Source organism: Streptomyces sp. ICC4, assembly GCF_003287915.1.
In the GTDB taxonomy this organism is placed as follows: Bacteria; Actinomycetota; Actinomycetes; order Streptomycetales; family Streptomycetaceae; genus Streptomyces; species Streptomyces tritrimontium.
Genome location: NZ_CP030286.1, coordinates 6,921,416 through 6,977,404, shown reverse-complemented (window position 1 = coordinate 6,977,404; position 55,989 = coordinate 6,921,416). Strand labels below are relative to the sequence as shown.

54 protein-coding genes, 1 tRNA gene and 2 pseudogenes (1 of these 57 running past the window's edge) are annotated in these 55,989 nt (G+C 72.0%); 33 read left to right on the top strand and 24 right to left on the bottom strand.

Annotated features, from left to right (window positions below; all coding sequences use genetic code 11):
• On the top strand, window positions 1-425 hold the final stretch of the coding sequence (locus DRB89_RS32740) for a cellulose binding domain-containing protein (protein ID WP_112451890.1). The gene continues 1,090 nt to the left of window position 1, outside the view; 425 of the gene's 1,515 nt are visible here — the last part of the coding sequence; its start codon lies off the left edge, out of view; it ends in the stop codon at window positions 423-425.
• On the opposite strand, the gene DRB89_RS32735 is transcribed toward DRB89_RS32740, so the two are convergent.
• On the bottom strand, window positions 372-1,088 hold the full coding sequence (locus tag DRB89_RS32735; RefSeq protein ID WP_239516444.1) for a GNAT family N-acetyltransferase: 717 nt from the start codon (window positions 1,086-1,088) through the stop codon (window positions 372-374). The genes DRB89_RS32740 and DRB89_RS32735 overlap by 54 nt on opposite strands.
• Window positions 1,089-1,209: 121 nt before the next feature.
• Here DRB89_RS32735 and DRB89_RS32730 point away from each other — a divergent pair, with 121 nt between their 5' ends.
• The 3 genes from DRB89_RS32730 to DRB89_RS43300 all read left to right on the top strand — a co-directional run bounded on the left by DRB89_RS32730 (window position 1,210) and on the right by DRB89_RS43300 (window position 3,172).
• Complete coding sequence (locus DRB89_RS32730) at window positions 1,210-2,280, top strand: helix-turn-helix domain-containing protein (protein ID WP_112451889.1); 1,071 nt, start codon at window positions 1,210-1,212, stop codon at window positions 2,278-2,280.
• Window positions 2,281-2,439: 159 nt separating this feature from the next.
• Complete coding sequence (locus DRB89_RS32725; RefSeq protein ID WP_112463529.1) at window positions 2,440-2,961, top strand: rhodanese-like domain-containing protein; 522 nt, start codon at window positions 2,440-2,442, stop codon at window positions 2,959-2,961.
• Window positions 2,962-2,998: 37 nt separating this feature from the next.
• Window positions 2,999-3,172: a hypothetical protein gene (locus DRB89_RS43300; protein ID WP_162688822.1), complete on the top strand. Its 174-nt coding sequence runs from the start codon at window positions 2,999-3,001 to the stop codon at window positions 3,170-3,172.
• Between the two features lie 14 nt (window positions 3,173-3,186).
• Here the strand turns inward: DRB89_RS43300 and DRB89_RS32720 are convergent, their stop codons facing one another.
• The 8 genes from DRB89_RS32720 to DRB89_RS32685 all read right to left on the bottom strand — a co-directional run bounded on the left by DRB89_RS32720 (window position 3,187) and on the right by DRB89_RS32685 (window position 13,309).
• Window positions 3,187-4,329 carry a GNAT family N-acetyltransferase gene (locus DRB89_RS32720; protein ID WP_112451349.1) on the bottom strand — a complete coding sequence of 381 codons (1,143 nt, stop codon included), beginning with the start codon at window positions 4,327-4,329 and terminating at the stop codon, window positions 3,187-3,189.
• The gene (locus DRB89_RS32715; RefSeq protein ID WP_112451350.1) at window positions 4,326-5,027 is read right to left on the bottom strand and encodes a lipopolysaccharide biosynthesis protein; all 702 of its coding nucleotides are present in this window, start codon (window positions 5,025-5,027) and stop codon (window positions 4,326-4,328) included. Before DRB89_RS32715 ends, DRB89_RS32720 begins: the two co-directional genes overlap by 4 nt.
• A 68-nt stretch (window positions 5,028-5,095) precedes the next feature.
• On the bottom strand, window positions 5,096-6,469 hold the full coding sequence (locus DRB89_RS32710) for a glycosyltransferase (RefSeq protein ID WP_112451351.1): 1,374 nt from the start codon (window positions 6,467-6,469) through the stop codon (window positions 5,096-5,098).
• Window positions 6,466-7,242, bottom strand: a complete 777-nt coding sequence (locus DRB89_RS32705; protein ID WP_112451352.1) for a polysaccharide deacetylase family protein — start codon at window positions 7,240-7,242, stop codon at window positions 6,466-6,468. The genes DRB89_RS32710 and DRB89_RS32705 overlap by 4 nt, the downstream gene beginning before the upstream one ends.
• A complete protein-coding gene (locus DRB89_RS32700) occupies window positions 7,232-9,205 on the bottom strand; it encodes a lipid II flippase MurJ (RefSeq protein WP_239516443.1) in 1,974 nt (657 codons plus the stop codon). Before DRB89_RS32700 ends, DRB89_RS32705 begins: the two co-directional genes overlap by 11 nt.
• On the bottom strand, window positions 9,202-10,578 hold the full coding sequence (locus DRB89_RS32695; RefSeq protein WP_112451353.1) for an O-antigen ligase family protein: 1,377 nt from the start codon (window positions 10,576-10,578) through the stop codon (window positions 9,202-9,204). Before DRB89_RS32695 ends, DRB89_RS32700 begins: the two co-directional genes overlap by 4 nt.
• 2 nt (window positions 10,579-10,580) lie before the next feature.
• A complete protein-coding gene (locus DRB89_RS32690; protein WP_112463528.1) occupies window positions 10,581-12,131 on the bottom strand; it encodes an exopolysaccharide biosynthesis polyprenyl glycosylphosphotransferase in 1,551 nt (516 codons plus the stop codon).
• Window positions 12,132-12,133: 2 nt separating this feature from the next.
• Window positions 12,134-13,309 (bottom strand): glycosyltransferase, encoded by a 1,176-nt coding sequence (locus DRB89_RS32685; protein WP_112463527.1) that lies wholly within the window; start codon window positions 13,307-13,309, stop codon window positions 12,134-12,136.
• Between the two features lie 14 nt (window positions 13,310-13,323).
• On the opposite strand from DRB89_RS32685, the pseudogene DRB89_RS45170 reads away from it, so the two are divergent.
• A pseudogene (locus DRB89_RS45170) lies at window positions 13,324-13,554 on the top strand (mobilization protein); the annotation flags it as partial.
• Between the two features lie 134 nt (window positions 13,555-13,688).
• Here DRB89_RS45170 and DRB89_RS32675 read toward each other — a convergent pair.
• Complete coding sequence (locus DRB89_RS32675; protein WP_112449591.1) at window positions 13,689-13,982, bottom strand: hypothetical protein; 294 nt, start codon at window positions 13,980-13,982, stop codon at window positions 13,689-13,691.
• Window positions 13,983-14,353: 371 nt separating this feature from the next.
• Complete coding sequence (locus DRB89_RS32670; protein ID WP_162688821.1) at window positions 14,354-14,629, bottom strand: hypothetical protein; 276 nt, start codon at window positions 14,627-14,629, stop codon at window positions 14,354-14,356.
• Window positions 14,630-14,833: 204 nt separating this feature from the next.
• Between DRB89_RS32670 and DRB89_RS32665 the strand changes: the two genes are divergently transcribed.
• Both DRB89_RS32665 and DRB89_RS43295 read left to right on the top strand, forming a co-directional pair.
• Window positions 14,834-15,064, top strand: a complete 231-nt coding sequence (locus tag DRB89_RS32665) for a hypothetical protein (protein ID WP_162688820.1) — start codon at window positions 14,834-14,836, stop codon at window positions 15,062-15,064.
• Between the two features lie 141 nt (window positions 15,065-15,205).
• On the top strand, window positions 15,206-15,379 hold the full coding sequence (locus DRB89_RS43295; RefSeq protein ID WP_162688819.1) for a hypothetical protein: 174 nt from the start codon (window positions 15,206-15,208) through the stop codon (window positions 15,377-15,379).
• A gap of 690 nt (window positions 15,380-16,069) precedes the next feature.
• Here the strand turns inward: DRB89_RS43295 and DRB89_RS32655 are convergent.
• Entirely contained in the window at window positions 16,070-17,575 is a 1,506-nt protein-coding gene (locus DRB89_RS32655) for a SpoIIE family protein phosphatase (RefSeq protein WP_112449587.1), read from the bottom strand.
• Between the two features lie 756 nt (window positions 17,576-18,331).
• Window positions 18,332-18,454 (bottom strand): transposase, encoded by a 123-nt coding sequence (locus tag DRB89_RS45165; RefSeq protein WP_239516894.1) that lies wholly within the window; start codon window positions 18,452-18,454, stop codon window positions 18,332-18,334.
• 268 nt (window positions 18,455-18,722) lie between these two features.
• Between DRB89_RS45165 and DRB89_RS32645 the strand changes: the two genes are divergently transcribed.
• Entirely contained in the window at window positions 18,723-19,244 is a 522-nt protein-coding gene (locus DRB89_RS32645; RefSeq protein ID WP_162688818.1) for a hypothetical protein, read from the top strand.
• 219 nt (window positions 19,245-19,463) lie between these two features.
• On the opposite strand, the gene DRB89_RS32640 is transcribed toward DRB89_RS32645, so the two are convergent.
• Complete coding sequence (locus tag DRB89_RS32640) at window positions 19,464-19,712, bottom strand: hypothetical protein (protein WP_162688817.1); 249 nt, start codon at window positions 19,710-19,712, stop codon at window positions 19,464-19,466.
• A gap of 243 nt (window positions 19,713-19,955) precedes the next feature.
• Here DRB89_RS32640 and DRB89_RS32635 point away from each other — a divergent pair, with 243 nt between their 5' ends.
• The 5 genes from DRB89_RS32635 to DRB89_RS32610 all read left to right on the top strand — a co-directional run bounded on the left by DRB89_RS32635 (window position 19,956) and on the right by DRB89_RS32610 (window position 23,354).
• Window positions 19,956-20,606, top strand: a complete 651-nt coding sequence (locus DRB89_RS32635) for a TetR/AcrR family transcriptional regulator (RefSeq protein WP_112449584.1) — start codon at window positions 19,956-19,958, stop codon at window positions 20,604-20,606.
• Window positions 20,596-21,213, top strand: a complete 618-nt coding sequence (locus tag DRB89_RS32630) for a hypothetical protein (RefSeq protein ID WP_112449583.1) — start codon at window positions 20,596-20,598, stop codon at window positions 21,211-21,213. Before DRB89_RS32635 ends, DRB89_RS32630 begins: the two co-directional genes overlap by 11 nt.
• On the top strand, window positions 21,206-21,811 hold the full coding sequence (locus DRB89_RS46110) for a GNAT family N-acetyltransferase (protein ID WP_112463526.1): 606 nt from the start codon (window positions 21,206-21,208) through the stop codon (window positions 21,809-21,811). The genes DRB89_RS32630 and DRB89_RS46110 overlap by 8 nt, the downstream gene beginning before the upstream one ends.
• Window positions 21,812-22,948: 1,137 nt before the next feature.
• On the top strand, window positions 22,949-23,224 hold the full coding sequence (locus DRB89_RS32615) for a hypothetical protein (RefSeq protein ID WP_162688816.1): 276 nt from the start codon (window positions 22,949-22,951) through the stop codon (window positions 23,222-23,224).
• Window positions 23,225-23,280: 56 nt separating this feature from the next.
• Window positions 23,281-23,354: transfer RNA gene (locus tag DRB89_RS32610), tRNA-Met, on the top strand.
• A 422-nt stretch (window positions 23,355-23,776) separates the two neighbouring features.
• On the opposite strand, the pseudogene DRB89_RS32605 reads toward DRB89_RS32610, so the two are convergent.
• The 3 genes and pseudogenes from DRB89_RS32605 to dapA form a co-directional block, all read right to left on the bottom strand.
• A pseudogene (locus DRB89_RS32605) lies at window positions 23,777-24,148 on the bottom strand (transposase); the annotation flags it as partial.
• 518 nt (window positions 24,149-24,666) lie between these two features.
• Window positions 24,667-26,352 carry a ribonuclease J gene (locus DRB89_RS32595; RefSeq protein WP_112454010.1) on the bottom strand — a complete coding sequence of 562 codons (1,686 nt, stop codon included), beginning with the start codon at window positions 26,350-26,352 and terminating at the stop codon, window positions 24,667-24,669.
• A 114-nt stretch (window positions 26,353-26,466) separates the two neighbouring features.
• Window positions 26,467-27,366: a 4-hydroxy-tetrahydrodipicolinate synthase gene (gene dapA, locus DRB89_RS32590; protein ID WP_112451803.1), complete on the bottom strand. Its 900-nt coding sequence runs from the start codon at window positions 27,364-27,366 to the stop codon at window positions 26,467-26,469.
• A gap of 487 nt (window positions 27,367-27,853) precedes the next feature.
• On the opposite strand from dapA, the gene DRB89_RS32585 reads away from it, so the two are divergent.
• Together DRB89_RS32585 and DRB89_RS32580 are read left to right on the top strand one after the other, a co-directional pair.
• The gene (locus DRB89_RS32585) at window positions 27,854-28,093 is read left to right on the top strand and encodes a hypothetical protein (RefSeq protein ID WP_112451804.1); all 240 of its coding nucleotides are present in this window, start codon (window positions 27,854-27,856) and stop codon (window positions 28,091-28,093) included.
• Between the two features lie 48 nt (window positions 28,094-28,141).
• Window positions 28,142-28,696, top strand: a complete 555-nt coding sequence (locus tag DRB89_RS32580; RefSeq protein ID WP_112451805.1) for a PH domain-containing protein — start codon at window positions 28,142-28,144, stop codon at window positions 28,694-28,696.
• Between the two features lie 57 nt (window positions 28,697-28,753).
• On the opposite strand, the gene DRB89_RS32575 is transcribed toward DRB89_RS32580, so the two are convergent.
• From DRB89_RS32575 to rpsO, 5 genes are all read right to left on the bottom strand, one after another.
• Window positions 28,754-29,200 (bottom strand): hypothetical protein, encoded by a 447-nt coding sequence (locus tag DRB89_RS32575; RefSeq protein WP_112451806.1) that lies wholly within the window; start codon window positions 29,198-29,200, stop codon window positions 28,754-28,756.
• 18 nt (window positions 29,201-29,218) lie between these two features.
• Complete coding sequence (dapB, locus tag DRB89_RS32570) at window positions 29,219-29,971, bottom strand: 4-hydroxy-tetrahydrodipicolinate reductase (protein ID WP_112451807.1); 753 nt, start codon at window positions 29,969-29,971, stop codon at window positions 29,219-29,221.
• Between the two features lie 216 nt (window positions 29,972-30,187).
• Window positions 30,188-31,567, bottom strand: a complete 1,380-nt coding sequence (locus DRB89_RS32565) for a pitrilysin family protein (RefSeq protein ID WP_112451808.1) — start codon at window positions 31,565-31,567, stop codon at window positions 30,188-30,190.
• Window positions 31,564-33,786, bottom strand: a complete 2,223-nt coding sequence (locus tag DRB89_RS32560; protein WP_112451809.1) for a polyribonucleotide nucleotidyltransferase — start codon at window positions 33,784-33,786, stop codon at window positions 31,564-31,566. Before DRB89_RS32560 ends, DRB89_RS32565 begins: the two co-directional genes overlap by 4 nt.
• Before the next feature lie 286 nt (window positions 33,787-34,072).
• Window positions 34,073-34,360 carry a 30S ribosomal protein S15 gene (rpsO, locus tag DRB89_RS32555; RefSeq protein ID WP_112451810.1) on the bottom strand — a complete coding sequence of 96 codons (288 nt, stop codon included), beginning with the start codon at window positions 34,358-34,360 and terminating at the stop codon, window positions 34,073-34,075.
• Between the two features lie 876 nt (window positions 34,361-35,236).
• Between rpsO and DRB89_RS32550 the strand changes: the two genes are divergently transcribed.
• The 18 genes from DRB89_RS32550 to DRB89_RS45155 all read left to right on the top strand — a co-directional run bounded on the left by DRB89_RS32550 (window position 35,237) and on the right by DRB89_RS45155 (window position 54,296).
• Window positions 35,237-35,947, top strand: coding sequence for a hypothetical protein (locus DRB89_RS32550; protein WP_112450518.1), 711 nt, complete (start codon window positions 35,237-35,239; stop codon window positions 35,945-35,947).
• Window positions 35,948-36,126: 179 nt separating this feature from the next.
• The gene (locus DRB89_RS32545; protein ID WP_239516442.1) at window positions 36,127-37,092 is read left to right on the top strand and encodes a hypothetical protein; all 966 of its coding nucleotides are present in this window, start codon (window positions 36,127-36,129) and stop codon (window positions 37,090-37,092) included.
• Window positions 37,089-38,396 (top strand): ATPase, T2SS/T4P/T4SS family, encoded by a 1,308-nt coding sequence (locus tag DRB89_RS32540; protein ID WP_112450517.1) that lies wholly within the window; start codon window positions 37,089-37,091, stop codon window positions 38,394-38,396. The genes DRB89_RS32545 and DRB89_RS32540 overlap by 4 nt, the downstream gene beginning before the upstream one ends.
• A 7-nt stretch (window positions 38,397-38,403) precedes the next feature.
• Window positions 38,404-39,345, top strand: a complete 942-nt coding sequence (locus DRB89_RS32535; RefSeq protein ID WP_112450516.1) for a type II secretion system F family protein — start codon at window positions 38,404-38,406, stop codon at window positions 39,343-39,345.
• Entirely contained in the window at window positions 39,342-40,274 is a 933-nt protein-coding gene (locus tag DRB89_RS32530) for a type II secretion system F family protein (RefSeq protein WP_162688815.1), read from the top strand. Before DRB89_RS32535 ends, DRB89_RS32530 begins: the two co-directional genes overlap by 4 nt.
• A 62-nt stretch (window positions 40,275-40,336) precedes the next feature.
• Window positions 40,337-40,600 (top strand): hypothetical protein, encoded by a 264-nt coding sequence (locus DRB89_RS32525; protein WP_112450515.1) that lies wholly within the window; start codon window positions 40,337-40,339, stop codon window positions 40,598-40,600.
• Between the two features lie 29 nt (window positions 40,601-40,629).
• Complete coding sequence (locus tag DRB89_RS32520) at window positions 40,630-41,076, top strand: TadE family protein (RefSeq protein WP_112453695.1); 447 nt, start codon at window positions 40,630-40,632, stop codon at window positions 41,074-41,076.
• A 13-nt stretch (window positions 41,077-41,089) separates the two neighbouring features.
• The gene (locus DRB89_RS32515; RefSeq protein ID WP_275432083.1) at window positions 41,090-41,530 is read left to right on the top strand and encodes a TadE/TadG family type IV pilus assembly protein; all 441 of its coding nucleotides are present in this window, start codon (window positions 41,090-41,092) and stop codon (window positions 41,528-41,530) included.
• Window positions 41,527-42,003 carry a pilus assembly protein TadG-related protein gene (locus DRB89_RS32510; RefSeq protein WP_239516441.1) on the top strand — a complete coding sequence of 159 codons (477 nt, stop codon included), beginning with the start codon at window positions 41,527-41,529 and terminating at the stop codon, window positions 42,001-42,003. Before DRB89_RS32515 ends, DRB89_RS32510 begins: the two co-directional genes overlap by 4 nt.
• Before the next feature lie 47 nt (window positions 42,004-42,050).
• Window positions 42,051-45,107, top strand: coding sequence for a BTAD domain-containing putative transcriptional regulator (locus DRB89_RS32505; RefSeq protein WP_112450513.1), 3,057 nt, complete (start codon window positions 42,051-42,053; stop codon window positions 45,105-45,107).
• A 445-nt stretch (window positions 45,108-45,552) separates the two neighbouring features.
• Complete coding sequence (locus DRB89_RS32500) at window positions 45,553-46,239, top strand: response regulator (protein ID WP_112451795.1); 687 nt, start codon at window positions 45,553-45,555, stop codon at window positions 46,237-46,239.
• 193 nt (window positions 46,240-46,432) lie between these two features.
• Window positions 46,433-49,276, top strand: a complete 2,844-nt coding sequence (locus DRB89_RS32495) for a DNA translocase FtsK (RefSeq protein ID WP_112454006.1) — start codon at window positions 46,433-46,435, stop codon at window positions 49,274-49,276.
• A gap of 213 nt (window positions 49,277-49,489) precedes the next feature.
• Window positions 49,490-50,386, top strand: coding sequence for a helix-turn-helix domain-containing protein (locus tag DRB89_RS32490; RefSeq protein WP_112451796.1), 897 nt, complete (start codon window positions 49,490-49,492; stop codon window positions 50,384-50,386).
• Window positions 50,387-50,500: 114 nt separating this feature from the next.
• Window positions 50,501-51,994: a 30S ribosomal protein S12 methylthiotransferase RimO gene (gene rimO, locus DRB89_RS32485; RefSeq protein WP_112451797.1), complete on the top strand. Its 1,494-nt coding sequence runs from the start codon at window positions 50,501-50,503 to the stop codon at window positions 51,992-51,994.
• The gene (pgsA, locus tag DRB89_RS32480) at window positions 51,991-52,647 is read left to right on the top strand and encodes a CDP-diacylglycerol--glycerol-3-phosphate 3-phosphatidyltransferase (protein ID WP_112451798.1); all 657 of its coding nucleotides are present in this window, start codon (window positions 51,991-51,993) and stop codon (window positions 52,645-52,647) included. The genes rimO and pgsA overlap by 4 nt, the downstream gene beginning before the upstream one ends.
• A gap of 68 nt (window positions 52,648-52,715) precedes the next feature.
• A complete protein-coding gene (locus tag DRB89_RS32475) occupies window positions 52,716-53,255 on the top strand; it encodes a CinA family protein (RefSeq protein WP_239516440.1) in 540 nt (179 codons plus the stop codon).
• Between the two features lie 109 nt (window positions 53,256-53,364).
• A complete protein-coding gene (locus DRB89_RS32470) occupies window positions 53,365-53,745 on the top strand; it encodes a helix-turn-helix transcriptional regulator (RefSeq protein WP_112451800.1) in 381 nt (126 codons plus the stop codon).
• A 188-nt stretch (window positions 53,746-53,933) separates the two neighbouring features.
• Window positions 53,934-54,296 (top strand): hypothetical protein, encoded by a 363-nt coding sequence (locus DRB89_RS45155; protein WP_112454008.1) that lies wholly within the window; start codon window positions 53,934-53,936, stop codon window positions 54,294-54,296.
• Here DRB89_RS45155 and DRB89_RS32460 read toward each other — a convergent pair.
• The gene (locus DRB89_RS32460; protein ID WP_112451801.1) at window positions 54,244-55,011 is read right to left on the bottom strand and encodes an SDR family NAD(P)-dependent oxidoreductase; all 768 of its coding nucleotides are present in this window, start codon (window positions 55,009-55,011) and stop codon (window positions 54,244-54,246) included. The genes DRB89_RS45155 and DRB89_RS32460 overlap by 53 nt on opposite strands.
• Window positions 55,012-55,047: 36 nt before the next feature.
• Entirely contained in the window at window positions 55,048-55,914 is an 867-nt protein-coding gene (locus DRB89_RS32455) for a DNA-formamidopyrimidine glycosylase family protein (RefSeq protein WP_112451802.1), read from the bottom strand.
• Window positions 55,915-55,989 lie beyond the last annotated feature (75 nt).

Sequence of the window (55,989 nt, the reverse complement as noted above, 5' to 3'; positions counted from 1 at the left end):
CCGGCGTGGCGCTGCTCGCGGACGCGAAGAAGGCGGGGGTGCGGGTCGACGGGGTCAACATCATGGCGATGGACTACGGCCCCGCCTACGGCGGCGACATGGGGCAGTACGCGATCCAGGCCGCGACGGCCACGCAGGCGCAGGTCAAGGCGGTGCTCGGACTGTCCGACGCGGCCGCCTGGAAGACGGTCGCCGTCACGCCGATGATCGGCGTCAACGACGTCGTGAGCGAGGTCTTCACCGTCTCCGACGCGACGCAGCTGGTGGACTTCGCGAAGTCGAAGGGCATCGGCCGCCTCGCGATGTGGTCCGCGGCCCGCGACAAGCAGTGCCCGGCCGGAGCCGTCAACTACGCCGACGCGACGTGCAGTTCAGTGCTCCAGCAGCCGCTCGCCTTCACCCAGGCCTTCGCCGCCCTGCGCTAGGGGTCCCACTTGGGCGGAATCCGAGGGTTCGTACCAGAGGCTCGCCATCGGGGAGCGAGTGGTCCAGCCCAGCGAGGAGTAGAGGGCCCGGCCCTCGGGCGTGCCGACCAGGACGCCCGTCCTCGCGCCGGCCTCGTACGCGGTGCTCTGCAGGGTGCGCATCACCAGGCCGCCGAGGCCCTTGCGCCGGTGCTCGGCGGCGGTCTCGACCTGGTCGACCACGACGTGGTCGCCGGCGTGGGCGATCTGCCCGCGGGCGGCGAAGTGCCCGTGGCGCGTGCGGACCAGCACCCGGCTGACGCCGCCGCGGGTCCAGATGGTGAGCGTGTGACCGGCGGCCGGCACCTCGGTGTGCTCCGGTTCGAGGTGGCACGTCATCAGGAATCCGGGCTCGTCGCACCGCCAGCCCGGCCCGACCCAAGGCAGAACCGTCTGGTCCTCGGCGAACAGTTTCAGCCACGTCCCGGGTGCGCTCGTCGCGGCGACGATCTTGCGCACGTCGGCCTCGGTGGGCTCCGGCAGCACGTGCCGGGCGACGTGCTGGGGCTGCCCTACGTCGATCGTCCATCCCCACGGCTCGTCGATGGGGTCCGAGCCGCCGCGGGAGACGACCCAGCCGTCGATCCACATCCGCACGAGCTCATTGGTCCTGCTGTCCGGCATCGCGGCCCGCCCCCTGGATGGTAATAGCCAGTACTCCGAAAGAGACCTTACGTGGCCGGGGTGGGATCCGACCATCCCGCGCGCGGGCGTCGAGGTGGGGCACGGTCATTAAGGTGGCGGTATGACTCCCGTGCCCTCCGTGTCCTCCGCGCCCCCCGCGACCGCGGTGGCCTCCGCGACCGCCGTGGCCGTCGAGATCAAGAAGCCGGCCCCCGCCCATGTGGTGGCGGTCCTCGCCTTCGACGGCATGGCCCCCTTCGAACTGGGCGTGGTGGTCGAGGTCTTCGGGCTCGCCCGGCCCGAGCTGGGCGACATCCCCTGGTACGACCTGCGGGTCTGCTCGGCGGAGCCGGGCCGCGACCTGCGCGCGGTCGGCGGCTTCACCCTCCGCGCAGAGCACGGCCTCGACGTGCTCGCGGCCGCCGACACCGTGATCGTTCCCGGGGTCTCCTCGGCGGGCGCCGCGATACCCGCGGAGCTCGTCGAGGCCCTGCTGCGGGCCCACGCCCGGGGCGCGCGCCTGGTCTCCATCTGCTCGGGAGCCTTCGCGCTCGCCGCGACCGGCCTGCTCGACGGCCGCCGCGCCACCACCCACTGGCGCTACGCCCGTACGCTCGCCGAGCGGCACCCCGAGATCGAGGTCGACGCGGACGTCCTCTACGTGGACAACGGCGACGTGCTGACCAGCGCGGGCAGCGCCGCCGGCATCGACCTCTGCCTCTACCTGGTGCGCGGCGACCACGGTGCCGCCGTCGCCAACACCGTCGCCCGCCGCTTCGTCGTACCGCCCCACCGTGAGGGCGGGCAGGCGCAGTTCATCGAGGCCGCGGTCGGCGAGATCGGCCCCGACGCGGCGGACGACGGCATCGCCCAGAGCATGGCCTGGGCCATGCGGCGCCTTTACGGCCCGCTCTCGGTCCCGGCCCTGGCCCGCGAGGCCCGCATGTCCGAGCGGTCCTTCCTGCGCCACTTCACCCGCCGCAACGGCGTGAGCCCGATGCGCTGGGTCGTCTCCCAGCGGATCTCCGCGAGCCTCGTGCTGTTGGAGTCGGGCGAGGGCACGGTGGACGAGGTGGCCGCCGCCGTCGGCTTCGACTCGGCGGCGACCTACCGGCACCACTTCACCCGGCAGATGCGCACGACTCCGACGGCGTACCGGAAGGCGTTCGTGCGGCCCGTTCCGCGTCCCTGACTCCGGGCGGGGGCGATCTCCGGCGCTGGCGGGATCTTGACGAACCAAGGCGTTCACGCCACTCGAAGCGTGCGGGCGCGCGACCGAGGATGGAGTCATCGCCGCAAGGGAAACCACCCGGCCGGTGCTTCAGACCCGCCCCGCACAAGGAGTACGCCGATGTCCGCCATCCTCGCCGCCGCCCCCGCGAACACCCTCACGACCACCGCCTCCGCCGCCTCCGCCAGCGCCGTCCTGTCCGTCCCCGCCGCAGCCCCGGCCGAGGCGGCCGCCCACTACGCCGCCCGGCTCGCCTTCGAGGCCGACGTGTCCGACGTCCGCGCCGACCTCCTCGCTGGCGTCCCCGGCATCGTCGTGGTCGACTCCCGCAGCGAGGAGGGCTGGAACCAGGGCCGCATCCCCGGCGCACTGCACATCCCGACCGCCCGGATCGCCGAGCTGGCCCCGTCCCTGATCGACCCCGCCGCGACCGTGGTCACGTACTGCTGGGGCCCCGGCTGCAACGGCGCCACCCGCGCCGCACTCGCCTTCGCCCGGCTCGGCTACCAGGTGAAGGAGATGCTCGGCGGTTTCGAGTACTGGGTCCGCGAGGGCTTCGCCTTCGACACCGCCCAGGGCCCCGACCAGCGCCGGGTCGACGACCTGACCGCCCCGCGCTCGGGCATCTCCTGCGCCTGCTGAACGGCGCGGGGGGGTCGTCGGGCCGACCCGGACCCCCTTGCCGCCCAGCCAGTGCAACAGGAACGGGATCCGGGCCACCCCGGCGCCCGTCAACAGCACGCAGTGGTGCGTGCCGCTCAACTTCGGCGAGTGGCTCTCCAAGCTGGTCGGCAAGCAGTCGGTCTGCGTCAAGGTCGACTGGGGCCGGGAAACCGGCTTCTGGCCCTTCTAGGCGGGTCGGTCGGGTCATCGGACCCGCAGTTCGTTGAGCCGCGCCCGCCAGTCCCTGGCGGCCGGCAGCGCCTCCCGCAGTACGTCCACCGCCCGCTCGCGCCCCGCCACCTGCGACTCGTGCAGTCGCAGCAGGGGCGCGAGCGCGGAGGTGGCCATCAGGAAGCGCTGGTTGACCACCGTCTCCGGCCGCCAGTGGTTCTTGTACGGCTCGTTGCCGCGCAGGAAGCTCACCACCGGGCGGCCCTCGGCGAGCGCGCGGCCGGTCTCGTAGCGCAGCAGCAGCGTCGCCACGTCGACCTTCCGGTCGCGCAGGTCCGGATCGGCCCCGTAGAGGTAGCCGCCGCTGAGCGCGCCCGACAACAGCGTGAGGTTGGCCGCGACCACCTTCCCGTCGAGCCGGAACTCGGCCAGCCGGCCCTCCCCGGCGCGCACCATCCGCCGGGTGGCCCGGGTCAGGTGCTCGGCGAAGCGCGGCTTGAGGTGCTCGGGGGTCACCCCGCGGCCGCGCCACTGCTTCTCGTGCAGCCGCAGCAGGGTCCGTACCGCGCGCGGCACTTCCTGCTCGGTGACCTCGTGCTCCTCGATGCCGGCCGCGTCCGTCTTGCGGAGCTTGGCCCGCACCCGCTGCGCGCCCGAGGCCGGCATCCGTTTGACCAGCTCGTCGAACGGCAGCACGGGCAGCTCCATGCAGGTGGAGTCGGTCAACTTGCTGCCGATCCCGGGCCACGCCTCGTACACCGCCTCGGCCGCGGCGCCGGGCCGCACCTCGCGCAGGTCGACGACCGCGCCGCGGGCGGCCCGGTGCAGGCCGCGGGCCAGCGCCGGGACGACCTGTTCGGCCTGGCCGGCCGCGACCAGCACGTCGAAGTAGTCGGTGATGCCCCCACCGATCGGTACGAGGAGCGGCAGCGGCCGGTGTACGAGCATCAGCGCGGCGGCGCCGACCAGTTCCTCCCCGCGCCGTACGAGGACGATCCGCAGCCGGCCGTCCTTGCCGTAGGACAGCCACCAGGAGTGCAGCCAGGCGTGGCTCTGGAACGGAGTGGCGGTGGGACAGCCGCGGACGAGCCGGTTCCACGGCTCCTCCAGCGCGGCGAACTGCCGGGGGTCGCGGCACAGCGTCACCGACAGGGGCCCGACGGAGCCCGACGTCATCGCACGGACTCCTTCTCCTTGGTCTCGCTGTGGTCGCCCTGCGCGGGAAGCGAGGCGAACTCCGGGGCGGTGACGGCGCCGGAGTCCTCGGCGCCGCCCTCGCGCCCGTCCTTGCGGCGCGCGGGCCGGGCGAGCATCCACAGGCCGCCCAGGAGTCCGCCGGCGCACAGGCCGACCGCCCCGCTGAGGGTGGGCGAGGCCGAGGCCGGCTCGGAGGGCGCGACGGCCTGGTTGAAGAGGAGCAGCTGCACGCCGGTGTTCTTGGCGGCCTGGTTGCTGCTCAGCGACAGGGCGTCGGCCACCGCGTTCGCGATGTCGGCGGCCTCGCCCGCGCTCTTCGCCGTCCCGGTGATGGCGATCATCGGGGACTCGGGGGAGGTCTCGGCGCGGACCTGCGTGCGCAGCTGCTGTACGCCGACGCCCGCGCGGGGCTGGGCGTACGCGAGGGTGGAGCTGCTGGTGGCGATGCGGGCGTAGGCCTGGGCGAAGCCCAGCGCGGTGGCCGGCTCGGTGGTGTCGTCGGGAACCGCGACGACGTAGCTGGTGGCGGCGTACTCGGGGGCCTTGAGCACCCCGTACGCCCCGCCCGCGGCCAGCCCCAGCAGGGCCGCGGCCGGCAGCGGCCACCACGCGGGGGGCGGCAGCAGCCGGACCCGGCGACGGTGGGTGGACTTCTTCTGGTCGGCGGTGTCAGCCATGTGCGTGCCTCTTTCCTGGTGACGGGAGGTTGGTTCGGGTCCCCGGGGGACCCCCTGCGGGACTCGGATCAGCCGTTCTCTCCGCCCCGGGCGGGCTCCGGCGAGCCGTCGCCGGCCCGCCCCACGGCGCCCGCCGCCGCCTGCGGCCCCACCCGGGATTCCCTCCCGGCGGCGGGCACATCCAGCCCCGCCGGAGTTTGAGGCGCGGGGGTCCGGGGGCCGGCCTCCGGCAGCGGCGCCGTGCCCGGGCGAGTGGTCCCCACCCCGGAGCGGGACCCCGCCGGGGCGGGGACGTGGCCCCAGGCCCGGCCCGGAGCCGTGGTCAGGGCCTGGTCGTAGACCGACAGCAGTTGCCCCGCGCTGCGCGCGATGTCGTAGCGCCGCACCACCCCCGGCGGCGGCAGCCGCATCGCGCCCGCCTCCATGTGCCCGCGCAGTGCGGCGACCAGCTCCTCCGCGCCCGTGCCGATCCGCCGCGCCCCCGGCGCCTGGCTCGGCGGCAGGTCGTCGATCGCCGGGCAGGTCACGTGCAGCACCGGCAGCCCGGCGGCGAGCGCCTCGACCACCGCCAGCCCGAACGCCTCCTCCCGCGAGGGCGAGACGAAGACGTCCATCGCGGCGAGCAGCGCCGGGATCCCGGGGGTCCGCCCGTCCGCGCTGTCGCCCAGCGGGTCCCGCTCCCCCAGCAGGTGGATCCGGCTCTGCGCGCCCAGCTCCGCGGCGAGCAGCCGCAGCGAGGCGCGCTCCGGGCCGTCCCCGGCCAGCAGCAGGTGCGCCCCCGGCAGGGCCGCCACCGCCCGCACGAGCGCGTCGAACCGCTTGCCCGGCACGAGCCGCCCGACACCGCCGACGACGAAGGCCCGCTCGGGCAGCCCGGTCCGGGCTCGCGTGGCCCGCCGTACGCCCTCGTCGAAGCGGAACCGCACGGCCTCGATCCCGTTCGGCACCACGTGCACCCGCCCGGCCGGCACGCCCCAGGCCTCCAGCCGGGCCGCCACCGTGTCCGAGACGGCCACCGTCGCGGCGCCGAGCCGTTCGCTCGCCAGGTACAGCGCGCGCACCCCGCCGGTCAGCGGCCGGCCCTCGATCTCGCCCTCCCCCAGGGAGTGTTCGGTGGCCACGCTCGCGCCGACCCCGGCGATCCGGGCCGCGAGGCGCCCGTACACGCAGGCCCGGTACAGGTGCGTGTGGACCAGGTCGTACCGGCCGCGCCGGATGAAGGTGACCATCCTGGGCAGCGCCCCCAGGTCGCGGTTGCCGCGCATCCCCAGGTGCACGACCCGGACCCCGTCCGCCCGCAGTCCCTCGGCCACCGGCCCGGGGTTGGTGAGCGTCAGGACGTCGCAGCGCATCGGCATGTGGCGCAGCAGCAGCCGCAGTTGCTGCTCGGCGCCGCCGACGCCCAGTCCCGTGATGACGTGCAGCACCTTGTCCGGGCTCACAGGTGCACCGCCCGGCGCAGCTCCCGCACCTGGTGGCGCACCTGCTTGATCCGCAGCCGCGGCCCGCCGTCGGCCTGGCTGATGTGCGTACGGGGCATCGCGTGCGGCCCGGCGAGGGGCCCGGGGTCGATGGCGCAGGCGTAGCCGTATCCGGCGTCCCGCGTCGCGGCGACGACCCGGGCGTCGATGTGCCCGTAGGGGTAGCAGAATCCGGCGGGCAGCGTCCCGGTCAGCTCCCGGATCAGCTCGCGGCTGCCGCGCAGCTCCTGCCGCAGCACGTCGTCGGTGGCCGCGGTGAGGTCCTGGTGCAGCAGCCCGTGCGAGCCGATCTCCTGTCCGGCGGCGGCGACTTCGCGGATCCCCTCGGCGGTGAGCAGGGCCTTGCGGGGTCCGAGCGGGTCCCAGACGTTGTCGACGCCGAGCCGCCCGGGCAGGACGAACAGCGTGGCGGTGCAGTCGTGGCGGAGCAGCAGCGGCAGCGCGCGGGTCAGGAAGTCGCTGTAGCCGTCGTCGAAGGTCAGGCCGACCAGTCCGGCGCCGCGCCCGGCGGCGCGGGCCCGCAGCAGCTCGCCGACGGACACTCCGCGCAGGCCCCGGGAGCGCAGCCACAGCAGCTGCGCCTCCAGGGCGTGCGGGGTGACGGTGATGCCGTACGGGTCCTCGGCGGGGTCGGTGAACTCGGCGACGGAGTGGTACATCAGGACCCACGGCGATGCGGTCCGGCGAGCGGGGAGCACCGCGGCGGGGGGCGCCGTTTCGGTGTCAGCGGACATTGCGGAACCTCTGGGTGAGCTGGGAGGTGAGGTGAGCGGTGAGCTGGGCGATCTGGCCGGGCAGGGCGATGACCTCCAGGGCCCGTATGGCCATGCCGGTGGCGCCGAACATGGCCGGGACGAGCAGGCAGCCGAGGGCGGCGCTGACGAGCGGGTCGGGGACCATCGGCCCGGCGATCCAGCCGGTGGCGCAGGCGGCGACGGCGGCGACGGAGAGCCGGCCGATGCTGACGGCGACCCGCCGGACCTGGATGGCGATGATGCGCGAGCCGAGTCCGGTGAGCAGCAGCGCGGCGGTGGTGGAGATGCCGGCGGCGTTGGCCGCGGCAATCCCGTAGGTTCCCCACCAGCCGACGGCGAAGGCTCCGGCCACGATGTTGACGAGGAGCCCGGCACCCATCGCGAGCGCCGGGAACCAGGTGGGCCGGGCGGTCGAGAAGAAGGGCCGGGACAATGCCCCGACGAGGCAGTGGCCGAGCAGGCCGAGGCCGTAGACCCGCATGACGGAGGCCGTGGCCTCGGTGTCCTGATGGGTGAACGCCCCGCGCTCGAAGAGCACTTGGATGATCTGGGGCGCGTATCCGATGACGAGCGCGGTGCCCATGAGGACGGCGAGGGAGGCGAGTGCGAGGTCCTGCTCCACGCGCCGCCGGGCCTTCTCCCGCTCCCCGCCGGCCATGGCCTGGGCGACGACGGGGAAGGTGACGGTGCAGATCATCAGGGACAGCACCATCGGCATCTGGGCGACTTTTTGCGCGTAGTTCAGGTGCGAGATGGCGCCGGACGGCAGCGAGGCGGCGAGGAACCGCTCGACCAGGACCTGCGACTGGCGGAAGACGGCGAAGAAGATGACCGGGGCGATCACCCCGAAGGCGATCAGGGTCGGCCGGTCCCGGTCGCGCTGGAAGCGCGGGGCGCCCTTTGCGCGGGGCGGTCCGAAGCCGACGTTGCGGATGAAGGCGGGCAGTTGGACCAGGGCCATCAGCATCCCGCCGATGGCGACCCCGGCGGCGGCGGCGCGCACTCCCCACAGGGCGTGCAGGGCCACCATGGTCCCGATGATCCCCACGTTGTACGACACGTAGATGGCGGCGGGCGGCACGAAGGAGCGGTGCGCCCTGAGCGCGGCGCTGAAGTAGCCGGCGATCCCGAAGGACAGCACGGTCAGGGCGGTCATCCGGGTGCATTCGACGGCGAGTCCCGGGTCCGGCAGCCCGGGCGCCAGGACGCCCACGACGAGCGGGGCGGCGACGATGAGCACGGACGCCACGGCGGCCAGGAGCACGAGGAGCCGGGGCAGCGTCGCCCCCACGAGCAGGCGTACGGGATCCTGCGCGCGGGCCTCCTTGCGGGTGAGCCCGGCCCTGCTGGCGGCCCGGCGGGCCAGGGCGTGGCTGAACGCGGGCACCATCAGCAGCGCCATGGCGTCCTCGATGAGCAGCGTCGAGGCCATCTCGGGGACGGTCCAGGCGATGAGGAAGGCGTCGCTGTCGTGGCCGGCGCCGAAGAGGTGCGCGATGGTCTGGTCCCGGACCAGCCCGAAGACGGCCCCGGCGGCGGTCAGCCCGGCGGTCACGGCGGCCGCCTTGGCCAGTGCGCTACCGCTCGACGAGCGGGCCCCGTCGGCCGGGGCCGCCCGGCCGGAGCCGCGGGGCCCGGTCCGCACGGGCCCCTGCTCGGGGTCCGCGGCGGCGCGGTCCCGGCGGGGGCGGGTGCGCCCGGTGGCCACCACGCGGACCGATCCGCCGTCGCCCGCGGGGCCCGGGATGCCGACGTGGGCCGCGCCGCGCCCGGCCGACGGCGGCCCGGCGGGCACGGCCACGGGCGGGTCGGCCGGCGCCGCGCCGTCACCGGCGGCGCCGGGCGCCGCGGGCGGGACGGCCGGGTGCGGCGGACGGCCCGCAGCCGCGGCGACCTCGGTCGCCGCGGCTGCGGGCCGCCGCCAGGGCGTGGTATCCGTCACCGGGCGGCCGCACCCTCAGGGGAGGCCGCCCCGGTCGCGGGCTTCGGACCGGCGCCGGAGGGCAGCGCCCACCAGGCGGCCAGGCCGATGATCACCCCGGTCAGGACGGTCGACGGGCCGCCGATGTCCGCGTAGAGGAAGTCGGTGAGTTGCCACACGAACAGCCCGACGGCGACGAGTCCGCAGTCCCGCAGCGCGGGCCCGCCGACCAGGCACCTGCGCAGGCCCGCCACCAGCAGGGCGAGCCAGCCGCCCGCCAGCGCGATCAGCCCGATCAGCCCCTGCTCGCTGAGCACCAGCAGGTACATGTTGTGCGGGGAGAGCAGCGGCTGCCGGATGTACGCCTGGCCCGCGCCGGCGGTGTCGCTGCCCGAGGACAGGGCCAGCCCGGAGTGCGAGTCCCGGTTGGCCGGGAAGCCCTTGAGCCCCACCCCCACCGCGGGCCGCTCGCGCCACATCGACCCGGCGGCGGCCCACATCGTGTAGCGGTCGGTGACCGACTGGTCGGGGGCGTCCGAGACCTGGGTGATCGAGGTCAGCCGCTCCGCGACCATCGCGGAGCCGACGCCGAGCCCGCCCACCAGCACCACTCCCACGGCGGCCAGGGCGACGAGCACCTTCAGCGCCCGCCTGATCCCGGCCAGCGCCATGACCAGTCCGGCGCCGCAGAAGGTCGCGATCCAGGCGCCGCGGCTGAAGGACAGCACCAGCGGGACGACCAGGGCCAGGGCCGCCGCGCCCGAGAACCGCCGGACCCGCGCCGGCAGTCCCGGCGCGAACGCCCCGGCCGTGGCGACGACCAGCCCGTAGGCGACGACCGTGGCCATGCCCATGACGTCGCCGGGGCCGAAGGTGCCCACGGCGCGGATGTCCTCGCCCTGGTACGAGGCTCCGGTGTGGGTGGCGAACTGCACCACGCCCACCGCGCCCTGGACCAGCGCCAGCACCACGAAGCAGCCGGCGGCGAGCCGGAACTCCCCGGCGTCGCGCACCAGCAGCACGATCGCCGCCGGGACCAGCACGAACACCTGGAGGTAGCGCACGAACCCGGGCAGGGCCGCGTACGGGTCGCCGGCGGTCACCGTCGCGACGGCGAGCCCGACGGCGGGCAGGCCCAGCGCGAGCACCCCCAGCGGGCTCAGCTGCCGCACCCGGCCCCGCAGGGCCTGGATCCCGCAGACGAGGACGAGGAGCAGGGACGCGGCGTCGGCGGGGCCGACCTTCCCGGAGGCGGTCGCGTCACCCGCCGGAAGCGGGGCGAGGAGGGCCAGTACGGTCGCGGCGAGCGGCAGCAGCGGCCAGTGCCGGCGCAGCAGTTCGGCGGGGTCCGGGCAGGACCATGACGTCGGTGACGTCGGTGCGGCAAGGCTCATGCTCAGCTGCCCCCCAACCGGAAGCGGAAGAACGAGGCCGCGGTGCGGGCCAGGATCCACAGGTCCTGCCACAGCGACCAGGTGTCGATGTAGTGGTTGTCGAAGCGGGCCCGGTCCTCGATGGAGGTGTCCCCGCGCAGGCCGTTGATCTGGGCGAGGCCGGTGATGCCCACCGGCATCCGGTGGCGGGCCTCGTACCCGGGGTGGACGCTGCTGAACTTGGCGACGAAGAAGGGCCGTTCGGGGCGCGGACCGACCAGGCTCATGTCACCCCGTACGACGTTCCACAGCTGCGGCAGCTCATCCAGGGAGGACTTGCGCAGGAAGGAGCCGACCGGGCTCATCCGGCAGTCGCCGGCCACCGTCCACCGGGTGGCGGACTCGTGGGCGTCGGCCCGCAGGGTGCGGAACTTCAGCAGGGTGAAGGGGCGCCCGTACAGGCCGACCCGCTCCTGCCGGAAGATCACCCCCGGCCCGTCCGAGAGCCGTACCACCAGCGCGCAGGCGCCCATCACGGGCGCCGCGGCGAGCAGGGCGAGCGAGGCGAGCAGGGAGTCGATGGCGCGCTTGGCGTACCGCTCCAGCGGGCGGGCCGGGCGCGGCAGCAGCGGCTGGACGGCGTAGCCCCACAGCTGGTCGGCGGGCTCGGCGACGCGCATGCCGGTGACCTTGGCGGTGCCCGCCGGGTCGGCGAGCCAGAGCCGGCACCCGTGGTCGTGGAAGAGCCGGACCAGGGAGGCGGTGCGCTCGTCGGCCTCGGGCGGGCGGGTGAAGACCGCGTGCCGGACCGAGTTCTGGATGACGGCCCGCCGGATGTCCTCGTGGGTGGCGAGTACGGGCACCCCCGCGGCCGCGTCCGCTCCGGAGGACCGTACGGCGGGGTCGGCGAGCCCGACGGGGCGCAGCCCGTACTCGGGGCGCCCGTGCAGGGCGGCGGCCACGGCGCTCGCTCCGGCGCCGGGTCCGACGACGAGCGCGGAGGCGGGCCGGCGGGCGCGGGTGCGGCGGCGGACCTGGTTGACGAACCCGCGCCCGGCGCAGGCCAGGGCGACCTGCAGGACGACGGCGCTGAGCAGGACTCCCCAGCTCAGGGGTGTGTGCGGGGCGACGGCCGCCGTGACGGCGGCGGCCCCGCACCACAGGACGGCGGCCCGCCCGGCCAGCGCGGGCAGTTCGAGGAGCGCGGAGGGGGCGAGCCGCGGCCGGTACAGCCCGGCCTGGGCGTGCAGCCCGGCGAGGAGCAGGGCCAGGGGCGCGGCCGCCCAAAGGGCCGGCTCCAGTCCGGGCACGGCGGCGGTCGTCACGACGACGGCCAGCGCGTCGGCGCCCAGCAGCGCGGCAACCCCGTCCCGGCGGCGGACCCGGTGCGGCCGGGCGGCCGGGCGGGCCTGGTCGGCCTTGGGCCCGCGGGGCGGGTGGATGGCGGTCACGGAGCGGCGGCGGGAGGTGGTGCCGGTACCGGCGGGGGCCGTACTCGTGCCGGTGGTGCCGGTACTGCCGCCGGCGGGCCCCGTACCGCCCTGCCCGGTGTGCCGGGCGGGTGCGCTGTCCATCGTCATCGGCTGATGCGCTCCTGGTTCAAGGGTCGTGGCCTGCCCAGCAGTTCGTGGTACAGACCGGTGACCGCGTCCGTGGTCCGCCGCACGTCGAAGTCCATCCGTGCGTGCCGTTGGGCCTGCTCTCCGAGTTCGGCGAGCAGCCGCGGCTCGGCGAGCAGCCGTCCCAGGGCCTTGGCCAGCGCCGTCGGGTCCTCGGGCTCCACCAGGCACAGCCGTCCCTGGCCGGGCGGCAGGCTCTCCCTGGCACCGCTGACGTCGGAGACCAGGACCGGGCGGCCACAGGCCATGGCTTCGAGCGGGGCGAGCGCCATGCCTTCCCACCGCGACGGCAGTACAACGAGATCGGCGGCCCGAAGCCACGGTCGGATGTCGGAGGCGGGCCCGGCGAAGTGCACTCCGGGCGGGGCCGTGCGGCGCAGCCGTTCGGTGTCGGGGCCGTCTCCGACGAGCGCGAGGCGGGCGCCGGGGACGGCTCCGAGCAGCTCCGGCCAAGCCCGCAGCAGGATGTCCTGCCCCTTCTGCTGGCAGAGCCGGCCCACGCAGACGGCGAGCGGCCCGTCGCCCGCGAAGCCTGCGGGCAGCGGCAGTTCGGCGCGTGCTCGGGCCTTGTCCCGCGCGGGGTCCGGGCCGCCGGGGCGGAAGTGGTCGAGGTCGACGCCGTTGCGGATCACCGCCCAGCGGGCGGCGATCCCCTCGGACTCGCCGGTGCGTCGTTCGGCCTCGCTGACGCAGAGCACCCGGTCGGCCCAACGGGCCCCGAAGCGCTCCCAGCGCAGGGCGAGCGCGGCGGTGGCCCCGCCGACGGCGTCGAACGACCAGGCGTGCGGCTGGAAGACGGTGGGGACGGCGCCGCGCACGGCGAGCCGCCCGGCCAGCCCGGCCTTGGCGCTGTGGGCGTGCAGGATGTCGGGCCGGACCCGGTCGACCAGGCGGCGCGCGCCCAGCACTTCGGCGGCCAGCCCCGGTCCGGGGGCCCGTCCGGCGCGCCAGGTGAGCACCTCGGCGCCGGCGGCGCGGGCCGCGTCGGCGAGCTGCCCGCCGCGCGGGCAGCCGACGACGGTCCGCAGACCGGCGGCGGACTGGGCCCGGACGAGGTCGACGACGACGCGTGCGACCCCGCCGTCGACGGGCTGGACGAGGTGGAGGACGGCCGGCGGCCGGCCGTCCCGCATCCGATCGTGGCGGCGCGACGGGGGCTCACTGGCAGGCGGTGCTCCTCATCGATCACGGTGATGACGGAACCGTGGCCGCCCAGCCCGCCGCCGCCGGCGAAGTCCTCGACGCCCTCGCCAAGACCTCCGCCGCCCACGCCCGCACCCAGCTGCGGCATGCGGCCACGGCCTTCGAGCGAGCGGCCCGCTCCCACGTGCGCGCCGAACGCGGCCAGGACGAGGCCCTGCGCCAAGCTGCCCGCGATGGGCAGACGGGGGCCGGTATAGCAATTGGGGCTGCGCTTCCGTCCCTGGCCCGGGGCAAGCATTTGGGGCAGGCTGCTGTCACCGAAGCCTCTCTTGACCGCTCCGTCGCGCGGCATTCACGTGGGGGAACGCTTCAGGGTCCGACGAGGGACAGGGCGACCGACAGCACGGCAGCGTCGCTGCCAGCGAATGCACCCGGGTTGCTCGCGAGGAGACGTTCGAGCGCGTCCCACTCCACCTGGGGAGGCCGTCCGCTCCGGTCAATGAGCTGGACGACGTCGGACGCGGCGTTGAGTTCGTCGTCGTCCAGCAGACGGCGCAACCAGTAGCCGTCGCGGTCAGCTCCAAGGAACTGGATCGCCGCCTTCGTGCCGTCGTTACGCACGCCCCTCGCGAGCTCCTCGCCGCTCAAGCTGTCGTTGATCATCGGCGGCTCTCCCGTCCGTCACCGGGGTTGGGCTGCGGTCCCCCGCGCCACTCTTCTTGCCCCGCAGGTCGGTCCTCACCTCTACACGCCGCACGATCAACCACCGGCCGGGGGCATTCCGCCCTCCGGCCGCAACTCAACCGCCCTCCGGGGCGACGCCCCCTGTCGGGCTCCGGAACAGTCGCACCTGTGAGCGACGGTGGCGCGCGGCCTCGACGGTGGTTTCTGCTGACGCCTTGGGTGCCGCCGGCTCTGTCGCCCGGCCTCGCACGCCTCATGCTGTGACCGCAAACCTTTGCCAGGAGGAACCCGTCGAACAATCCCGGTCACAGCACTAAGTAGTCGGCTCACACGTTTGTAGCGGTGATCCATCAGGTGGCAGGACGGCCCGGTTGCTTCGCGTCGGAGTCGTGGACCAGTTCACCGAGCTGGATGAGGAAACCGTACGACGCGAGGCGATTGTGGAGGCGAACGAAGTAGGACCTGCTTGAGCACCTGAAGATCTCACGGCGGCGCACCTTCCAGAGACTGTGCTCGTATGTGTGCGCTGCCTGCAGGAGGGCCGCTTCCGCCTCTTCCGTGCTGCCTTCGACCTCCGCGACGGTCCGCCCGTCACGACCGGCATCCGACACGCCGCTGACAGGCACGGCCAGAATTATCCATTGAGGCATCTCGCGATCAATTCCTTACGCCCTCGACGTCGCATGCCGCAACGCGTGCGGCGTAAGTGTGGCAGGCGCAGGACTGGAGCCACCTGCCACAGAAGTTGAGCCAGAGCCTCGAAGCGGCCCCACCTGGCGTCGATGGACGCTCGCAGCGGCTCGGTCAGTCCCTTCTGCGAGCATGTCGCCATGACCATCGGATCACCTGATCAGCGTCCTGATGAGGACGCGCTGGAGTGTCTGCGCTCGGCGTTCGAGCCGGCGTGGCGGGAGCCGGCTCTCGGATACGAGGCGGTCTCGACGTGGGAAGCCGAGAACGGGACTGTGCTCCCGGAGCCGTACCGGAGCTTGGTCGCGGAGATCACCAACGGGTCCCCGCTCGGGCCACCGGAGGACGGCGGCCTGCTCCCTCTGGGCTGACTCACGCCGGGCTGGCCCTACCAGGCCGACCGAAGTCCCGCCGCGCCGTTCCCGCTCCAGGAGACATGGGCCTGGGAAGGCGAGCCTCTCGCCGCAGACCACAACGAGCGCGTCGCCGGCGTCTACGGCAACGGCTCCGTCGTGCTGGGCACCGACGACGAACTCTCCTACTGGGTACTCGTCGTCAACGGGCCCCAACGGGGCGAGGTCTGGCTGGTCAGCGACGTGGGCGCCTGCCCATATCCGGGGCCGGAAGCCTTCGGCTTCCTGGAGTGGGTTCGGCGCTGGCAAGCCGGCGATGGCTGGTGGGACTGACCGTGATCGCAGGGAGGCCGATGCCTTGAGAGGGGTGGGCCACTTACAGCCCGTTGAAGACACTTGGGCCCGGATGGATGCCGTGAGGGGCTGAGTATGGGGTGCAGCGGCTGGAATCCCATGGCTCACAGCACCGTGTCGTCCAGGGCGCGGCGATCACCGGACAGGGCGTACCGCCGAGCCGCGAGACCAGGGGCCAGGGGCTCACCGATCGCGTCGCCAGCGTGGCCAGGACGCCTGAGGCGGCGGCGTCGGACAGGTGGGCCGGGGCGACTTCGAGGACCAGCTCCCCCATCTGATGCGAGCTGGCCACGATGTCCTCAAGCACGGCGCGCATCGCGGTGACCGCTGCATCCAAAGCCGGCACCCGATCACCCGCCGCGCGCCATGACGCGGGACACCAGGCAGCGTTCAGGGCGCTGTGTCAACGCCCGTCGCCCCCGCCGCACCCGTGCTGCCGTTCCTGCTGACGACCCAGCAGGGCCGCACCGCACGCCTGCTGCTGTATTGCATGGCCGCCCTGCGCCTCGTCTCCCCCCACGCCCAGCTGATCGCGGAGGTTGCGGTCATCCGGGCTGCCCGGGGCGGCACTGGCAACCTCGCAGGTCAGGATCGACTCGATGGGCTGAACTCCCGCACCTGGCTCGGCGCCATCCGACTACTCCCCAGCCCACTGAGGGCGATTCACGTTCAAGCAGTCTGCCCTGCCGTCGGTGTGGCTCGGGCGATGAGCAGGGCTACGTCGTCGTGGTCTCCTGGGTGGCGCAGGGTTTTCAAGAGCTGGTCACAGGTGTCGTCCAGTGAGCGGTGTGGGTCGTCGAGGGCGTCGAGGAGGACTTGGAGGCGGGTGTCGATCGGCTCATCGCGGGTCTCGACCAGGCCATCGGTGTAGAGGACGAGCTGGTCGCCCGCCCCGATGGCGAGGCTGGTGGTGTGGAAGGCAACGCCGCAGCCGCCCAGTGGCGCGCCGGTGGGCAGGTCGAGGAGCTCGCGGGTGCCGTCCGGGTGGAGGAGGACGGGCGGCAGGTGCCCGGCGAGGGAGAGGTGACACTGCGCCGTTTGGGGGTCGTAGACGACATAGACGCAGGTCGCGATGGTGTCGAGGCCCTCGGTGACGTGGTCGAGGTGGTGCAGGACCTGAGCGGGGTCGAGATCGAGATCGGCCAGCGTTCGGGTGGCTGTGCGCAGCTGGCCCATGGTGGCTGCGGCGGCGACTCCGCTGCCCATGACGTCGCCGACGACGAGGGCGGTCTTGTCGCCGCTCAGGGGGATCACGTCGAACCAGTCGCCGCCGATTTCCATGGTGGCCTGGGCGGGCCGATAGCGAGTGGCGACTTCCAGGCCCGGCCGCCGCGGTGGTGTGTGGGGCAGCAGGCTGTGCTGGAGGGTGAGGGCGGTGTGGCGTTGTTCTTCGACGGCGCGGTGCCGCTCGGTGACGTCCACGCTGGAGGTGGCCACGCCCAGCACATTTCCGTTGGGGGCTTCGAGCCGGTAGAACGAGATCGACCAGGCGTGATCGTGATCCGGGTCGGCCGGAGTACGGCCGACGGTGTACTGGTCCACGATGGGGATGCCCGTGGCCAGGACCTCGCGCATCGCCGCTTCGAAAGACGCGTCCACGGCGGGCAGCACCTCGTGGACGTGTCGGCCAATGTGCTCGGCGGCCGGCACCCCGTTGAGGCGCTCCTCCGCGGGATTGACCGAGACATAGCGCAGGTCGGTGTCCAGCACGCCCAGTCCGATCGGCGACTGGGCCACCAGCCGGGCGGACAGCGCCAGGTCCCGTTCGACCTGCCGAACCGTCGCCTGGTCCGCTGCCAGGCCCAGGGCGTAGTAGTCCTCCTGGGAGTCCAGCAGCCGCATGTTGCGGAACTCGACCATGCGGGTGCTGCCGTCCTTGTGCCGGATGGGGAAGGTACCGACCCAGCTGCCCCTTCCTTCCATGACCTGAGCGAACATGTCCAGCACGACCGCCAGGTGATCTTCATGGATCAGCAAGCGGCCCGCGAATTCGCCGAGTGCCTCCTCGGCGGTGTAGCCGAACAGGTCCTCGGCCTGCGGGCTCCACAGGTCGATCCTGCCTTCGGCATCGAGCAGAACGGCCGCAACGCCCAACACGTCGAGCAGGCCGCCCGGCCCAGACGCGGCAGCCCGCGCCCCGTCGTCATCGCCCCGCAAAGGCTCGATTGCACCCATACTCCGGACTCCTTCCGGCCATGTAGGGCCGCAGCCTCCTGCCGGGCCGGGGCCGGGGCCGTGTGCCGGCGTCTGCGCTCATGGCCATCCCATCGTCCCTCCTCCGCCGGCCGTACGTGCGCGCCACGCTGTCGAGGGACAGCCCTGCCGCTACGGCCGGAAGCGGAACGGTCACGTCTTTGACCGAAGACCTTCGATCGGCACCGGGCCGGCAACGATCGGGCTCCCGGCACGGTCTCGGGCGAGAACCACGAGGACCTGGCGCTGCTCGCCGCATCCGGCATCGGGTGGCGCGCATGACCGCCGGAATTTGTGCCCGGTATCGCCGCCATCCTTGAATGCGGACTGGCCAGCTCCGAATCCTCAGCCCGAGGACCGACGTCCTGTGTAGCCCACCATCACGGATGGCTTCCCACACGGCCGCGAACTGTGGGCTGTCCCCCGCTGACCGGCTGTGACCAGCAGCGACAACGGCCTCTGTCCTTGTTCGCAAGCCCGGTGAATCTTCGTGGTCAGACTCCGCGGGAGCGACCCAGGCTGTGGTCGTCAGGTTCGGCCTTGTTGCCGCCCGGCGGTTCCTTCTGGGCTGGGCCGTCCCGCCGGGCACTGGTCGCCGGTCGCGTGCTGATGGGCCCGGCAGATCGTGGAGTCGACGTTCATGTCCCAGGTGATCCGGCCTGCGGCGTCCGCCCGAGCCTGCAGCTCGGTCAGTACCGCCGACCAGACACGATTGCGCTGCCAGCGACGGAAGAGCCCCTAGACCGTCTGCCACCGACCGTACTCGGGTGACAGATCCCGGCACGGGGAACGGGTCCGCACCCCCCGCCAGCGGATCCCGGCGATCGACCGCCGTCGGCACACCGACGGCCTGCCCAACACCGCGACCGGCAAAAACGGCCCCAGCACCGCCCACTGGTCATCCGAAAGATCCCCTCGCCCCACACCGAGATCGTCACGGTGCGCGGCGCGATACGGACCCCAGTTCTCAAACACGCCCTAGCCCCGTGGCCCTACCTGCACCAGGGCTGGCAACTTAGCTGCACCCGAGTCGGTGATGGCAACGTACTTCCGCCAGTCAACACCCTCGTTCGTGAGCGCGCCGTGCTGGAGACTGGGCTTGGTCCACCGAGGCCGGGAGGGGGAACAGGTGAACCTTCTGAGTACTGCGATCACGGGGGCAGTCGCGCTGCTTGGTGTGGTTGTGGGCGGGTGGTTGTCAATCCGCAACCAGGACCGGTTGTGGCACCGTGACCACGCACGCCAGTGGCGGGACATCCGTCTCGCCGCCTACAAGGACTTCGTGCTCGCCTACCGCCAGTACGTGGCATTCACACTTGAACCGACTGCCAACATCACTGCCGTCCCGCATCCGCGGATTCCAGGCGAACTGATGCCCTACTTCGACCAGGAAGGGCGCCCTTACAAGGAAGGTCTTGAGGGAGCCTCCACGGCTGTTCGTCTCGTGTCGGAGTCACCGGACACACTGAACGCCGCCGCGGACGTCGTCAGGAGTGTTCGTCAGATCGCTGCCGCACGCGCGACGTGCTCCGAGGCGACTCTTCCCCCCGAGGTTTTCGAGAGGCTTTGGACAGCTCAGAAGGCGTTCCTTCTCGCAACGCGAAAGGAACTGGGTCTCGTCGCGGCGCCGAGGGGCACAGCCGGCAGCTGACGAATCAGGCGGTCGTCGCGCCGCCCGAGTCAGTGCAGAGAAGGTGACAGCGTGTGCACCGCCCGGTCGGGTAGGGCGCCCAGTTCGCGGGAGTGGGGCGCGGTGGGGCGGGTGCGTCCTGTCCAGTGCCGATGAGGGCTCAGCGCATGCCATCGAAATTTGAGCGATGCCACCGCAGGCCAGGGGCCCGCAGTCACTCACCCTTCGGTGACACACCGGTCAGGGTTCCACCGAGGTCGCCGGAAAAGCGGCTCGCAAGAGCTGCCCTCTCGCAGGCAACCGCGAAAGGGCAGGTGTGATCGGGTGCGGCGAGCCGGCACCGTTGAGCCGGAGCGGCAGGGCGTCGAGCGGCTGGTCCGTGGCGACCTCACGGCACAGCGTCTGAACCATGGCCATTACGGCCCGCCTCGACCGGTACAACGCGACCGCGACCGCCTTGAACTCGGCGAAATAGTGCTTCATCCCCACGGGGACTCCGTCCTCCTGGGCCATCAAGATCCAAGTCTCTCCGGTGTCCAAAACCCGTGAGCAAGGCCCGCCCGCGACGCCCCAGGCGCGGTAACAGCCACAGCGAGGAGGAGGACCTCTGCCCCGCGCCCTACACGCATGACACCCCTTCACCGGAGAGCGACAGTGGCCCACACTCGGGCCCGCACAGCAGATGCACCACTAGGGTGCACCAGTGGTACACTCTAGTGGTACTGTCTCCTCATGCCTCTTCCCCGTTTCGATCGCCTGCCCCCAGAGCGCCAGGAGCTCATCCTGGGGGTGGCGCGCCGGCACTTCGCCGAGCACGGCACCGAAGGCGCCTCCTACAACAAGATCATCGAAGCCTCGAAGGTCTCCAAGACCGCGGCCTACCACTACTTCGACGGCCGCGAGGACCTGCTCACCGCGGTCCTCGACGGAGTGCTCGAGCGACTGCTCGGAGCCCTCGGCCCCTGGGTCCCGGCCCGGGACGAGGCCGACCTCCGGTCCCGGTTCGCCGCCGGCTCCGCCGCCCTTGCCGCCCACCTGCGGGACCACCCCGAGGACCTGGCCCTCGCCGACGCCGCCATCGGGCGCACCCACACGGGCCCGTGGCTCGACTGGTTCGGCGCCCTGGTCACGGACGGGCAGCGGATCGGGGTGATCCGTACCGACGTGGATCACGGGCTGCTGGTGTCGGCGACCGCGGCGGTCATCCGGGCCGCCGACGCGTGGGCCTTGGCCCGTATGACGGCCGAGCCCCTCGCCGAGGCCGCGGACTTCCCGGAAGGCGAGGCTTCGGCACAGCTGTGGTGCCTGCTGCACGGCCTTTGGGGCGGGGCAGTCACCATGGCCGCGACGACTGCCGGAGAGGACCCGACCGATGCGCACTGACCTGCGGATCTCCTGGGAGATACCGGCCACCCCACCCGGCCTCGCGGGACGCCTGGAGCGGTTCATGGGCCCCGGCAAGTCTCGTTCCGAGTCCGTGGTGGAGACCCTCGGCCTCCTCGGCTGCGCCCTGCTCCTGGCTGCCGGCCTGTGGAACTCGGGGGCCGCACGCGACTGGTCCACCGCGCAACTCGTCGTGGTCGCCCTGGCCGGGCTCGACCTGATCGGCGGGGTGCTGACCAACGCCACCAACGCCGCGAAGCGTTGGTACCACCGCGCCGACGCCGGGGCCAGGCGCGCCCGGCTGCTGTTCGTCTCCGCGCACGTGATCCACCTCGCCGCGATGGGGCTGGTCGTCCTGTCCGGTGACCTCGCCTGGACCCTGACCAACGCCGCGCTGCTGCTCGGCGGGGCGGTGGTCGTGGAATTCGCGCCCGTGCACCTCAGACGGCCGGCGGCAATGGCCCTGTTGATGGCGGCCGTCCTGGTCAACCTGTTCTGGCTGCCGGTGCCCGCTGCGCTCGCCTGGTTCGCGCCGCTGTTCTTCCTCAAGCTGCTCGTCTGTCACCTCGTGCCCGAGGCGCCGCTGGAGCGGAGTCCGGATGCCTGAGACCGTGGCCGGTGGTTCCTGGCGGATCGACCCCGCCCCCGACCCGGCCGCCTGCGCCGAGCTGCTGGCCGCCGCATTCGCCCGGGAGCCCGCCGTCTCCTGGATCTGCGGCGACTCGGCCCCCGTACGCACCCACTGGTTCCGGGCCACCCTGCGCACCCACGCCGGCCTCGACGGGGCACGCCGTACCGCGCTCGTGGGCGCGGACGGTCGGCTCCTCGCGGCGGCCGTCCTGACCCCGCCGGGCGCGACCCCGGCCGCCGGTGCCCGCGCCCTCTGGGCGGCCCGCACCGGGCTGCGCTGCGGGCCGCGCGCCCTCGGCCGAACCCTGCGCTACCTGGACGTCTCCGGCGGGAACGCACCCCCGGGGCTCTGGACACTGGAGTTCGTCGGCGTCCGCCCCGACCTGACCGGACGCGGCGCTGGCCGCCTCCTCCTGGACCACGTCCTGGCGACCACACCCGCCCCCCACGGCCTGTACCTGACCACGGCAGACCCGACGAACGTCCCCCTCTACCAGCACTTCGGCTTCACCACCCAACGCAAAACCCCGCTAGGGCCGCTGAGCGTCACGTCCATGAGCCGCGGGGGGAAGTGAGGGAAGTGAGGGGAGACGCAAGCACCGGATCACAGGGCCAGCACGATCGCGTAGGTGGGCTTCGCCCAAGGCCGGGTGGTTAGCATTTTCGCAGGTCACGCAAGCTGCACGCGTGCCCGGCGTTGCGAGCCAGGCGGTCGAACATCTTCTTGGTGTTCGGATACGACATAGCGCCGCCCAGCGGCGGGCGGAAGAGATTCACGAAGCCATCTCCGACTCCGCCGCCTGGGCCACCCTGCCCCGCTCGTACTGGTAGTCGGTGTAGAGCGCGACCAGACCGGCGGCGACCGGCACGTTGCGGGAGAAGCGGGACTTCGTGACAGGGCGCGGTGGGGGTGGTCGGTACGGCGGCGGACATGCACGTGAGGGCTCCCGATCCAGCCCACCGCGCGGGACGAGACGATCAGACACATGTCGCCCCGGTGCAGACCGAGCGCCTCACCGATCCGCAGACCGGTACAGGCGAGCAGCGTGATCAGGAAACGGTCCCGCGCCCTCGTGGTGAGCGCGATCATGCAGCGGATCTGCTCGTCGCTGAGATCCTCGTAGGTCTGCCACGAGGTCCGGGGCACCGTGCTCCCGCGGGCCCTACTGCGGGCCGGCCGGCGGGATCGGGTGCCTGCCCTGCTCGGGAGGGTGCGATGCTTCATGCAGGCTGGCAGTGAGTCGGCTTGATGAAAGGTGGCGTCACATGGCAGCAGGATTTTCGGAATGGAAAGTAAATCGACAGTATTCGGAGAACGAGCGTGTCGTTTATTTTGGTAAGCAGTACCGGTGCCTGGTGACGCACAAATCTAATTCCGCAAGCAATCCGAAAACGACCGTTAAGATGTGGCAGCCCTACGCCGGTTAAGCGGCCTACGGAAAAGTGGGACAACAGCGCGCCGATGCGGGACGCGCCGTCCCGCACTCCAACACCAGGGCCGCTCAGCTGGTGCGTAGGCGCCCGGAACTCCATCAGTTCTGCCGCATCGAGCTTGCGGTAACCCAGCGGCCCACCGACGGGGTTCTTCCTGAGGTCCACCAACGGTATGCAGGTACCGCGTACAAGCGAGCGCACGCAGAATGTCCCTGAGCGAGGAACGCGTAGCGCAGCTGGACGCGACGGCATGAGGTGGGCCGTGTGAGGTGGGCCGCATGATGCCGTGGGGGCCCAGCGAGACGATGCCCGTCGGGCGATCCGTCGACGGGCAGCTGCACTTCGCCGCACAAGACGTCACAGGCATGCTCCGTGACATCGCCTCCTCCATCACCCTCCACCCGGGGGACGGCGTCCTCACCTGGACCCGCGAGGGGGAGGAACCCATCGCGTTAGACCCGGCCACCACGCGCACCGTCGCGCGCATCCTCACCGCACAAGCCGACCAGATGGACATCCAGCTCATCACCATCGCCGGACAGCCAGGCCCCTGAGCAGGGCAAAGCTGGTCAAGAGCGGTCCTGCAGTGCCGTAGAGTGGGTTGTACCGACGCGGGGTGGAGCAGTTCGGTAGCTCGCTGGGCTCATAATCCAGAGGTCGCAGGTTCAAATCCTGTCCCCGCTACAGAAGGTTGAAGGGCCCCGATCCAAAAGGATCCGGGCCCTTCCGCCATACCCGGAGCGCGGCAGGCACCGCGGCACGCCTCCTCGAAACCTTCGCGGCCGGTGGACAGCGGCTCGCCACGCCGCTGCGGCTCCGGCCGTTGTGCCGAGGAAATCCTCTGGCGTGCCGAAGCCCAACGGCCGAGAGTGACCTCAAGCCCCACCGCTCCGCGTGGGTGTGCCTGTACCGCCGAGTCTCCTTCGAACGCTCCGGGTACCGCGAATACCGCTGCCCGCAGTACGGCCGAACGCTGTTCCTCGCCGGTGATGCCCTTCAGGCGCCGCCCCGGCGGGCGAGGCTACCGTTGCGACACCGCACGGCCGACGGCGACGGGGGATACGGTCTGCCCGGAAACACCCCGGAGCCGCGGCTTAGAAGTCATCTCATTTGGTGAGTCGGTGGTAGCAGATGAGAGTGCAGGCGATGCTGGCGAAGGCGAGAAAATGCTCTGCCTTGCGTTCATAGCGGCGGTGTAGGCGGCGGCAGCCGGAGAGCCAGGCCATGGTGCGTTCGACGGTCCAGCGGTGGCGGCCCTGCCGCTGCGAGGATTCAACGCCTCGGCGGGCGATGCGGTGCCTGATTCCGCGTTCACGTAACCATCGTCGCAGGTGGGCGTAGTCGTAGGCCTTGTCCGCGTGCAGCTTGCCGGGTCGGCGCCGGCGGCGTCCGCGGCGGGATCGGATGGGCGGTATGCCGCGGACGAGGGGCTCAAGGGCCTGGCTGTCGTGCAGGTTCGCGCCCGAGGGCAGAACCGCGACCTCACAGGTCTTTTTCAAAGGAACCTCATCCACCGAAATGGACGGGGTATCAACTTTTTGGCGTTGATTTTTGGCACGCTGTTGAGTTCTCAAGGAACGGACGCTTCCTTTGTACTCACCCTCAGTAATATTTACTGGGGCTTTCCTCCGGGCGCTTCCTTCGTTCTTGTGTCTCCGACTCTATCAGACTCTTTCGTGTCCAATTCCCGGTCGAAACGGGTTTCGCTTTCCAGGTTCTTCGCTTTCGCGTTTCCCTTTCCTGCGATTCCAACTCTACCAGATCATTTCCTTGCCGCTTCGGCTTGGATTTGGACGGCCATTGGAGAGCCATTCCCTTTCGGGCGAGCCAGACTTTATCAGGTTTCCCCGGTCTGGATTCCACCCGCCCGCAGCGACCCGTCCGGGCACACATGTGTACCGGGGTGCCGTGCGAGGTGGAGACGTAAACGTACTGGAGCGGGGCCCCCGGATGCAAATCCGGTTGCCCCGCTCCGGTGAGATCGCTACGGCGAGGGTCAGACCTCGACGACGACCGGCAGGATCATCGGGCGGCGGCGGTAGCCGTCCGAGACCCACTTGCCCATCGTGCGGCGGATGAGCTGCTGGATCTGGTGCGGTTCGGCGACGCCGTCGGCCGCTGCGCGCGCGATGGCCTCCTCGATCTTCGGCAGGACGGCGGTGAACGCCGAGTCGTCGATGCCGGAGCCGCGGGCCTGGATGTTCGGGCCGCTGACGATCTTGCCCGTGGTGCTGTCCACCACGACGTAGACCGAGATGATGCCCTCGTCGCCGAGGATCTTGCGGTCCTTGAGGTGGACCTCCGTGACGTCGCCGACCGAGAGGCCGTCCACGTACACGTACCCGGCCTGCACCTTGCCGGAGATGCGCGCCTTGCCGTCGATGAGGTCGACGACGACGCCGTCCTCCGCGATGACGATGCGGTCCTTCGGGACGCCCGTCAGGGCGCCGAGCTCCGCGTTGGCGCGCAGGTGGCGCCATTCGCCGTGGACCGGCATCAGGTTCCGCGGCTTGCAGATGTTGTAGAAGTACAGCAGCTCGCCGGCGGAGGCGTGGCCCGAGACGTGCACCTTGGCGTTGCCCTTGTGCACGACGTTGGCGCCCCAGCGGGTCAGGCCGTTGATCACGCGGTAGACCGCGTTCTCGTTGCCCGGGATCAGGGACGACGCCAGGATCACGGTGTCGCCGGGGACGATCCGGATCTGGTGGTCGCGGTTGGCCATCCGGGACAGGGCCGCCATCGGCTCGCCCTGGGAACCCGTGCAGACCAGGACGACCTCGTTGGCCGGCAGGTCGTCGAGGGTCTTGACGTCCACGACGAGGCCGGCCGGGACCTTCAGGTAGCCCAGGTCACGGGCGATGCCCATGTTGCGGACCATCGAGCGGCCGACGAAGGCGACCCTGCGGCCGTACTCGTGGGCGGCGTCGAGGATCTGCTGGATCCGGTGCACGTGGCTGGCGAAGCTGGCCACGATGATCCGGTTGTTGGCGTTGGCGAACACCGTGCGCAGGACGCCGGAGATCTCGCGCTCGGGCGGGACGAAGCCCGGGACCTCGGCGTTCGTCGAGTCCGAGAGGAGGAGGTCGATGCCCTCTTCGCTCAGACGCGCGAAGGCGTGCAGGTCGGTGAGGCGCTTGTCCAGCGGCAGCTGGTCCATCTTGAAGTCGCCGGTGCAGACGACCATGCCGGCGCCGGTGCGGATGGCCACGGCCAGGGCATCCGGGATGGAGTGGTTGACCGCGATGAATTCGCAGTCGAAGGGGCCGAGGTTCTCGCGCTCGCCTTCCTTCACCTCGAGGGTGTAGGGGCGGATGCGGTGCTCCTGGAGCTTCGCCTCGATGAGGGCCAGCGTCAGCTTGGAGCCGATCAGCGGGATGTCCGGCTTCTCCCGGAGGAGGTACGGGACGGCGCCGATGTGGTCTTCGTGGCCGTGCGTGAGGACGATGCCCTCGATGTCGTCGAGGCGATCCCTGATGGACGAGAAGTCCGGCAGGATCAGGTCGATGCCCGGCTGCTCCTCTTCGGGGAAGAGGACGCCGCAGTCGACGATCAGCAGACGGCCGTCGAACTCGAAGACGGTCATGTTGCGGCCGATCTCACCGAGACCGCCCAGAGGGGTGACCCGAAGGCCGCCCTTGGGGAGCTTCGGCGGCGGACCGAGTTCAGGATGCGGATGGCTCAAAAGGTTCTCCTTCACCACGCGCGCCACGTGCCCGTCGAGGCACGCGGCACGCATGTCATTCGTGCACTTGCTTGGTCTTGTGTGGTTCTGCTTGTTCAGTTGTGAAGTCTGGTGTCAGAGCTGTACCCCGCCGGCGGCAAGATCGATCTTGAGCCGTGCCGCCTCTTCGGCGGTCAGCTCGACCAGCGGGAGCCGCAGCGGGCCCGCGGGCAGGCCCTGCAGGTTCAGCGCGCCCTTGGTGGTGATCACACCCTGGGTGCGGAACATGCCGGTGAAGACGGGGAGCAGCTTCTGGTGGATCTCGGTCGCCTTCTGGACGTCGCCGCCCAGGTGGGCCTCGAGCATCGCGCGGAGCTCGGGGGTGACCAGGTGGCCGACCACGGAGACGAAGCCGACCGCGCCGACGGACAGGAGCGGCAGGTTCAGCATGTCGTCGCCCGAGTACCAGGCCAGGCCGCTCTGGGCGATGGCCCAGCTGGCGCGGCCGAGGTCGCCCTTCGCGTCCTTGTTGGCAACGATACGGGGGTGCTCGGCCAGCCGGACCAGAGTTTCGGTGTTGATCGGGACACCACTGCGGCCGGGGATGTCGTAGAGCATGACCGGCAGCTCGGTGGCGTCGGCGATCGCCGTGAAGTGCCGGAAGAGGCCCTCCTGCGGCGGCTTGCTGTAGTACGGGGTGACCGCGAGCAGGCCGTGCGCGCCGGTGCGCTCGGCCTGGCGGGCGAGCTCGAGGGTGTGGCGGGTGTCGTTGGTGCCGATGCCCGCGACCACGTGGGCCCGGTCTCCGACTGCTTCGAGTACGGCTCGTACGAGGTCGTTTTTCTCCGCGTCGGTGGTGGTCGGCGACTCACCGGTGGTGCCGTTGATGATCAGGCCGTCGTTGCCTGCGTCCACCAGGTGGACGGCGAGCTGCTGCGCGCCGTCGAGGTCAAGTGCGCCATCCGCCGTAAACGGCGTGATCATGGCGGTGAGGACCCGCCCGAAGGGGGTCTGCGGAGTCGAGATCGGAGCCATGGGTAACACGCTACTCGCTGCCATGCTCGCGGTGTCCCCTCGGGGGACGTGATGAGGGTGTTGGAGCCCGGCACTGCCTGCTCGGGGGTTCAAGCAGTGCCGGGTCCGTTTGATCAGCCTAGATGAACTTTGCGAAACGTCGCAATACGGACACTTCGGACTTGGCTCGTACATCTGTGCAGCCGGACCCTTCCGGCCTTGCGGGACACCGCGACCGCGGCCGTCGGGGGCCTCGTGCGCGAGCGGCATCAGGGGAGCCCCGTGGCCGCCGGCCCGGGCCGGGTGCGGGCGGGCGCCGCACGCGGCGTACACCGGGGAGAAAAGAAACCGGCGGGCAGGACCGAACGAGTCTGACGCTCCGCCATAAAATCTCGTTAATCTCCCTAAATCCGGCACCGATCGGGGCTTTCGCACGTCCTACATGGTGAACGCCCGTCCATCCCGCCCCCGCAACCCCGGGGCCCCGACCGTGAGGAGAACCGCTCCCATGTTCCGCCGGCGCGAACCCGTCCCGTTCGCCTTCGTCGCCGAGGCCGACCGATTCCGCAGCAATGTCACTCCGCCGCCGCCCGAGAGCCTGAGCAAGACCCAGATCGCCGCCCGTAGTCTGGTCGGGCTGACCGTCGTGGCGGGGCTCGTCGGCTCGCTGCTCTTCGGGATGCCCGCACTGCAGCCGAACCAGGCACCGGCGAAGTCGCAGCAGTCGGAGGCGTCCGAGGGGCGGTAGCCTCACGGGCACAGCCCAACCGAACGTGCATGTGAGTGAGGTCCTGCCGTGCCCCTGCCCTTCCTGACGGCCGACAGCGCATTCGACGCGCACGACACCGGGGAGACCCTCCCGTACGAGGACCCCGACCGCTGGCGCCGTCCGTACCGCCCCGGCCCCTGGCGGGTCGCCATCGCGGCGCTGCTCCTCCTGCTCGGCTCCTTCATGCTGTTCGCCACCGTGATCATCACCGCCGCGGGCACCTGGACCGGCGCCCTGGGCGCTCTGGCGGCCTCGCTGGCCGTGGTCGGATCCGCGCTGCGGCTGCTGCGCACGGGCGTCTGGGTGAGCAGCAAGGGGCTTCGCCGGGTGGGGTTCTTCGGGACCCGGTCGATCCCGTGGAGCCAGGTCGACGAGGTGCGCACCGTGCAGCAGCCCGTGCGCTGGCTCGGACTGCCGAGGACCGTACAGGGCCAGGCGCTGACGGTGGCCTCGCGCGGCGGCGCGCTGCCGGTCCTGCTGACCGACCACAACGCCGACTTCCTGTCGCGGACCGAGGCGTTCGACCGGGCCGCCGACTCGGTCGAGGCCTGGGCCGCCGAGTACCGGTCCGTGCCCGCCTGATCCACCGGATGTCCGCGCGGAGCCCGTACAGGAATCAGACCTGTACGGGCTCTCTGCTCATGGGGCCGGTACGTCGTGCAGGGAGATCGCCCGCTGCATGGCCTTGCGGGCCCGCGGGGTGTCGCGGGCGTCGTGGTAGGCGACCGCGAGGCGGAACCAGCTGCGCCAGTCCCCCGGCGCGTCCTCCGTCTCGGCCTTGCGGCGCGCGAAGACCTCGTCGGCGGAATCCCGCAGGATCCGGCCGTACTTGTCCCGCTCGAGCTCGTCCACGGGCAGCCCGCCCTCGGCCTCCAGCTCGGTGGCGAGCTGGTTGGCCTTGGTGACGAAGCGCGTGTTCTTCCAGAGGAACCACACGCCGATGACCGGCAGGATCAGCACGGCCAGCCCGAACGGGACGGTGATCGGGGTCCCGAGCCGGATCAGCATCAGGCCCCGGCCGCCGGCCAGGACGAAGTAGACCGCCAGGACCGCGGCCGTGATGAAATAGATGATCTTCGCGCGCATGGTTCCGCTGCCTGCTCGTCAGCCGAGTTCGAGGAAGTTTTCCAGGCCGAACGTGAGGCCCGGGGTCTGCGTCACGCGGCGCGCGCCGAGCAGGATGCCCGGCATGAAGCTGCTGTGGTGCAGGGAGTCGTGACGGATGGTCAGGGTCTCGCCCTCGCCGCCGAGGAGGACCTCCTGGTGGGCCAGCAGGCCGCGCAGGCGGATCGCGTGGACCGGGACGCCGTCGACGTCCGCGCCGCGCGCGCCGTCGAGGGCGGTGGCGGTGGCGTCGGGCTGCGCGCCGAGGCCGGCCTCGGCGCGGGCGGCCGCGATGAGCTGCGCCGTACGGGTCGCCGTGCCGGAGGGGGCGTCGACCTTGTTGGGGTGGTGCAGCTCGACGACCTCGACGGACTCGAAGTACCGGGCGGCCTGGGCGGCGAACTTCATCGTGAGGACGGCGCCGATGGAGAAGTTCGGGGCGATGAGCACGCCCGTCGCCGGCGAGCCGGCGAGCCAGGTGTTCAGCTGGGCGAGGCGGCCCTCGGTCCAGCCGGTGGTGCCGACCACTCCGTGGATGCCGTGGCGGATGAGGAAGTCGAGGTTCTCCATCACCGAGGCGGGTGTGGTCAGCTCGACCGCGACCTGGGCGCCGGCCTCGGCCAGCGTCTCCAGCTTGTCGCCGCGGCCGAGGGCGGCCACCAGCTCCATGTCTTCGGCGGCCTCGACGGCCTTGACCGCCTCGGAGCCGATACGGCCGTGGGCGCCGAGGACTGCCACGCGCAGCTTGCTCATGTTGCTTGCTTCCTTACGTGTGTACGGGACTAGTGCTGTGGCCGGGAAGGTTTGCCGGGTCGCGGTGTCCGGTGCGGTGCATCTCCCCCAGCTACCGCCGGGAGGGGCCCCCGGACGGAGGGCCACGCCTCGTACCGGACGTACCGCCGTGGTCCGACAACGCGGCGAGGTGCCGTGCCGGGCGCCGCGACCCGGTGGACCCTTCCGGTCACAGCACTAGGCGACCACTTCGTCGAGACGGGCCGCCTGCTTCTCCTTCAGCGGGCCGATCACCGCGAGGGAGGGCCGCTGGGCCAGTACATCCTGTGCGACCGACCGGACCTCGTCCGGGGTCACGGCGGCGATCCGGGCCAGCATGTCGTCGACCGACATCTGGTCGCCCCAGCACAGCTCGCTCTTGCCGATGCGGTTCATGATCGCGCCGGTGTCCTCCAGGCCGAGGACGGTGGAGCCGGAAAGCTGGCCGACGGCCCGCCGGATCTCCTCGTCGGTGAGCCCGTCGGCGGCGACCTTGTCGAGCTCGTCGCGGCAGATCCGCAGTACGTCGTGGACCTGGCTCGGGCGGCACCCGGCGTAGACGCCGAAGAGGCCGGTGTCGGCGAAGCCGGAGGTGTACGAGTACACGCTGTAGGCCAGGCCGCGCTTCTCGCGGACCTCCTGGAAGAGGCGGGAGGACATGCCTCCGCCGAGCGCCGTGTTCAGCACGCCGAGCGCCCAGCGGCGCTCGTCGGTGCGGGCCAGGGCCGGCATGCCGAGGACCACGTGGGCCTGCTCGGTCTTGCGGTTGACCAGCTCGACGCGGCCGGAGGTGCGGATCCGCTTGGTGCCGGAGCGCGGGCCCACCGGTTCGGCGTCGGTGCGGGTCAGCGCGCCGGCCTTCTCGAACGCGGCGCGGACCTGGCGCACGACCTTGTTGTGGTCGACGTTGCCCGCGGCGGCCACGACCAGGTGGGTGGGGTCGTAGTGCTTCTTGTAGAAGCGGCGGATCCGGTCGGCGGTGAGCGCGTTGATCGTGTCGACCGTGCCGAGGACGGGGCGCCCGAGCGGGGTGTCCCCGTACATGGTCTGGGCGAACAGGTCGTGGACCATGTCGCCCGGGTCGTCCTCGGTCATCGCGATCTCTTCGAGGATGACTCCGCGCTCGGCGTCGACATCGGATTCGAGGATCAGCGAGCCGGTGAGCATGTCGCACACGACGTCGATGGCCAGCGGCAGGTCCGTGTCGAGCACCCGCGCGTAATAGCAGGTGTACTCCTTCGCCGTGAAGGCGTTCATCTCGCCGCCGACCGCGTCGATCGCGGAGGAGATGTCGAGGGCACTGCGCTTCTCAGTGCCCTTGAAGAGGAGGTGCTCCAGGTAGTGCGTGGCGCCGTTCAGCGACGGCGTCTCGTCCCGGGAGCCGACGTGCGCCCAGATCCCGAAGGTGGCGGAGCGGACGGACGGCAGCGTCTCGGTGACGACGCGCAGTCCACCGGGGAGGACCGTGCGGCGGACGGTGCCGATGCCGCCTGCGCCCTTGAGCAGTGTTTGGGTACGGGCGACGGCCCGCCCCTCCGAAGAGGGGCGGGCCGTCACACGGGAACTACGCGACATCACTTGTCGGAGTCGTCCTTGTCAGCGTCGTCGCCGGCGGCCTCGCCGTCGATCACGGGGATCAGGGAGAGCTTGCCGCGCGAGTCGATCTCGCCGATCTCGACCTGGACCTTGGCGCCGACCGCGAGCACGTCCTCGACGTTCTCCACGCGCTTGCCACCGGCGAGCTTGCGGATCTGCGAGATGTGCAGCAGGCCGTCCTTGCCGGGCATGAGGGAGACGAAGGCACCGAAGGTGGTGGTCTTGACGACCGTACCCAGGTAGCGCTCGCCGACCTCCGGCATGGTCGGGTTGGCGATCTGGTTGATCGTGGCGCGGGCGGCCTCGGCGGCCGGGCCGTCGGAGGCACCGATGTAGATGGTGCCGTCGTCCTCGATCGTGATCTCGGCGCCGGTGTCCTCCTGGATCTGGTTGATCATCTTGCCCTTGGGGCCGATGACCTCACCGATCTTATCCACCGGGATCTTGACGGTGATGATCCGCGGGGCGAACGGGGACATGGCGTCCGGCGTGTCGATCGCTTCCATCATCACGTCGAGGATGTGGAGGCGGGCGTCGCGCGCCTGCTTGAGGGCGGCGGCCAGAACCGAGGCCGGGATGCCGTCGAGCTTGGTGTCCAGCTGGAGCGCGGTGACGAACTCCTTGGTGCCGGCGACCTTGAAGTCCATGTCACCGAAGGCGTCTTCCGCACCGAGGATGTCGGTGAGGGCGACGTAGTGGGTCTTGCCGTCGATCTCCTGCGAGATCAGACCCATGGCGATGCCGGCGACGGGGGCCTTGAGGGGCACACCGGCGTTCAGCAGGGACATGGTGGAGGCGCAGACCGAGCCCATGGACGTCGAACCGTTGGAGCCGAGGGCCTCGGACACCTGACGGATCGCGTAGGGGAACTCCTCGCGCGTCGGGAGGACCGGCACGATCGCGCGCTCGGCGAGCGCGCCGTGGCCGATCTCGCGGCGCTTCGGCGAACCGACGCGGCCGGTCTCGCCGACCGAGTACGGCGGGAAGTTGTAGTTGTGCATGTAGCGCTTGCGGGTCACCGGGGAGAGGGTGTCCAGCTGCTGCTCCATGCGGAGCATGTTCAGGGTGGTGACGCCCAGGATCTGGGTCTCGCCACGCTCGAACAGCGCCGAGCCGTGCACGCGCGGGATGGCCTCGACCTCGGCGGCGAGGGTACGGATGTCCGTGATCCCGCGGCCGTCGATGCGGACCTTGTCCTTGATGACGCGCTCGCGGACCAGGGCCTTGGTCAGGCTGCGGTACGCGGCGGAGATCTCCTTCTCGCGGCCTTCGAAGGCCGGGAGGAGCTTCTCGGCGGCGATCTCCTTGACGCGGTCCAGCTCGGCCTCGCGGTCCTGCTTGCCCGCGATGGTCAGCGCCTGGGAGAGCTCGCCCTTGACCGCGGCCGAGAGGGCCTCGTAGACGTCGTCCTGGTAGTCCAGGAAGACCGGGAACTCGCCCTCGGGCTTGGCGGCCTTGGCGGCCAGGTCGGCCTGGGCCTTGCAGAGGGCCTTGATGAAGGGCTTCGAGGCGTCGAGGCCGGCGGCCACGACCTCCTCGGTCGGCGCCTCGGCGCCGTCCTTGACCAGGGCGATGGTCTTCTCGGTGGCCTCGGCCTCGACCATCATGATCGCGACGTCGCCGTCCTCGAGCACGCGGCCCGCGACGACCATGTCGAAGACGGCGTCCTCGAGCTCGGTGTGCGTCGGGAACGCGACCCACTGGCCGCGGATCAGCGCGACGCGGACGCCGCCGATCGGGCCGGAGAAGGGCAGACCGGCCAGCTGGGTGGACGCGGAGGCGGCGTTGATCGCCACGACGTCGTACAGGTGGTCGGGGTTGAGCGCCATGATCGTGGCGACGACCTGGATCTCGTTGCGCAGGCCCTTCTTGAAGGACGGGCGCAGCGGGCGGTCGATCAGGCGGCAGGTGAGGATCGCGTCCTCGGAGGGGCGGCCCTCGCGGCGGAAGAAGGAACCGGGGATCTTGCCGGCCGCGTACTGGCGCTCCTCGACGTCCACCGTGAGGGGGAAGAAGTCGAGCTGGTCCTTGGGCTTCTTCGACGCGGTGGTGGCGGAAAGCACCATCGTGTCGTCGTCCAGGTAGGCAACGGCGGAGCCGGCGGCCTGGCGGGCCAGACGGCCCGTCTCGAAGCGGATGGTGCGGGTGCCGAAGGAACCGTTGTCAATGACGGCCTCGGCGTAGTGGGTCTCGTTCTCCACTAGCGTTTTCTCCATTTTCGTCGTCTCCGTCCGCCACCCGTGTGGTGGTGGACGGTTGCGGAGAAGCGCTCCTTGCGTGCGGGCCGGTCTTCGATCGAAGCATCCGGGGTTCGAGCCCGTTGCGGGCATTCCGGGTGCCACTACCGAGGACCGGCGGCGTAGGGAGGGCGCTCCCCCTCTTCAGTTGTGCACGTGGTTCCAGACTACAAAGCGTCCGGTACGTCGCGCACGTACAGCAAAGGGAGCGGCCCCCTCAAGTGTGGGAACCGCTCCCTTCACAGCGTCTTTACTTGGCGCCGGCCGCACCGCGGCGGATGCCGAGGCGCTCGACCAGCGTACGGAAGCGCTGGATGTCCTTCTTGGCCAGGTACTGCAGAAGGCGGCGGCGCTGGCCGACCAGGATCAGCAGACCACGACGGGAGTGGTGGTCGTGCTTGTGGGCCTTCAGGTGCTCGGTCAGGTCCGAGATGCGGCGGGACAGCATCGCGACCTGGACCTCGGGGGAGCCGGTGTCGCCCTCCTTGGCACCAAATTCTGCGATGAGCTGCTTCTTCGTTGCGGCGTCGAGCGGCACGCGTACTCCTCGTAATAGGTCTTCGTTGCCACCGAGTGCCCCAGGTCGAATTCTCTGGGGAGCTTCCGTAACTCGGGAGGCGGGGTCCGCTGAGCGCAGTCTCCGGAAGATTCCGGGGGCGCGTACACAAGCGGCCGTCACACAGCGTACCAGGCTGCCGATGCGCCCCGTCTCAGCTGGTGAGAGCACGGGACCGGGCGGATGTGCCGGGTACGGCGGGACCTGGCCGGCGGGACCGGTGGGACCGGGCCGAGTGGTACGGCCGTCTCGGTGAGGTCTGGCGGCCGTGCTTCCAGAAGGGTGGCACGCGCCGGTGGGGAATGGCCAGCGCATTTCCGACGGGGAGGGCGGCGGCGGGCTCCCCGGGGACGGGGAGGGCGACGGCGGAGCGCTAGACTCCGCTCCGGTGATCTTGTCGTTCGCCTTCGTTTCGCCACCGCCGCACGCCGACAGGAGCAGGGCTGCGGAAGCCGTGGCGGCGACTGCGACGGGCAGAGTGCGGCGGGTCACTGGGCGGCTCCTGGTGGGGCGTAGGACGTCTGAAGCTGTCTGACGCTACCTGCGCCGCGAACGGTTTCGCCAGGGCGATTCCCTTTACGTAACAGTCGGTTGGCTCAGCCTCCGCTTCCGGGCCCGGAGGTTTCCGGCGAATGTCGCAACTGCGACGGCCGTTCCCGGCCCCGGCACGGCGGAGGGCGGGGCCGGCCGCCGTGCGGGGGTGTGTCCACGGGGGCGGGCTCGCCTTGAGGTGCACATGTGCCACTGCTACCGTGCGAGCACTTTGGTTCTTCTTTGAGTTGGTCAACTCAACCGTATATTTGATTCTGTTGGGTATTGGCCGAGTTTGTCTGTCGTAGGTGCACGGGGGAGCGTGGAGTGAAAGTCCAGGAACGCGCGGGTGCGCCCAGTCACAGGGGTCCGGGCCAGGCAGCGCCGGTGGGGGAGCGGCTTCCCACGGCCGGCCGGGAGCGCAAGCCCGCTCTCGCCGCCCTCGCCGTGCTGCTCATCCTGATCGGCGCCCTCGGCGCAACGGTCCTCGTGCTGCGCGCCGGTGAGCGGATCGAGGTGGTCCGCATCTCGGCGGAGGTACCGGCCGGCAAGGCCGTCACCGATGCCGCGATGACCTCGGTGCTGGTCGCCGACGATCCGGCCGTCGATTACGTCCGCTGGGAGCAGCGGGACGCGCTCAAGCAGCTCAAGGCCAAGAACACTCTGGTCAAGGGCACCATCGCGATCGGCCAGATGTTCTCCGACGTCGGCGGGCTGCCCGAGGGCAAGGCCTTCGTGGGCCTCTCCCTCAAGGCGGGCCAGTACCCGGCCGGGCTCAAGGTCGGCGACCACGTCGCGGCTTACCGGGTGGGCGGCGACGCCCCGAAGGGTGGTACCGCGGGCGGCGCCGCCGACGGCAACACGCTGCTCGTGCGCGACGCCAAGGTCAACGACGTCTTCGTCGGTGAGGGCGGCTCCATCGGCAGCGGCAACCTGCCCGTCACCGTCATGGTCGGCACGGCCGAGATCGCACCCCTGACCCAGGCGGCCGCGGCCGGCCAGGTCGCCCTGGTGCTGATCCCGGGTGCCTCCGGCTGATCGACAGCCATCGGTCATCCGGTCCATCGGTCATCCGGTCCATCGGTCATAGGTCGTAGGCCGTAGGTCACGGGCCAACGGGTCACAGGCCAACGGGTCACGGGCCGCGGAAGCCGCCGGCCGGCCGTCGGCGGCCACCGGCCGGCAAGCACAGGCAAGCACAGGAAAGCAGAAGCCACATGGCGCTCATCGCCCTCGCCGCGGACAAGGGATCACCCGGCGTCACCACCGCGGCCGTCGCCCTCTCGGCGGTCTGGCCGCGGCGTGCGCTCCTCGCCGAGACCGACCCGGCCGGCGGCGACCTCGTCTACCGCAGCCCCGCCGCCCACGGCGGCCCGCTCGACCCCAACACCGGCATGCTGTCCATCGCCGCGACCGCCCGCCGGGGCCTGGCCCCCGACCAGCTGTGGGACCACGCGCAGGCCATGTCCGGCGGCCTCGAGGTGCTGGTCGGGCTGGGCTCCTCAGAGCAGGCCGCAGGCCTCGTAGGGCAATGGCCGCTGCTGGGGCGGGCCTTCGCCGCGCTCGCCGAGTCCCCGCACGCGCCCGCCGACGTCATCGCCGACTGCGGGCGCATCTCCGGGGACGGCCCGGCGGTGGAGCTGTTCGCCCAGGCCTCCCTGGTGCTGCTGGTCGCCCGTACGGCGCCCGAGTCCATCGCCCGCGTGCGCGACAGGGCGCTCGCCCTCTCCGCGCGCCTGCACGGCGGCGGACCGGGGCGCGGCACCGCGCAGCTCGGGACCCCGCTGCTGGGGGTGCTGCTGGTGGCCGACCCCAAGGACTCCGCGAAGATCGGCAACCAGGTCAACGAGATGCTGCTCGCCTCCCGGTCCGGCGCCCGGGTGCTCGGCACCCTGGCGTACGACCCGGTGGGCTCCGAGCAGTTGGCCGGGCGCCGCCGCGGCCGGCTGGACAAGTCCCTGCTGATCCGGTCCGCCCGGCAGGTGGCCCAGGACATCAACCAGCAGTACGGGGCCGCGTGGGCCGTTCCGGGCCCCGGCGCCGGCCCCGGCACCGGCCACGGCACGGGCATGGGCATGGGCCCCGGCCACGGCACGGGCATGGGCACGGGCGCCGCGTCCGGCCTCGTACCCGGCCCCGCAGGCCCCGGCGGCCCCGACGCCGCCCCGGGCGGGGCGCGATGAGCGTCGTCGACCACCAGCTCGTCAAGCGGTTCCGCCAGGAGGCCGGCGACCGCATCGCCGAGCAGCGCCGCGTGGACCAGCTGTCCGGGCTGATGCAGATGTCCGGCGAGGACGAGCGCCAGTACGCCCGCGCCGTCATCGCCCAGATACTCGAAGAGCACGCCCGCGCCGAGATCAACCTCGGCCGCACCCCCTTCGACGCCGAGACCGAGGAGCAGTTCGCGGCGGCCGTGCACGCCGCGCTCTTCGGAGTGGGCCGCCTGCAGCCGCTGCTCGACGACCCCGAGGTCGAGAACATCGACATCAACGGCTGCGACCAGGTCTTCGTCGGCTACGCCAACGGCAACGAGCTCCGCGCCGACCCGGTCGCCGAGACCGACGAGGAGCTCATCGAGCTCATCCAGGTCCTCGGCGCCTACTCCGGCCTCTCCTCGCGCCCCTTCGACTCGGCGAACCCGCAGCTCGACCTGCGGCTGCCCGACGGCTCGCGCCTCTCGGCGGTCATGGACGTCACCCGCCGCCCCTCGCTCTCCATCCGCCGCGCCCGCATGGGCAAGGTCTTCATCTCGGACCTGGTGGGCAACGGCACGCTCACCCCCGAGCTCGCGCACTTCCTGTCCTGCGCCGTCCGCGCCCGCAAGAACCTGATGATCGCGGGCGCGACCAACGCCGGAAAGACGACGCTGCTGCGCGCCCTCGCCAACGAGATCCCGCCGACCGAGCGCCTGATCACCGTGGAGCGCGCGCTGGAGCTGGGCCTGGACCAGTTCGCCGAACTCCACCCCAACGTCGTGGCGTTCGAGGAACGGCTGCCCAACTCCGAGGGCCAGGGCGCCATCATGATGTCCGAGCTGGTGCGCCGCTCGCTGCGCATGAACCCCTCCCGGGTCATCGTCGGCGAGGTCCTCGGCGACGAGATCGTCACCATGCTCAACGCCATGTCGCAGGGCAACGACGGCTCGCTCTCCACGATCCACGCCAACAGCTCCAGCGAGGTCTTCAGCCGCATCTCCACCTACGCGCTGCAGGCCGCCGAACGGCTCCCGATCGAGGCGAGCCAGATGCTGGTGGCCGGCGCCATCAACTTCGTGGTGTTCGTCGAGCGCCGCAACGAGTTCCACGGCGGCGGCCGGCTGCGCCGCGTGGTCACCTCCGTGCGCGAGGTCAACGGCGTCGACGGCCGGGTGCTCTCCAGCGAGGTGTTCGCGGAGACCTCCGACGGCCGGGTCGTCCCGCACGCGGCGATCTCCTGCATCGAGGAACTGATCCCCTACGGCTACCGCCCCAGCGGATCCTGGGGGTGAGGCGGACATGAACGGCATCTCCTCCATGGGCGGGCTCTTCTCGCTGCCCGTGCTGTACGCGCTCCTGAGCGGCCTGGGAATCGGCGGCGGGCTCGCGCTGCTCGTCGTCGCCGTCCGCGGCCTGCCACCCAAGCCCGCGCACGAGAAGGCGGATTCGCGCGAGCGCCTCGCGGAGCTGGCCCGGTTCGCCGGCCGCCGCGGCTCGCTCGCGGCCGGCGTCGGCATCGCCGTGCTGCTGGTGACCCGCTGGGCGGTGGCCGGCGTGGCCGCCGGCGTGCTCGTCTTCTTCTGGGACCGCCTCTTCGGCGGAGCCGCGGAGGAGCGCTCCGCGATGCGCCGGGTCGAGGCGCTCGCCGCCTGGACCGAGTCGCTGCGCGACACCATCGCCGGGGCCGTCGGCCTGGAGCAGGCCATCCCCGCCTCGGCGCGCGCCGCCGCGCCCGCGCTGCGGCCCCACCTCGAAGCGCTCGTCGACCGGCTGCGCTCCCGTACGCCGCTGCCCGACGCGTTGCAGACGCTCGCCGACGAGATCGACGACGCGTCCGCCGACATCATCGTCGCCGCGCTGATCCTCAACGCGCGCCTGCGCGGCCCCGGCCTGCGCCAGGTGCTCGGCGCGCTCGCCAAGTCGGCCCGCGAGGAGGTCGACATGCGCCAGCGCGTGATGGCCCAGCGCTCCAGCACCCGGCGCAGCGTCCAGATCGTCATCAGCGTCAGCGTGGCCTTCGTCGTCGGCCTGTCCGTCTTCAACCGGGAGTTCGTCGAGCCGTACGGCACCCTCGTCGGCCAGATGGTCCTCGCGTGCGTGTGCGGGCTCTTCGCCCTGGGCTTCTGGTGGCTGCGCAAGCTGGCCACCATCGAGACGCCCGAGCGCTTCCTGGTCCGTGACCACACGGAGGTCCGCTTCGCGCGGCCGCCGAGCCCGAGCGAGGAGGTCGTACCGCAGTGAACCTCACCCTGCCCGTCGTCGTCGGAGCCGTCCTCGGCCTCGGCATCTACGCCCTCGTACGGGCCCTCATGCCGTCCCGGCGGGGCGCGGTCGCGACCGTGGCCCGGATCGACGAGATGCGGGCGCGCGGGGCGGCGTACTCGACGCTCCCGCGCTCCACCACCGCCGAGGACCCGGGCCGGCTGGACTCCTTCCGGGCCCGCGTCGGCCTGCGGATCGCCGACTTCTACCGCCAGCAGGGCTGGGAGCAGCGCTCCCTGCGCGCCGACCTGGCCGTGCTGGAGCGCAGCTGGGAGAGCTTCCTGGCGACGAAGATCCTGCTCGCCGCGGCCGGACTCATCTTCGGCCCGTTCCTCTTCGTGATCGTCGCGACCATCGGGTTCGGCAGCGGACCGGTCGTGCCGCTCTGGCTGGCGCTGGCCTGCGCCGCCCTCTTCTTCTTCCTTCCCGACCTGGAGGTCCGGCGGGACGCCGCGGACAAGCGCCGCGACCTGCGCCGGGTCATCGGGGCCTACCTCGACCTCGTCGCCATGAACCTGGCCGGCGGCCGGGGCCTCCCGGAGGCCCTGATGGCCGCCGCCGAGGTCAGCGACGGCTGGGCGCTGCGCCGGATCCGCAACACCCTGCACGACGCCCGGATCACCGGCACCAGCCACTGGCAGGCGCTCGGCACCCTGGGCGAGGAGCTGGGGGTGGAGGAGCTGAAGGACCTGGCGGGCGCGCTCGCGCTCGTCGCGGAGGACGGCGCGAAGGTACGGGAGTCCCTGGCCTCCCGCGCCGAGACGATGCGGCACCGCGAGATGGCCGAGATCGAGGGCAGCGCCGGTGAGAAGTCGCAGTCGATGCTCGTCGCGCAGCTGCTGCTGTGCGCCGGGTTCCTGGTGTTCCTGATCTTCCCGGCCGGCATGCGCGTCTTCCAGTTCGGCTGACCCTTCCCGGCGAACCGCCGGCCCCTGTGCAACGTACCGATTCCCGAGAGGACTTCTCCACCATGAAAAACGGATTCAGCTTCAGCCATCCCGCCCTCGACGCGGTTGCCGCCTTCGTCCGCGACCGCGGGCGGCGCGCGCGCGACCGCGGGGCCTCGGCCGTCGAGTGGGTGATCATCTCGGCGGTGGTCGTGGCGATCGTGGGCGTGGTCGCGGCCGTCATCGGCGGCGCGCTCGACGGCGGTGCCAAGAAGGTGAGCGACTGCATCGCGGGCGCCAACCAGTCCGGCACCTGCGCGGGTGGCGGCGGCGGCGGCAAGCCGTAACCCCCACGCGTCCCTACGCCGTGTTCCGCATCGCAGACCGACTGCGCACCGCAGTACGCCGCCGGGTGGAGGCCGCCTCCGCCCGGGGCGACTCCGGCATGACCGCGATCGAGTTCGTGTTCCTGACGCCCTTCCTGTTCTTCATGATCTTCATGACGGTCCAGTTCGCCCTGTACTTCTTCGCGGACCACGTGGCCCAGGCGGCCGCGCAGGCCGGCGCGCGCAAGGCGCGGGCCTCGGCGGACGCCAACCCGGACGGCTGGCAGCAGAAGGCGAGGGACACCGTCGACAGCTACATCCAGCAACTGGGGCCGCAGCTGGTGGTCTCGCCGCGGGTGACGGTCACCCGGCCCGACGCGAACACCGTGAGCGTCGAGATCACCGCCAAGGTGCCCGCCGTCATCCCCGGCTTCTCCATGGCCGTCCACGCGCAGTCGAGCGGGCCGGTCGAGCGCTTCGTACCGGAAGGCGGGTGACGCTCCGGTGATCATCAGACGGATCCGGCAGCGGGTCGCGGAAGCGGGTGTGGGCGCGGGCGCGGGCGACCGGGGGATCTCCACCATCGAGATGGTCATCCTCGCCCCCGTCGCCTTCCTCTTCATCCTCGTGCTCGTCGCCTTCGGCCAGCTCGTGGAGGGCCGGGGCGCGGTCGACGGCGCCGCGCGCGACGCCGCGCGAGCCGGCTCCATCCAGAAGGACCAGGAGACCGCCATGTCCGAGGCGGTCAAGGCGGCCGAGGCCGATCTCAGCGACGTGTGCGCGGGCCCGGTGACGGTGCGCAAGACCAGCACGGGTTTCGTTGCGGGCGGGTTCTTCACCGTCGAGGTCAGCTGCCAGATCCGCGGGCTCGCCATGCTCGGGCTCGACGTCCCGAAGGTGGTCACCGGCCGCTCGACCTCGCCCCTCGACCGCTACCGGAGGGCCGCGTGAGACCTGTTGCGAAACTTCGCGCCCGGTTCCGGGCCGCCGGCCGCGCCCGCCTGCGGATCCGTGACGACCGGGGGTCCGGCGCCGCCGCGATGATCATGTTCAGCGTGCTCTTCCTGGCCCTGGCCGCCTTCGTGATCGACGGCGGCATGGCGATCTCCCAGCGCGAGCGCGCGGCGGACATCGCCGAACAGGCCGCCCGGTACGCCGCCCAGGACATCGACGTCGGCGCGCTGTACAACGGCTCCGGCGGCGCCCCGATCAACTTCGCCAACTGCGGTGACCGGGTAGAGGAATTCGCCGAGGAAGTGGGTATGACCGGACCGGACGTCGCGGCGTCGCGCTGCGTGTCGGCCGACGCCCAGCGCGTCGAAGTCGAGATCCAGCTCACCTACCAGCCGGTGCTCACCGGCATGTTCTTCAGCGGACCGGTCACGGTGCGCGGCCGAGCGGCCGCCGAGTCCATGACCGGATAGCCCGCGCCCGCCCCCGTACCGTCCAGCCCACCCCACAGGAAGCCGCCATGGCACGCACCAGTAACCGTACGAACTCCGCTCCGCGACCGCGGCGGTCCTTCGGCGACTTCGTCAAGGCGTTCCTCGCGTTCGTCGCGCTGGCGTTCCTCGTGGTCGGCGTGCCGGCGGCGCTGGCGACGTTCCTCGGCTGGCCGCTGCCCGACGAGCTGCCCTCGGTGGACTTCTTCCAGCAGCAGATCACCGTCCAGACCTTCCTCAGCGTGCTCGGGGTCGTCTGCTGGCTGGCCTGGGCGCAGTTCACCGCGTGCGTCCTGGTCGAGGTCAAGGCCGCCGTGTCCGGGGTGGGCATGCCGACCCGGGTGCCCGGCGCCGGCGGCAGCCAGGCGCTCGCCCGCCAGTTGGTCGCCGCGCTGCTGCTGGTGACGGCGAGCGCGGCGAGCTTCGCCCCCGGCCTCGCCAACCTCGGCCAGTCGCCCGCCGACCAGCACCGGCCCGCGGTGGCCGCCTCCGCCCAGCAGCTGCCCGGGCAGGCGCAGTCGCAGACGGTGCGCGAGGCGGTCGAGCAGCAGGCGGCCGCGCAGGCGAAGGCCGCCGCCGAGCACGCGGCGGAGGCGGAGGGCAGCACGAAGTTCTACCGGATCCAGCCGCCGCAGGGCCGCCACCACGACTCCCTGTGGGAGATAGCGGAACGCCATCTGGGCGACGGGCGCCGCTACTCGGAGATCTACGACCTGAACAAGAACCGGGTGCAGCCCGACGGCGAGAAGCTCTCCAAGGCCAGCCTGATCCGGCCCGGCTGGATCATGGAGATGCCCGCGGACGCCTTCGGCGGGGACCTCGTCGAGACCCCGGCCGCCGTGCAGGAGACGGAGCGCGGTGCCTTCGCCGGCAGCGCCGCGGGCTCCGGCAACGCGGACATCGCCGACTACGCCAAGAGCGGCGGCAGCGGCGCGCACGCGCAGGGCGGCCAGGCCAAGCCCGGCGGAAAGCACGCGGGCAAGCCCGCCGCGGGGTCCGTGGACACCGACACCACGCAGATCGTCATCCCGCGCGACTGGTCCACGGCCGTGCCGTCCCGGGCGACCCCCGCCGCGCCCGCCACGTCCCAAACCCCTGCCACCGCCACCGCCGTCACCGCGGCCGACGGGCAGGGCTTCTCCTTCGGCCTGCCCGAGGCCCTCCTCGGCTCCCCGCTGCTCGCCGCCGGGCTGCTCGCCGCACTCGGCCGCAGGCGCCGCGCCGCCCTGTGGCAGGCCGCGACGCGCTCCGGCTCCGGCGGCGCCGGGGGCGCCGGAAACACCCCGCTGGTCCCCACCGGAGACGCCGCCGACGTCCACGACGCCCTGCTCGTCGGCGCCGACCCCGAGGCGGTACGCCGCCTCGACCGCGCCCTGCGCGGCCTGTCGGAGTCCCTCGCCGCGGCCTCCCGCCCGCTGCCGACCGTGTACGCGGCCTGGCTGACCGGCACCGCGATCCACCTCCAGCTCGCCCAGCCCTACGGGACCCCGCCCGCGCCCTGGACCCACGGCCAGGACCCGACGTTCTGGCAGCTCGAGGCGGGCGCCGACGACCACGCGGACGGCGGGAGCGGAGGCGGACGCGACAGCGCCGGCGACACCGCGGCCCCCTACCCCGGCCTGGTCAGCCTCGGCACCCTGGGCGATTCCCGGCTGCTGCTCAACCTGGAATCGGTCCCGGGCATCGTCTCCCTGAGCGGCGCGCGGGCCGACCGCGACGCCGTGATGGCCTCCGTCGCCGCCGAGCTCGCCACCAACGGCTGGTCGGACCGCATGACGATCACCCTGGTCGGCTTCGGCGAGGAGCTGCTCCCACTGGCCCCGTCCCGGCTGCGCCACCTCGCCGACATCGACGACATGTTCCAGGCCATGGAGGCCGAGACCCGCCAGCGCGCCGGCGCCCTGGGCGTCGCCGGGCACGACTCGGTCCTGACCGGCCGCACCGGGCACATCCAGAACACCCGCTGGGCCCCGCACCTGGTCCTGATGGCCGCCGAGCCCACCGAGGAGGAGCTCGACCGGCTCGCCGGACTCGCCTCCGGCGCGGGCCGGCTCGGCATCGGCTACTTCGTCGCCGCCGGGGCGAAGGACGTCCCCGGCGCGGCCTGGGAGATGGAGATCACCGGGGACGGGCGGCTGCTCGCCCCGCTGCTCGGCCTCGACCTGGAGGCGCAGCAGCTGCCCGCCGACCAGCGCGCGGCCGTGGTCCGGCTGTTCAACGAGGCCGACCCCGGCTCCGACCCCGCCGCAGCCTCGGGCGGCGCCCAGGCCCGCGGCGCGCAGCCGTTCCTCATCGACATCACGGAGGCCGGGCGCCCCGCCGTGTACGCCCGCCTCGTGGGCCCGTACGAGCTCATCGGCCTCGACACCCCCGACGGGGACCGCAGCGCCCTCCTCCACGAGGCCCTGGCCCTGCTCCTGCTCCACCGCGAAGGCGTCAACCCCCGGGTGCTCGCCGCCGCGCTGTGGCCGCGCGGAGCCACCGACGACGTGCGCGACGCACTGGTCGAGCGGCTGCGCGACTGGCTCGGCACCGACCCGGACGGCACCGCGCGCCTGGGCTCCGACGCCGCCGGCCGGCTCACCCTGGCCCGCTCCGTCGTCTCCGACCTGGACGTGCTGCGCTCCCTGCACCACGAGGCGGCGTCCGGCCGCGGCGCGGGGGACACCGCCGTGCGCGAGCGCCTGCTCACCGACGCGCTCGGTCTCGTACGGGGCCCCCTGCTCCAGGACCGGCCCGCCGGGCGCTACCAGTGGCTCGGCCACGAGATCATCGAGGCGCAGCTGCCGCTGCTCGTCGCCGACGTCGCCCTCGCACTGTCCGGGCACCACATGGGCCTGGACCGGCCCGAGCCGGCCATCGAGGCGCTCACCGTCGCCGTGTCCTCCGCGCCGGAGGACGAGCGGCTCTGGCACGGGCTGCTGCGCGCGACCCACGCCACCGGCGACGAGGCCCGGCTCTCGGAGCTCGTGGCCCGGCTCGCGGACCGGGGCAGCGCGCACGGGCGCGGGCTCGCACCGCGCACCGAGGCGCTGATCGACGAGCTGCTGCCCGCCTGGCGGCGCGGCGGCGCCGCGGCGGGCTGAGCCGGTGGACTCCCTGGGCATCACCGCGCTCGTCGCCGGGGTCGCCTCCTGGGGCACGGCCACGGGCCTGGTCCTGCCCCGCGCCGCCTACCGGCTCGCGGTCCCCCCGGACACCCCCTGGCGCGGGGCCTGCCCGGCCGGGCATCCACTGACCGGCCCGGCCCGCGGCTGGCTGGGCCGCGGGGTGTGCCCCCGCTGCGCGGCCGAAGCCTCCACCACCGCCGGCGGGGAGGGACTCCCGAGGGAACCTTCTGCCCTCCCACCACGTTTCCGCTTCGTGCACAGTGACATCTTGGTGACAGGGTGTGGCGATCTCGGGACTGGGGCTACGATGACCGGCACAAGGACGGACGGCGCAAGGATGCCATCCTCTGGGGCGGGGCCCGGCACACAGGCCGGTGCCAGGAGCCGGGGAGGCCCCATGCCGGGGCGAGGAGGACAGGGCATGGTGCAGAAGGCCAAGATCCTCCTGGTCGACGACCGGCCGGAGAATCTGCTCGCGCTGGAGGCCATCCTCTCGGCGCTCGATCAGACACTGGTCCGGGCGTCGTCGGGGGAGGAAGCGCTCAAGGCGCTGCTGACGGACGATTTCGCGGTCATTCTGCTGGACGTGCAGATGCCGGGCATGGACGGCTTCGAGACGGCCGCGCACATCAAGCGGCGGGAGCGGACCCGGGACATCCCGATCATCTTCCTCACCGCGATCAACCACGGTCCGCACCACACCTTCCGCGGGTACGCGGCGGGCGCGGTGGACTACATCTCCAAGCCCTTCGACCCGTGGGTGCTGCGGGCCAAGGTGTCCGTCTTCGTGGAGCTGTACACGAAGAACTGCCAACTGCGCGAGCAGGCGGCGCTGCTGCGGCTCCAGTTGGAGGGCGGCAGTTCCAACGGCGCCTCGGACGGCTCCAAGGAGACGGCGGGCCTGCTGGCCGAGCTCTCGGCGCGGCTCGCCGCGGTGGAGGAGCAGGCGGAGGCGCTGACCAAGCAGCTCGGCGAGGAAGCGGCCGATCCGGCCGTGGTGGCGACCGCGGCGCACCTGGAGCGCAAGCTCACCGGACTGCGCCGGGCGCTCGACGCGCTGGAGCCCGGGACCGGGGGAGCGTCCCCGGTGCTGCCCGCGCAGGGCTGAGGCTCCTCGGGGCCCGCCGACGGACCTGCCAGTGGTCCTGCCGGAGGGCCTGCTTGGCGGTCCGTCAGGTCTGGCGGAGCGTCAAGGGCGGGCCCGGGCGCGGGACGTTCCCGGCGGCGTCCGGGAACGACACGAACGGGTGAAGGGGTGGGCACGCGTGTCCACCGGGGCGCGCACCGGTAACCTCGGGCCCATGGCCTCAAGTACGTCCGGCAAGGGTTCCCAGAGCACGGCGGGCACCGCGAAGGGCCGCACCGGCCGTACGACGGCGCCGGCGAAGAAGGCTGCCCCCGCCCGCAAGCCGCCCGCGAAGAAAGCCGCTCCCGCCAAACGTGCCCCGGTCAAGAAGGCCGCGTCGAAGCCGGCGCCGTCTCCCACCGGGGGCGTGCTGCGGCTGGTGGGCGCCATCTGGCTCGGCATCGCGCACGCCGTCGGCGCGGTGTTCCGGGGTGTCGGCCGGGGCGCGAAGAACCTGGACCCCGCCCACCGCAAGGACGGCCTCGCGCTGCTGCTCCTCGCGCTCGCGCTGATCGTCGCCGCCGGGACCTGGTCGAATCTGAGCGGGCCCGTCGGGGACCTGGTCACCATGCTGGTCACGGGCGCCTTCGGGCGGCTCGACCTGCTCGTGCCCGTCCTGCTCGGCGTCATGGCGGTACGTTTCATCCGCCACCCCGAACAGGCCGACGCCAACGGCCGGATCGGCATCGGGCTCTCCGCGCTCGTCATCGGAGTCCTGGGCCTCGTGCACATCGCCTGCGGAGCCCCCGGGCGGGACGAGGGCACCACCGCCATGCAGAACGCGGGCGGGCTGATCGGCTGGGGCGCTTCGAAGCCGCTGATCTTCACCATGGGCGCGCCGCTGGCCGTGCCGATGCTGGTGCTGCTCACGGTCTTCGGCCTGCTGGTGGTCACCGCCACTCCCGTCAACGCGATCCCGCAGCGGCTGCGCGGCGCGGGGATCCGGCTGGGGATCATCGCGCCGAACGAGTACGACGAGGGGTACGGGGAGCAGGCCGAGGGCACGGACCGGCACGACGCCGAGCAGTGGCGGGCCCGTTCCGGCGAGGGCCTGCCCGAAGGGTCCCCGGACGCGGCCGAGGAGGAGGCGCTCGCCCGGCGGCGCCGTCCCCGGCGGTCGGCCGCCCGGCCGGCCATGGACCGCGAGATGGACGCGGTCGACGTGGCGGCGGCGGCCGCGGCGGCGCTGGACGGGGTGGTCTACGGCGGGATGCCGCCCTCCCCGCTGGTCGCGGACCTCACGCACGGCATCTCCGTGGAGAGCGAGGGCGTGGAGATCACCGCTCCGGTGCCGTCCGCCCGCGAGGAGAAGCGGGACGACAAGCGGGCCGGCGAGCGGGACGGCGAGCGGGACGACAAGCGGGCCGGCGAGCGGGCCGGGACGGGCGCCGAGGCGGGTGCGGGCAAGCCCGGCGCGGCCGCGGCCCCGCCGCACGACACCACGGCGGCGGCCTCCGGGACGCTGTCCGTCCCCGACCTGACCAAGGCCCCGCCCGAGACCCAGGCGCTGCCGCCCCGCGCCGAGCAGCTCCAGCTGCGCGGGGACATCACGTACTCCCTGCCCTCGCTGGACCTGCTGGAGCGAGGGGGGCCCGGCAAGACCCGCAGCGCCGCGAACGACGCGGTGGTCGCCTCGCTGTCGAACGTGTTCATGGAGTTCAAGGTCGACGCGAAGGTCACCGGCTTCACCCGGGGTCCGACGGTCACCCGCTACGAGGTCGAGCTGGGGCCGGCGGTGAAGGTGGAGCGGATCACGGCGCTGGCGAAGAACATCGCCTACGCCGTGGCCTCGCCGGACGTGCGCATCATCAGCCCGATCCCGGGCAAGTCGGCGGTCGGCATCGAGATCCCGAACACCGACCGCGAGATGGTCAACCTCGGGGACGTGCTCCGGCTGGCGGACGCGGCCGAGGACGACCATCCGATGCTGGTGGCGCTCGGCAAGGACGTCGAGGGCGGCTACGTCATGGCCAACCTGGCGAAGATGCCGCACGTGCTGGTCGCCGGGGCCACCGGCTCCGGCAAGTCCTCCTGCATCAACTGCCTGATCACCTCGGTGATGGTGCGGGCGACCCCGGACGACGTCCGGATGGTGCTGGTCGACCCCAAGCGGGTGGAGCTGACGGCGTACGAGGGCATTCCGCACCTGATCACGCCGATCATCACCAACCCCAAGCGGGCCGCCGAGGCGCTCCAGTGGGTCGTGCGCGAGATGGACCTGCGCTACGACGACCTGGCGGCGTTCGGGTACCGGCACATCGACGACTTCAACAAGGCGATCCGCGACGGCAAGATCAAACTGCCGCCGGGCAGCGAGCGGGAGCTCAGCCCGTATCCGTACCTGCTGGTGATCGTCGACGAGCTCGCCGACCTGATGATGGTGGCCCCGCGCGACGTGGAGGACTCGATCGTCCGTATCACCCAGCTGGCCCGCGCGGCCGGCATCCACCTGGTGCTCGCCACGCAGCGGCCCTCGGTGGACGTGGTGACCGGTCTGATCAAGGCGAACGTGCCCTCGCGGCTCGCCTTCGCCACCTCCTCCCTCGCCGACAGCCGGGTCATCCTCGACCAGCCGGGCGCCGAGAAGCTGATCGGCAAGGGCGACGGGCTGTTCCTGCCGATGGGCGCGAACAAGCCGGTCCGCCTCCAGGGCGCCTTCGTCACCGAGGACGAGATCGCCCGGATCGTGCAGCACTGCAAGGACCAGATGGCGCCCGTCTTCCGCAACGACGTCACGGTCGGGCAGAAGCAGAGGAAGGAGATCGACGAGGAGATCGGCGACGACCTGGACCTGCTGTGCCAGGCGGCGGAGCTGGTCGTCTCGACGCAGTTCGGGTCCACCTCGATGCTCCAGCGCAAGCTGCGGGTCGGGTTCGCGAAGGCCGGGCGGCTGATGGACCTGATGGAGTCGCGGGGGATCGTCGGGCCGAGCGAGGGGTCGAAGGCGCGCGACGTGCTGCTGAAGGCCGACGAGCTGGACGGAGTGCTCGCGGTCATCCGGGGGGAGACTCCCGAGTAGGGGCGGGCCGTGGAACGGATCGGGGGGCGGCCGTTTCTCCCGGGGCCGCGTCCAGTTGAGGGAGGTGGCGGCGCGTTCCGGGCCGCCGCACCGGGCGGGAGCCCCGTAGCCATTCGTATGGCGTAGGAAGGCCCCCCTCCGGTTGCCCCACCCTTTCGTCACCCCCCTAGACTGGGAATCCAGCAGGTGGCTACACGCTCGAAAGGCGCCCTCGTGTCCATCGGCAACTCCAACTCCCCCGAAGAAGAGCAGCCTTCGACCGACGACCGGTCCGAGGACCGCATCGTCGAGCGTTCCGTCGAAGAGCCGTCGATCGGGACGGCCCTCAAGAAGGCCCGGATCGCCGCCGGGCTGACCGTCGACGAGGTCAGTTCCACCACCCGCGTGCGCATTCCGATCGTGCACGCGATCGAATCCGACGATTTCACGCGCTGCGGCGGCGATGTCTATGCCCGCGGCCACATCCGTACGCTCGCCCGCGCCGTGGGCCTCGATCCGGCACCCCTGATCGAGAGCTACGACGCGGCCCACGGCGGCCGGCCGGCACCCACCCCCGCCGCGCCGATGTTCGAAGCCGAGCGGATCCGCCCCGAGAGGCAGCGGCCCAACTGGACCGCCGCCATGGTCGCCGCCATCGTCGCCGTGATCGGCTTCGTCGGCTTCAGCGCCTTCGGTGGCGGCGACGACAAGGACAAGCGGCCGGTGGCGGAAGGTTCCGCCGCCCCGAAGCCCGCGCCCACGCCGAATGCCGGGAAGCCCTCGGTCCAGGCGCCGCAGGCACCTCAGGCCCCCAAGCCGGAGCCCTCCGACAGCGCCATCGCGGCCGCGCCCAAGGACCTCGTCACGGTCGTCCTGACGGCCAACGACGGCGAGAGCTGGATCTCGGCCAAGGACCACAGCGGCCGGCTCCTCTTCGACGGCACGCTCGCGCAGGGCGAGTCGAAGACGTTCACGGACAAGGAGTCCATCGACCTCGTACTCGGTGACGCCGGGGTCGTGAAGCTCTTCGTGAACGGCAAGGAGATCAAGGACGAATTCCAGCCCGGACAGGTGGAACGTCTCACATACACCAAGGACGACCCCCGCCAGGGACAGGCCCAGGCGGGCTGACCAGCAAGGAATAAGAAGTTCCGGATCCCCGGGGTGCCGCGCCGCACCCCGGGGATCTTGTCGTACCGGGACGGGAGGCGGGGGCCGGTGCCGGGACGAAGTAGTCTTGAGTCCATGCCCGAACGCCGTACCGTCGCCCTTGTCACTCTTGGCTGCGCCCGTAACGAGGTGGACTCGGAGGAGCTCGCAGGCCGCTTGGCGGCGGATGGCTGGGAGCTCGTCGAGGACGCCGCCGACGCGGACGTAGCCGTCGTCAACACCTGCGGCTTTGTCGAAGCCGCCAAGAAGGACTCCGTAGACGCCCTGCTGGAGGCCAACGATCTCAAGGATCACGGCCGCACGCAGGCCGTCGTAGCCGTCGGCTGTATGGCCGAGCGCTACGGCAAGGAACTCGCCGAAGCGCTCCCCGAAGCCGACGGTGTCCTCGGATTCGACGACTACGCCGACATCTCGGACCGCCTCCAGACCATTCTCAACGGCGGCATCCACGCCTCCCACACCCCGCGCGACCGGCGCAAGCTGCTGCCGATCAGCCCGGCGGAGCGCCAGGACGCCGCGGTGGCCCTCCCGGGTCACGCGCAGGAGCCCGAGGCGGCCCCCGCGGACCTCCCCGAGGGGCTCGCGCCGGCCTCCGGGCCTCGCGCACCGCTGCGCCGCCGCCTGGACAAGAGCCCGGTCGCCTCGGTCAAGCTCGCCTCCGGCTGCGACCGGCGCTGCTCCTTCTGCGCCATCCCGTCCTTCCGCGGCTCCTTCATCTCCCGCCGCCCCAGCGACGTGCTGGGCGAGACGCGCTGGCTCGCGGAGCAGGGCGTCAAGGAGATCATGCTGGTCTCCGAGAACAACACCTCGTACGGCAAGGACCTGGGCGACATCCGCCTGCTGGAGACCCTGCTGCCCGAGCTGGCCGAGGTGGACGGCATCGAGCGCGTCCGCGTCAGCTACCTCCAGCCCGCCGAGATGCGGCCCGGCCTGATCGACGTGCTGACCTCGACCCCCAAGGTCGTCCCGTACTTCGACCTCTCCTTCCAGCACTCGGCCCCCGACGTGCTGCGCGCCATGCGCCGCTTCGGTGACACCGACCGGTTCCTGGAGCTGCTGGACACCATCCGCTCCAAGGCCCCGACGGCCGGCGTCCGGTCCAACTTCATCGTCGGCTTCCCCGGCGAGAAGGAATCGGACTTCGCCGAGCTGGAGCGTTTCCTCACCCACGCGCGGCTCGACGCCATCGGCGTCTTCGGCTACTCCGACGAGGACGGCACCGAGGCCGTCACGTACGAGAACAAGCTGGACGCCGACACCATCGCGGAGCGCCTGGCCCACATGCAGCGCCTCGCCGAGGAGCTCACCTCGCAGCGCGCGGAGGAGCGGATCGGCGAGACCCTGGAGGTGCTCGTCGAGACGGTCGTCCCGATCGACGAGGCGGAGGACGGCGAGGGAGCCTACGGGCGCGCCGCCCACCAGGCCCCCGAGACCGACGGCCAGGTCGTCTTCACCGACGGCGCCGGGCTGGTCCCGGGGCGCATCGTCACGGCGAAGGTGGTCGGAACCCTGGGCGTGGACCTCGTGGCCGAGCCCCTGGGCGTGGATCTTGAGGAGGCGGCCGGATGACCGGAGCCCCGGCATCTGCGGCGGGCGGGACCGGCCGCCGGCCCGCGCCCGGCGCGAAGCTGGGCGCTGCCGCGGTCAATCAGGCCAGCCTGTGGAACATCGCGAACATCCTGACGATGATCCGGCTGGTCCTGGTGCCGGGATTCGTGATGCTGCTGCTCGCCGACGGGGGATACGACCCCGTCTGGCGGGCGCTGGCGTGGGCGGCGTTCGCCGTCGCCATGATCACCGACATCTTCGACGGACATCTGGCCCGTACGTACAACCTGGTCACGGATTTCGGGAAGATCGCCGACCCCATCGCCGACAAGGCGATCATGGGGTCGGCTCTGGTGTGTCTGTCGTGGCTCGGTGATCTGCCCTGGTGGGTGACCGGCGTGATCCTCGGCCGGGAACTCGGGATCACGCTCATGCGTTTCTGGGTCATCAGGTACGGAGTGATCCCCGCGAGCCGGGGCGGCAAGCTGAAGACCCTGACCCAGGGCGTGGCGGTGGGCATGTACGTGCTCGCACTGACCGGGCCGCTGGCGACCCTGCGGTTCTGGGTGATGGCGGCCGCCGTCGTCCTGACCGTCGTCACCGGTTTGGATTACATCCGGCAGGCGGTCGTCCTGCGGCGCAAGGGCCTGGCAGCGGAGCGTGCCGCGAAGTGAGCCGCGGGAGTCCGGCACGTGGCGCTGTTGCGCAAGAGGCGGGTGATTCTTCGGTGACTGGGGATGCGGTGCGGAATGCCGTGTCGGCCGACGGGGACACCGGGGCGGTCGCGGCAGATGTGCTGCGGCTCCTCGCGCAGAGTAACGGAACGGTCGCTGTGGCGGAGTCGCTGACCGGCGGCATGGTGGCCGCCGAGCTCACGGCCGTCCCCGGGGCCTCCCGCTCCTTCCGCGGCTCGGTCACGGCCTACGCGACCGAGCTCAAGCACCGGGTGCTGGGCGTGGACGCGGAGCTGCTGGCGGCCGAAGGCGCGGTGAACGCGCAGGTCGCGCAGGAGATGGCGGCCGGAGTGCGGCGCGTGCTGGACGCTTCGTGGGGCATCGCGACCACCGGAGTGGCCGGTCCGGACGCGCAGGACGGCCAGCCGGTGGGCACCGTTTTCGTCGCCGTGGAGGGTCCCGGGAGCAGGAAAACGGCCCGGCTGAGGTTGAAAGGCTCCCGCGCGGAAATCCGTAGGGAGAGTGCACGGACAGTGCTCGAGCTGCTCGCGAGCGAACTCCGCGAGAATCTGCGGGGGCAGGATACGGAACAGGACGGGGGGATTTGATGTTTGCAGCCCTGAGTGAACACGACATCGCTCCCCGCACGGCCGCCGCGCGAGGCGGTACGGTGGGGCGTGAAGGTTACGGCTACACGGTCAGAGGAGGGAGCCACCGATGATTCTGCTCCGTCGCCTGCTGGGTGACGTGCTGCGTCGGCAGCGCCAGCGCCAGGGCCGTACTCTGCGCGAAGTCTCCTCGTCCGCCCGGGTTTCGCTCGGCTATCTCTCCGAGGTGGAGCGGGGGCAGAAGGAGGCATCTTCCGAGCTGCTCTCCGCGATCTGCGACGCGCTTGACGTACGGATGTCAGAGCTGATGCGTGAAGTCAGCGACGAGCTGTCGCTCGCCGAGCTGGCACAGTCGGCCGCGGCAAGCGAACCGGTGTCCGCACCGGTCCGCCCGATGCTCAATTCGGTATCCGTGGCCTCGGTCACGGGTGGCCCGGAACGGGTGACCATCAAGGCGCCCGTGGAAGCGGTGAATGTCGTAGCCGCCTGACGCGCTCTCGAGCGAGCTGGGCGCGTGGTGGTCACGCCGCGAGCGTGAGTTTTTCGGCCGGAGCCCCGGCCGGTGCCTGAAGGCACCGGCCGGGGCTCCGGGCCGTTCTGGGTGCGGGGTCGCGAGGGGTGCGGGAGGATGGGCCCGTCCGGGTCCCCGGCCCCTGGGAGGTGACCGTGCGGCGGTTGCTGCGCATACCCGCCGGCCTGGCCCTCGCGCTCGCGGTGGGCGTCCTGTGGTGGTGGGCCGTGCTGCGCCTGGTGCTGGCGCCGGCCGATGCGGGGCCCGTGGAGGGTGCGGTCGCCGTCGGTGGATGGGGACTGGGGCTGCTGCCCGTGCACTGCGTGCCGAAGCCCGTACGCCGCCGTCGCGGGGCGGGGCGGCGCGGGGCCGGTGGCGAGGGCGGCGGTAGCGGTGGTGGCGGCGGCGTGGAGTGGGCCGCCGGGTCGGTGGGCGCCGGAGCCGCGGCTGCCGGGGAGGAGCCTTCCCGGGAGGCGGCTACCAGGGCATCGAGACTCCACCGTTCGGACGAAGGATCTGGCCCGTCATGAAGGACGAGGCGTCCGAGGCGAGGTAGAGCACCGCTCGGGCGACGTCCTCGGGCTCGCCGACGCGGCGCAGCGGGGACATCCGCGTCATCATCGCCTCCGTCTGCTCCTGGACCTCGGCTCCGTGGCGCCCGGTCATCGGGGTGCGGATCCAGCCGGGCGCGACGGCGTTGACGCGGATGCCGTGCGGTCCGGCCTCGGTGGCCAGGGTCTTGGTCAGCTGGACCACGGCGGCCTTGGCGGCGCTGTAGCAGAGCAGGCCGGGCTGGGCGGCGTCCACGGCGCCGGAGGCCATCGTGATGATCGACCCGGGACGGCCGGCCGCGATCATGGAGCGGGCCGCCTCCTGGCAGGTGCGCAGGACGCCCTTGAAGTTGATGTCGAAGACCCGGTCGAGGTCCTCGTCGGTCGTGTCCAGGACGCTGCTGCTGTGCATGATCCCGGCGATCGCGGCGGTGATGTCGAGCGGGCCGGACCGGGCCACCGCGGCCCTGACGGCGGCGCGGTCGGTCACGTCGAGGAGGTGGACCTCCGCCCGTCCGCCCGTCTTGGCGATCAGCTCGGAGGTCTCCCGCAGGCCCTGGGCGTCGCGGTCCGCGCAGTGCACGGCGGCTCCGGCCTCGGCGAGGAGTACGGCGGTGGCGCGGCCTATGCCGCTGGCGGCGCCGGTGACGAGGGCGGTGCGGCCGGTGAGGTCGTACGCAGTGGGTGTGGGCATGCGGGGACGGTACGACCGGATCTGACGGAGCGTCAACTACGGGGTCGGGCCGGATTGGCACCGGGGGCACCAGTACGTGGGGCGGCCGTCCTGCGCGGCCTCGCGGACCGGGGTGCCGCAGCGCGGGCAGGGGCGGTGGGCGCGGCCGTAGACGAAGAGCTCCTGACCGGGGCGGCGGCTGCCGGTGGTGTTGCGGCGGCGGTCCTTGTTCGCGTCGAGGAGCCGGTGCGCGGCGGCGGCGATCCGGGGGAGCGTGGCCGGCGGGATGTCGCCGACGGGGGTCCAGGGGGTGAGCCCGGCGAGGAAGCAGAGCTCGGCCTTGTAGATGTTGCCGATGCCGGCCAGGTTGCGCTGATCGAGGAGGGCCTCGCCGAGGGGCCGGCCGGGGGCGGCGAGGAGGTTCGCCGCGGCGGCCTCCGCGTCCCAGTCGGGGCCGAGGAGATCGGGTCCGAGGTGGCCGACGGCGAGGTGTTCCTCGGCGGTGCGGATCAGTTCGACGACGGGGAGGCGGTAGCCGACGACGGTGTGGTCGGCGGTGGCGAGGATGACGCGGATCTCGTGGGCGGGGCCGGCGGGGCGCGTCGGGCGCGTCGGGCGGCCGGCCGCGGGGCCGGCCGGGCCGGTGGCCGCGGCCGGGAAGACGCGCCATGCGCCGTCCATGCGGAGGTGGGTGTGCAGGGTGAGGGGGGTGTCGGGTTCGCGGGTCGGGGCGTCGGGCCCGGCGGCCGGGCCGAGCCGGATGAGGAGGTGCTTTCCGCGGGGGACGACATCGAGGGTGGTGCGGCCGGTGAGGTCGGCGGTGGCGAAGCGCGGGACACGCAGGTCGGAGCGGGTGAGCACCCGGCCCGCGAGGGCCTCGCGGAGCCGGGCCGCGGCGCGGTAGACGCTGTCGCCTTCGGGCATGGCGCCATTGTCCCGCGGTGGCGGCGCGGTGCGGGCACCTCCGCCCTGACCGGGCCCTGTCTCTCATACACATCC

Coding starts and splice junctions, on each gene's coding strand:
- DRB89_RS32630 (WP_112449583.1), top strand. CDS start 20,596: ATGCGCACTGACCTGCGGATCTCCTGGGAGATACCGGCCACCCCACCC.
- rimO (WP_112451797.1), top strand. CDS start 50,501: ATGCCCGAACGCCGTACCGTCGCCCTTGTCACTCTTGGCTGCGCCCGT.
- DRB89_RS32655 (WP_112449587.1), bottom strand. CDS start 17,575: ATGGGTGCAATCGAGCCTTTGCGGGGCGATGACGACGGGGCGCGGGCT.
- DRB89_RS32540 (WP_112450517.1), top strand. CDS start 37,089: ATGAGCGTCGTCGACCACCAGCTCGTCAAGCGGTTCCGCCAGGAGGCC.
- DRB89_RS46110 (WP_112463526.1), top strand. CDS start 21,206: ATGCCTGAGACCGTGGCCGGTGGTTCCTGGCGGATCGACCCCGCCCCC.
- DRB89_RS32495 (WP_112454006.1), top strand. CDS start 46,433: ATGGCCTCAAGTACGTCCGGCAAGGGTTCCCAGAGCACGGCGGGCACC.
- DRB89_RS32715 (WP_112451350.1), bottom strand. CDS start 5,027: ATGGCTGACACCGCCGACCAGAAGAAGTCCACCCACCGTCGCCGGGTC.
- DRB89_RS32635 (WP_112449584.1), top strand. CDS start 19,956: ATGCCTCTTCCCCGTTTCGATCGCCTGCCCCCAGAGCGCCAGGAGCTC.
- pgsA (WP_112451798.1), top strand. CDS start 51,991: ATGACCGGAGCCCCGGCATCTGCGGCGGGCGGGACCGGCCGCCGGCCC.
- DRB89_RS32460 (WP_112451801.1), bottom strand. CDS start 55,011: ATGCCCACACCCACTGCGTACGACCTCACCGGCCGCACCGCCCTCGTC.
- DRB89_RS32535 (WP_112450516.1), top strand. CDS start 38,404: ATGAACGGCATCTCCTCCATGGGCGGGCTCTTCTCGCTGCCCGTGCTG.
- DRB89_RS32505 (WP_112450513.1), top strand. CDS start 42,051: ATGGCACGCACCAGTAACCGTACGAACTCCGCTCCGCGACCGCGGCGG.
- DRB89_RS32500 (WP_112451795.1), top strand. CDS start 45,553: ATGGTGCAGAAGGCCAAGATCCTCCTGGTCGACGACCGGCCGGAGAAT.
- DRB89_RS32690 (WP_112463528.1), bottom strand. CDS start 12,131: ATGGACAGCGCACCCGCCCGGCACACCGGGCAGGGCGGTACGGGGCCC.
- DRB89_RS32735 (WP_239516444.1), bottom strand. CDS start 1,088: ATGCCGGACAGCAGGACCAATGAGCTCGTGCGGATGTGGATCGACGGC.
- DRB89_RS32470 (WP_112451800.1), top strand. CDS start 53,365: ATGATTCTGCTCCGTCGCCTGCTGGGTGACGTGCTGCGTCGGCAGCGC.
- DRB89_RS32675 (WP_112449591.1), bottom strand. CDS start 13,982: ATGATCAACGACAGCTTGAGCGGCGAGGAGCTCGCGAGGGGCGTGCGT.
- DRB89_RS32615 (WP_162688816.1), top strand. CDS start 22,949: ATGATGCCGTGGGGGCCCAGCGAGACGATGCCCGTCGGGCGATCCGTC.
- DRB89_RS32525 (WP_112450515.1), top strand. CDS start 40,337: ATGAAAAACGGATTCAGCTTCAGCCATCCCGCCCTCGACGCGGTTGCC.
- DRB89_RS32585 (WP_112451804.1), top strand. CDS start 27,854: ATGTTCCGCCGGCGCGAACCCGTCCCGTTCGCCTTCGTCGCCGAGGCC.
- DRB89_RS32730 (WP_112451889.1), top strand. CDS start 1,210: ATGACTCCCGTGCCCTCCGTGTCCTCCGCGCCCCCCGCGACCGCGGTG.
- DRB89_RS32545 (WP_239516442.1), top strand. CDS start 36,127: ATGGCGCTCATCGCCCTCGCCGCGGACAAGGGATCACCCGGCGTCACC.
- DRB89_RS32695 (WP_112451353.1), bottom strand. CDS start 10,578: ATGAGCCTTGCCGCACCGACGTCACCGACGTCATGGTCCTGCCCGGAC.
- dapB (WP_112451807.1), bottom strand. CDS start 29,971: ATGAGCAAGCTGCGCGTGGCAGTCCTCGGCGCCCACGGCCGTATCGGC.
- dapA (WP_112451803.1), bottom strand. CDS start 27,366: ATGGCTCCGATCTCGACTCCGCAGACCCCCTTCGGGCGGGTCCTCACC.
- DRB89_RS32725 (WP_112463529.1), top strand. CDS start 2,440: ATGTCCGCCATCCTCGCCGCCGCCCCCGCGAACACCCTCACGACCACC.
- DRB89_RS32720 (WP_112451349.1), bottom strand. CDS start 4,329: ATGACGTCGGGCTCCGTCGGGCCCCTGTCGGTGACGCTGTGCCGCGAC.
- DRB89_RS32575 (WP_112451806.1), bottom strand. CDS start 29,200: ATGCGCGCGAAGATCATCTATTTCATCACGGCCGCGGTCCTGGCGGTC.
- DRB89_RS32665 (WP_162688820.1), top strand. CDS start 14,834: ATGACCATCGGATCACCTGATCAGCGTCCTGATGAGGACGCGCTGGAG.
- DRB89_RS32685 (WP_112463527.1), bottom strand. CDS start 13,309: ATGCGGGACGGCCGGCCGCCGGCCGTCCTCCACCTCGTCCAGCCCGTC.
- DRB89_RS32455 (WP_112451802.1), bottom strand. CDS start 55,914: ATGCCCGAAGGCGACAGCGTCTACCGCGCCGCGGCCCGGCTCCGCGAG.
- DRB89_RS32705 (WP_112451352.1), bottom strand. CDS start 7,242: ATGTCCGCTGACACCGAAACGGCGCCCCCCGCCGCGGTGCTCCCCGCT.